The sequence below is a fragment of the Alteromonas sp. S167 genome, assembly GCF_036864375.1.
Lineage (GTDB): Bacteria > Pseudomonadota > Gammaproteobacteria > Enterobacterales > Alteromonadaceae > Alteromonas.
On the sequence record NZ_JAZETR010000005.1, the window covers coordinates 1 to 57,671 of the forward strand.

Here is a 57,671-nt window from a genome sequence, read left to right on the forward strand (position 1 = left end):
TATGCTAGCTGCCTCTCTCGAAGCGAGGTGCGCATTATACGCTGGAAGTTTTCAGTGTCAACACTTTTTGAAAATTTATTTTCGAAAGCGTTTCTTTCAAACTCCCGTCTTTACTGGCCTATGTAGGTAGTAGAGACTAACTTCTTCAGTGCAATTTGTTTTGCTTTCCTGTCGAAGCGGATGCGCATTTTAGGGATTTGAGCGCTCACGTCAACAAGTATTTTAAAAAAACCTTTATTTTTCGATCGTTTGCACAAAGTATAAACAGATCGCTGTAAAAACCGCCCAATTCATCATTGTTTGCAAGATCTATAACGGTTGTAAATTGGTGTCTTTCTTATAGTGCTATACATTTGTAGTTATAAAATTAACCATTAACGCTATCAATAGTTATAACGTGAACTATGAAGCGCTGTATTTAACACAGTACATTCGGTTTCAAGTAATAGTGAGGACGTCATGAATATTTCAGAGTTTAAAACCGCGGGGAAACTTATTACTGGTTTAGGCGCAGTGAAAGCCCTACCTTCTGAAATGTCCCGTTTGTCTATACACGCTTTCGCTATAGTTACCGATAAAGGTGTTTCCTCGTCTGGGTTACTAGAGCACATTAAGCAATTACTTCCTAACAACGCCGTTATCGTCATTGATGATATTCCACCTGAACCTGAGATAACGGTGATAGAGGAAAAACTACAGTTACTTCGTCAAAAGAAAGTAGATGGAGTAATAGCGCTGGGTGGAGGGAGTGCCATTGATAGCGCTAAGATCTTGGCAGCAGCCTACGATTACCCCGGTAATTTATCTTCTCTATTCGGAGAAAATACATTAGAAAAGCGCGCGCTCCCTCTTATCGCCATCCCAACAACAGCAGGTACAGGGTCTGAAGTAACCAATATCGCTATTCTTTGTGACCCCGAAACTCAGATGAAAAAGGGAATAGTAAGTCACTGTTTACTACCCGACGTTGCTATTGTGGCACCAGAAATGACAAAAACGTGCCCGAAGACCATTACAGCGGCTAGCGGTATAGACGCATTTGTACATGCCTTGGAAGCTTACGTTTCAGTTAACGCCACTCCCATAACTGATGCATTAGCTGAAAAAGCCCTTACGCTTATCTTCAAGGCATTGCCACACGCCTATAATAATGGAGAAAACCTTTCGGCTAGAGAAGACATGGCCACCGGCAGTTTAATGGCTGGCCTAGCATTTGGTAATGCTGGTGTTGGTGCAGTACATGCACTTGCGTATCCTTTAGGCGGACGCTTTCATTTATCTCATGGCATGAGTAACGCGGTTATGCTTCCTCATGTAATGAAAGTAAATGCGCCTTTTTGTTCAGAGAAGCTTTACTGTGTGGCTAAACTGCTTAACGTATGTGAAAGTCATCACACTAAGGATGAAGCAGTACAGTTGCTACTTACCGCTATAGAGCGACTTTGTAGAAACGTAGACATTCCACAGTCGCTTAAACATTTTGATATTCCCGAAGACTGTTTGAGTGAGCTAGCCATAGAGGCGAGCAAAGTTACTCGCCTACTACGTAACAATCCAAAGCAATTAAGCGTAGAAGAAATAGAAGATATTTATCGCCACGCTTTCTAAGCATTCGTTTTAATTAATAGGGTGTTATAGCTCCCTTACCCAAATGTTTCTAAAGCTTACATAGTTCCCGTGGTCCTGAAGCTGAAGAGGCGCACACCCGTGTGCTTTATATTGTGGTGCGCCAATCCATTCTGTTGTGCCTTGGATCTCTGTGTGGTTTTGTACCACTACACCATTGTGCAGCACTGTTACATAACCGGGCGACATCAATGCATCACCATCAAAACGGGGCGCTTTATAAATAATGTCGTAGGTTTGCCAACTATCTGGGGCCTTCATTGCATTCACCAGAGGAATAGTTTGCTTGTACACGCTTGCAGCCTGCCCATTAGGGTACGTTTTGTTCTCAAACGAATCTAACACCTGCACTTCGTATCTTTGCTGAAGGAATATGCCACTATTATTACGCTGCTGACCTTCCATGCCTTCTTCTGGCTGGGGTGCCATCCACTCGACGTGCAATTGAATATCGCAGAAAGACGCTTTTGTTTTTATGTCACCCGCGCCAGGCTTCACCGTTAGCACACCGTCTTTCATTGACCATACGACGTTACCACCTTCTAATGACTCCCACCCGCTTAAATCTTTACCCAATAATAACGTTGCATCAGAGGGAACGTTATTCGCACTGAACGATACTACGTTAGGAACGGGTTCCCACACTTCTGTTTTAGCAGCTTGCTGTTCGCGTGTAAGTCTACCGTTGTCTGACGAGTGAACGTTGGTTGCAACCAACATGATTGGCGAAAACAGCACGAATGCTTTTGCTACTGATATTTTGTTCATTTATAAAAGCCTAAATACGTTTATGTTGTTGTACGCTGTACTTGATTGTCTGTTAGATAATTGATTCGTTACTTAGTTGTACTGTTTCGATACACCTTGCTGCTAGGTAGCCCACGCTTTATCACCTTTTTTATAAGGTACGTTTCCGTCGTATTTGCCGGGAATGGATATATAACGCAATACCTTGGTAGCCCCAACTTGCGACGTAAAGAAGCAGTACAATGTTAGTTGTTTCAACAACGTGAAATAGTGCGGCGTTGGTTCATCAGTTCCGGGTTCCCATTGGCTGGGTTTTCCCGTTTCAACACCTTGCCAAACTCGGTTCGCTAAATTAGCGTCCTTTGCTTCAACATCAAGTTCGTTAAATAGCGCTTCTCGTTGTTGCATATCTAGCTGCAAAAATGCCTTATTGTACTTCGATTGGCACAAGGTATTTATGGTGGCTACGCCTTCTTTGAACGTCTTTTGAAGTAACGGCGTGTAGCAATCGGTGACTAGAACCGCCATAGTCTGGCCCACGTTTGCTGCTTTTGCTCCGGGAGTGTCAGTTTGGGGAATAATCACCTCGGCCATTTCATTGAAAAGCAATACATCTTCGCCTGTAAATAAAGTAGCGCTTAGTGGCACAGGGCGTAAGTTCTCATAGGCAAGCGCGTTGCCCGCAAACATGGCTGTACCCGTGGCTGTAGCAATAAGCTTTAATAGTGCTCTTCGTTCCATTACAAGTTACCCCGTTTTAACTCTTCCACTGCAAAGTCTGCCGCACGAGCAGTTAATGCCATGTATGTAAGAGATGGGTTTACACAGCTACCCGATGTCATTGCAGCACCATCTGTTACAAATACATTGGGTGCATCCCATACCTGATTATGCGCATTAAGTACCGAGGTTTTAGGATCGCGCCCCATACGCGCGGTTCCCATTTCATGAATACCCATTCCCGGCGCATAAGTGGCGTCCCAACCCTGCACATTCTTGAGGCCTGCCGCTTCGAACATATCAACAGCGTCTTGCTGCATGTCTTTGCGCATTTTCAGTTCGTTCTCTTTAATTTCAACATCCATGGCAAGAACAGGTAATCCCCACTTATCCGTAACCTTCTTATTAAGGTAAATACGGTTGTCGTGATGGGGTAACATTTCACCGAATGCAGTCATTCCAATCGTCCAAGGGCCAGGCTCACTAATGGCGTCTTTCAATCCAGCACCTATGCCCATTTCGGCGATATCTTTGCGCCAACCCGAGCGACTTGCGCTGCCTTGATAACCAAAACCACGTAAATAATCGCGTTTATCATCACCCCAATTTCTAAAGCGAGGGACATAAAAACCAGTAGGACGGCGACCATAAGTATATTTATCGTCAAAGCCCTCTACTTCTGCCGAAGCACCTACGCGGAAATGATGATCCATTACATTGTGGCCAAGCTCTCCGCTGCTGCTACCTAGACCGCCTTCCCAAACATCAGTAGCTGAGTTCATTAACACCCAAGCAGAATTAAGCGCCGATGCATTTACGAAAATGATCTTACTTTTGAATACGTAGGTTTGATTCGTTTCAGCATCGATGATTTCTACGCCTGTTGCGCGCTGCTTGTCTTTATCAAAAAGGATCTCTTTTACAATGGAAAACGGACGCAGCGTAAGGTTCCCGGTTTTAACCGCAGCCGGTAACGTTGAAGCCTGAGTACTGAAGTAACCACCAAAAGGACAGCCTAGCCAACATTTATTACGATACTGACAATGCACACGCCCTTCTTCAGGTTTGCCCTTTGTCATGTTCGACGTACGGCCATGCAAGATATGACGGGTGCCCTTAAAGGCTTCCTTAACACGGGCAGCCACCGTTTCTTCTACAATATTCATCGGCATTGGTGGCTGATAAATACCATCAGGTAACACATCTAACCCGTCGCGATTACCACTAATACCAGCGAACTTCTCAACGTAGTCGTACCACGGTGCTAAATCGTCGTAGCGAATGGGCCAATCAACAGCAATACCTTCTTTGGCATTAGCTTCAAAGTCTTCTTTGTTTAATCGATAGCTTTGGCGTCCCCACAACAATGAGCGACCACCTACGTGGTAACCTCGAAACCAATCAAAGCGTTTGTCTTCGGTATAAGGGTTTTCTTTTTCATTTGCCCACATACCCAAGGTTTTTTCATTTAGTGGATAGTCTCGTTTTAAAACGGGGTAATCCAGCTTCATTTTTTGTGTAGGCAAATCGCGATGCGGATAATCCCAATCTTCCTTATGCGCGTTTTGATAGTCTTTTATGTGCTCGATGTTTTTACCACGCTCAAGCATTAACACTTTAAGGCCTTTTTCGGTAAGCTCCTTGGCTGCCCACCCGCCGCTGATGCCAGATCCGATAACTATTGCATCGTATTCATTTGTTGCCATAACACATCCTTAATCGCTTAATTCGTCACAGTGCCTGTGGCACGTTACACATCACAGATTTGTATCGCGTCTTTAAGCGATTCAATTCTGCCGGCTTCGGTTTTAGGTGTTGGAATAAACTCTTGAGCCAAGTAGCCTGTAAACCCGGTATCAACTATGGCTTTGGCAATAGCTGGGTAATTCAGTTCTTGTGAAGCATCAATCTCGTGGCGACCAGGCACGCCCGCAGTGTGGTAGTGACCAAAGTACTGATAGTTTTCACGAATGGTGCGAATGATATCGCCTTCATTAATTTGCATATGGTAGATGTCGTAAAGCAAAGAGAAATGCTTGCTGTTAAGCCTTTTGCATAGCTCTATACCCCACGCCGAGTTATCTGCCATATAGTCGGGATGGTCTATCTTGCTATTAAATAGCTCCATAAAAATAACAACGCCACGCTGCTGTGCATAAGGCAGTATGCGCTTTAAACCATTAACAGCGTTTAGTAACCCTTGCTCTTGTGACATGCCTTTAGCATTACCGCTGAAGCAGATTAGGTTTGTGTAGCCTGCGTCTGCTACTAGGTCGATATGTTTGAGGTAGCGAGACTCAAGTTCGTCGTGAAGCTCGGTGTGAATAAATCCTTCTTCTAAACTAATTTCTGCACCATTGCACATTGAAGAATTGATGCCGTGCTGTTTAAGAACAGGCCAGTCTTCAGGGCCAACCAAATCGATAGCATTAAAGCCAAGCGACTTAACAGTTTTACACAGTTCTTGAATAGACAAATCGCCATAAGTCCAGCGGCTTACCGAATGATTCACATTGCCTTTTAATACTATTTTTGTGGCACTTCTTTGCTCTGCACCATTGTTAGCGGCATCGCCTTTTGAATTTTGAGCAACCGAGAAACCCGGCATTGCTGCCAACGCGCCAGCCCCTGTTATGGCCATGCTTTGTAAAAGTTTACGGCGCGTTAGGTTGTGATTTTCGTTATGCATCTGTTTGCACCTTTTCAGATTTAAACAGTAGAGCAAACAACACCAGTACAATTGCTGCGAAGCCTGCTGGGAACAGCCATACTTGCTGCCAACTATGTGCACCACTTTCCAGCGTGTAGGTGTCGGTAATAGCACCTGCAACAGCAAAGCCTACCAACATACCAACGCCGTAAGTCGCCAAGGTAATTAAGCCTTGTGCGGCACTTTTTACCGCCTCGCCAGCTTTTGCATTGGTATAAATTTGCCCAGATACAAAGAAGAAGTCGTAGCAAATACCGTGAAGCGCTATACCGATGATAAGCATGAACAAGGCGTCGTCGGCGTTACCAAAAGCAAACAAGGCGTAACGAATTACCCAGGCAGCCATACCAATAACTAGGGTTAATTTAATGCCGAAGCGGTTAAGGAAAACCGGTAGTGCCAGCATAAACAGCACTTCAGATACCTGACCTAACGTCATTTTACCCGTTGCGTTTTCAACACCTATTTCAGTAAGAAACGGGTTAGCATTTTGGTAATAGAACGCCAGTGGAATGCAAATAAGCACAGAAGATAAAAAGAACACCAAAAAGTTCTTATCTTTAAGCAGGGCTAACGCATCTAGCCCCAATACATCGCGCAAACCAACCGATTGATTACTACTTTGCGGCGGCGTGTTAGGCAACGTAAAGCTGAATATACCTAGCGCCAATGACGCTAAGCTGCAAAGTAAGAATGTGTTCTTAAGCATACCGTCGGCAATAGACTGTGCGGAATCCCATGAAAAAACATAGCTAATCATAAGCCCAGCCACAATCCAGCCGACCGTACCCCACACACGAACCTTTCCAAACTGTTTTGATGGGTCGTCCATTTGCCCGAACGACACCGAATTTACCAGCGCTAAAGTGGGCATGTAGGCAATCATGTATGCCAGAACATAAGGGTAGAAGCTGGCGAAATCACTTGCCTGATACATGAAATACATTAGCGCTGCGCCAACTAAGTGCAGCAAACCTAAAATGCGCTCTGCATTAAAGAAACGGTCTGCTATAAGCCCCACAATAAAAGGCGCAATAATAGCGCCCCAACTTTGGGTAGAAAACGCCATGCCTATTTGGCCGCCGTTCGCCTGAAGTGTGTTCGACAAATAGGTGCCAAGCGTGACAAACCAGCCGCCCCAAATGAAGAACTGTAGAAACATCATGATGCTGAGTCGTAGGGTAATCATAATTATTGTTTTCCTTATGCGCTTGGACTAACGCACTATCCCCAGAATACGCTTGTTCTTTTCATCGCTTACTTCGCCACCGGCGAAATCATCAAACGCATATTTACTTGGTTCTATAATGTGCGATGCAATAAACGGTGCGCCTTCAGCTGCTCCTTGTGCGCTGTCTTTTAAGCAACACTCCCATTCAAGCACTGCCCACCCTTGAAACCCATATTGGGTAAGCTTGCTAAAAATACCTTTGAAGTCTACTTGCCCGTCGCCTAGCGAACGGAAACGCCCTGCACGCTCTTGCCAGTCTTGATAACCACCGTAAACGCCGTTTCTACCGTTAGGATTAAACTCGGCATCTTTTACATGAAACATTTTTATACGGCTGTGATAACGATCGATAAAATCGAGATAATCGAGTTGCTGTAATACAAAATGACTGGGGTCGAATAAAATATTGGCGCGTGGATGGTTATCTACCGCTTTTAAAAACTGCTCGAAAGACGCACCGTCGTGCAAGTCTTCGCCAGGATGAATTTCATAACAAACATCAACACCGGCTTCGTCAAACACATCCAAAATTGGCTTCCAACGTTTTGCGAGCTCAGCAAAGCCTTGTTCTACTAAACCAGACGGACGCTGGGGCCATGGATAAACTAAATGCCACATAAGCGCACCTGAAAAGGTAGCGTGTGCCTTTAGCCCTAAACGCTTGCTGGCAATTGCGGCGCATTTAAGCTGATTAATAGCCCACTCGGTGCGCTGTTGCGGCTTTCCATGTAAATGCTTGGGAGCAAAATTATCGAAAAGCTCGTCGTAAGCGGGATGCACCGCCACCAGTTGTCCTTGTAGATGGGTAGATAGCTCGGTAATTTCTACGCCAGCTTTGCGACAAGTTTCAGCAACTTCGTCACAATAAGCTTGGCTTTCGGCCGCCTTTTCTAGGTCGAACAGCTTTGGGTCGGTAGGCACTTGAATACCTTTGTAACCTAACGATGCAGCCCACGTAGCCATATTCTCTAAGGTGTCGAATGGACTGCTGTCGCCCATAAACTGTGCTAGAAAAATAGCAGGGCCTTTAATTGCTTGTTGATTATTCGCCATGTTCCCGCCTTTCCTTCAGTTCATTTTGCTTATCAGATGGCTTACCAATATTGCAGTGCAAATGTGTGTAACGCATTAATTCGTACCTTCTTCACTTAATGGCGTCCACTTAACATCACTACCGCTGCTGGCCAGCATAGCGTCTATAAACACCATACCGCGCAGCCCTGAATTAATGCCCGGTACACCTTCGGCTTCGCCAGAATCACCATTTCGAATAGCCTTCGCAAAGTCGGTATACAAATTTGCCATGGCCTCAAGATACCCTTCTGGATGACCACTAGGCGTGCGGCAACGTGAAGACGCTTCATCACAAAGCCCTACATTACCTTGCCCAGCTCTAAATACTTGATAAGGCGCATCGGTAGGACGGTAGATAACTGAATTGGGCTGCATCTGCTGCCACTCTAAACCGCCTTTGTTGCCATAAACACGAATCTTCAGCGCATTCTCTTCACCTGCACAAACCTGCGAGGCAATTAGCACACCTGTAGCACCCTTCTTTGTTTTAATAAGTGCTGCGCCATCGTCGTCTAATCGACGGCCTTCAACGTGGGTATACAGTTCGCCGCTAAGCGCGGTTACCGAGTCGTTTAAAACAAATTCAACTAAGCCAAACGCATGGGTGCCAATATCGCCCATTGCTCCCGTTGCCCCTGAAATAGCGGGGTCGGTTCGCCACTGCGCTTGTTTGTTATGAGTTTCTTCTTCAGCCGATAGCCAACCTTGAGGGTATTCCACGTATACCTTGCGGATATTTCCTAGCATGCCACTAGTAACTAGATGACGCGCCTGCCATACCATGGGATACCCCAAATAGGTGTGCGCTAACCCATAAAGACTGGTATTGGCATGAATAACATCTTGTAGATCTTTCACTTCGCCAAAACTTACGCCAGCTGGCTTTTCACAAAACACATGAAAACCGGCTTTAATTGCGGCGATAGAAATGGGAACGTGAAGGTTGTTTGGAGTAACAATAACCACTACTTGCATGCGCTGTTCTTCAGGCAATGCAAGCTCCTGTTCTAACATGGTTTGCCAACTGGCGTAACAGCGAGAAGCATCAACGTTTAAGCTTTTGCCCGTTCGTGCATTGTTGTCTTCATTGCGACTAAACGCACCGCACACCAATTGATAATGACCATCTAGACCTGCTGCATGACGATGAACTGCACCAATAAATGCACCTTCGCCGCCGCCTATCATTCCCATTCGAATTGGTTGCATTGTTTATCCTCTTCACACTGTTGCATGTTGACTTACTTAATGCATTAAAATGTAACCCGTTACATTTTGTATTGTCAACACGAAACGCAGCAAACTGTTAAAGAATAATTTACATATAGGCCATTTCAACCTGCTCAAAACAGAAAACAGGGAAATAAAAGCGACCAAGAAAGGCCATAGGTTTTACAAATAAACTACATCTTGCATTTGATATTGATGCAAAAGTAGGTATTCTTTACTAAATATGAAAACGGTTACATTTTAAAATGCATGGCATATTGTTGTAGTGAAGAAACATTGAAGTATTCAGAAACTAAAAGCCTTAAGGGTACAATGTGCACATGCGTTAACCATACGATTGAAGTAAATGGCAAATATTAGAGATGTAGCAGACAACGCTGGCGTGTCTGTGGCTACGGTGTCGAGAACACTACAACAACCAGAGCGGGTGTCGCCGAAAACGCGCAATAAGGTTATGGCTGCCGTACAAGCGGTGGGTTATAAGCCAAACCTTATGGCGGTTAAGTTTAGGTCGGGTAAGACGCACAATTTAGTAGTGCTGGTACCTACCGTGGCGAATGTGTTTTTTGCACGGGTTATAAGCGGAATGCAAGAAGCTGCTGCCGAACTGGGCTATTCCATTTTGTTAGCTAACACACTTGGTAATAACGATATAGAAAACCACTACGCCAAAATGGTAAGTACATCGCAAGCCGACGGTCTTATTCAGCTGCGTGCACACAACCCTTTTGATGCCAGCATGATAAACGACAACGGTTTACTGCCAATGGTAAATGCGTGTGAAGTTATTGAAGACGGGCAATACCCTGTGGTGAGTTTGGATAATCGCGCTGCCGCAAAGGCCATGACAGAGCACTTAATATCGCTTGGCCATAAACGCATAGCCATGATTAAAGGGCCACACTCTAGCCCGTTAACACAAGAACGCCTTAATGGTTATAAAGATGCCCTGCGCGACGCCAATATTACCTTTGATGAAAGCCTATTGTTTGACGGCGACTTTACTTTACAGGCCGGGTATAACGCTGGGGTTACTATTAGCGAACTTGCGAACAAGCCAAGCGCTGTATTTTGTGAAAACGATGAAACCGCCATTGGCGCAATGAAAGCATTTAAACAGGCCGACTTGCAAGTACCAAGCGACATTTCAGTTGCAGGGTTCGACGACATAGCCTTTTCAGCGTTTGTTGACCCACCGCTAACTACCATTGCCCAGCCTGCGGAAGAGTTTGGCCGAACAGCGGTAACGCTATTGGTCGATTTACTAAACGGCAAAATTAAGAAAGCACCTAAAGTAATTATGCCGTTTGAATTAATTGTAAGAGAGAGTACCGGTGTAGCCGCACCACGCTAACTATAAAAGCACAAGGACATCGCCATGAACCTAAAACAACACCATACACCAATGAAAAGCCTAAACGCTGCACTAACAAGGCGACAGTTTATGACATATTCCTGTGGTGCGCTGGCATCGTTAAGTGCCCCAATGGTGTTGGCTAATAGTCATAAGGATAACGCCATTATGCATTCAAATTCTGCAAATGCCGTAGGGCTTCAGCTTTATACATTGCGCGATATTATGAAAGTGAGTGTGCCTGCTACGTTAAAATTAGTGGCAGACATTGGTTATACCGAAATGGAGTTTGCTGGGTATTTCGACCACAGCGCAAAACATATTAAGCAGCTACTTAACGACAACGGCTTAACGGCCCCTTCAGCGCACATTATGCTTGAAGAATTCGAAACAAATTTAAATAAAGTATTAGACGATGCCCAAACCGTTGGCCATAAGTATTTAGTTGTGCCTTGGTTAAGCAGCGCGCAACGTGGCGAAGGCATTGCCCCTTACCAAGCGCTGGCTGAAAAACTAAATAACATAGGCGAAGCCTGTAGCAAGGTAGGCATTACCCTTGCCTATCACAACCACGACTTTGAGTTTGAATACCGCGACGGCCAAATACCGCTAGATGTATTAATTACGCAAACCGACCCTAACCTAGTAGCCATGGAGCTAGACCTTTACTGGACAGTTAAAGCAGGTAAGAACCCGGTAGACTATTTTAAAGCGTACCCAGGCCGCTTTAAGCTATGGCATGTAAAAGACTTAGCAGAAGATGGCGGCTTTGCCGATGTAGGCAAAGGCACCATTAATTTTAAAGACATATTTGCCCATGGCGAATTGGCGGGTATTGAACACAAATTTGTAGAGCGCGACCACACCACCGACCGTATAGCCACGGTAGAGCAAGGTTATAAAGCAGTAAGGGCATTAAATGCTGGAGTAAACAAAGGGTAAACTCTTTTCTCCCAGTACCAAAAACCTACCTTCACCCTTTTAAAAAACCGCTTTTGTGAGAAAACAGAAGCGGTTACCATGCTTTTATCGTCTTTTTAAAAACCTTATAAACGCAGTACGTTATGAGTGAATTATTTAGCGCCCTTTCGCGCGCACTAAGCCCCTACTACACCGAAATGAGCATAATGCTTATGGCCACCATTTTAGTGGTATACGGCGATATTATTAACGGACATGTAAAGCGCATACTAGCGCCCTACCATTTTATTATTCGCGTAAGTTTATTCGTTGTGCTGTGTGCTTTTGGGTATGGTGCGTTAACCTTGTACGGCGCACCTTTTTTAAAGCACGTAATAGCCTACTTGCCTTGGCAGTACCAAGGCGCAGGCTATGTAGCCTCGTTTATGTTAATTGGCTTTTTAGCTGAGAGGCGTAGGTATATTTAGGACTGTTCGGCTATTGTTTTATTATATTGCTCGATGTACTTTTTAGGCGGCAGTTTCATTACTTTTTTGAATGACGTTGAGAAATACGTCGCCGTACCAAACCCCACGTCTAAACACGTATCAAGAGTTGTCTTTCCTTCTAATAACAAAGGTATGGATTTCTCTACACGATAGCGCGATAGGAATTCACTGAAATTATATTCGAACAGTTCGGCCATTCTACGATTCAAGCTTCTTCCGCTCATCAAAAGTTGTTCCGCCGCTTGGTCTCTACTAAACGTTTCTTCTTGGTAGTTCTTCTCTAATACAGCGATAAAATTAAGGTAAAACGCCATATCTTTTTCGTTAGTAAATTCAGGGATCTTCAAACAACCGTATTTGAACACCGGAACATCACTGCTAACTTCGCTGCCCTGCTGACTTTCGCGAATAGAGAGTAAGTGCTCAACACGAAGTTTTATCTCGTCATTCGATACGGGTTTCGTCAGGAAGTAATCAATTTTTTCTTCGATAGCAAGCTTCTCGGTTTCGCGATCGTTTTTCGCAGTAAGCATCAGTATAGGAGTATTGGCGTGTACATTATGATTTCGTACTTCTCTTGCAAGCGCTAGCCCATCCATCTCTGACATAATTTGATCGGTGATAATTAGGTCGACCATAAAACGATTTAAAACATCTAGCGCCTGTTTACCATTTTTTGCTACCAAACACCGATGCTTTGGTGAAAGCAAGTCAAATAAGAAGGTTCTGAATTCTCTGTCATCTTCAACAATTAGCAATGATTTTCTTCTTTTTTGAGAATCATCTGCCAGGTCTACTTGCGACTGACTATTGATAAACTCAATGTCATCTACTGGCAGAATGACTGTAAACTTACAGCCTTCGTCCTCACTGTCTAAAGTGATATTCCCTTGGTTTAAATCAACGAGGCTTTTAACAATAGAAAGGCCTATACCTTCTCCGTTTTCCTGTGTTTTTCCTCGTGTAAAACGGTTAAATATATTCGCTTGCTGATGCTTAGGGATACCTGGACCGTTATCTGAAACAACTATCTTTAAGTGTTTACTGTCAAGTGACACAACCACGCGAATGTTGCCATGCTCTGGCGTATATTTAATGGCATTTTGCACAATATTAGTCAGTATTTTCTCTAAGCTATCGCTAAGCAAAGCAATACTTAATTCCTTGTTTCCACGCGTTCTTATTTCAAGATTCTGACGCTTTTGGTTTGCCAATGGATCGAGTGAGTACACAATCATGCGCGCTACCTCTACGGTATAGGCACGGTAGTTTTCTCGTTTACTTTGCGCTATTGGAAGACCCTCGCTTAGTTGGTCGATAAGTAATTCAATTCGCTTCATGTTTTGTTCAATACTGGTTATAGCTTTGACCTTTTGAAAAGGTGAATCACCCACTTCGTCTAGAGTGCTTTTAATAATTTGAAGAGGTGTTCTTAATTCGTGAGTGATATCACTAATAACCAACTCTTTACTGCGCAGCATTTTTTCAAACTTAGACTGGCCGTCTGTTATCTCGTAGCGTGTAAGGGCTGTGTAGAGTTTGGTGGTTTGGAATTGTTTCCAGCGAGGTTGAATAAGATTAAAACTGTACATCGCGATAACAGCAATAAACAAAATAAAATAAAGGCTAATCGCCAAAGGTTGAAAATAAAATGGCTTCATTACTGTGAATGCAAATGTAGCAACCACATTTAATTCACCAGGTAGCCTGGCTTCAACCTTATAGTCACCATAATCAAGTTCAGATAATGAGAGATAAGCTTGTGACTTAGGATGCACTTTCCACGTATCGTCTAAACCTAAAATTCTAAACTCTAAATTTTGAACTTCAGGCGGCAAAAAGTTGTTAGATTGGAAAACTATTTCTAATTCATTGAAGTCATGCTCAAGCTCGATAGAATCCATTGCTGTCAAAGCATGTGATGAAAGTACTTTAACATCACCTTGTGAGTCGATTATTGTGACCTTTGAAATTATAACTTCACCAAGATCTCTGAGGGCTTTTGAAGAAGAACTTATCGCTTTATCTTCATCAAGTATATAAGAATACCTATCCCCTAAGACGACGACTTTATTACCAAGTTGTGCAATTCCGCCATATTCAAAGTCACTATCAAAAATCCCTTGTGCTTCAGAATATAATGCTAAATCACCGTCTGTTGAATAGGAATAGAGACCCATATTTGTGATAAACCAAAGATGACCGTCTTCGGATTTTATGCCTCCGCGAATAAATCGAACATCCTCGCCCTCTAAAATTTTTGACGACCCTACTTCCCCGGTATTCTTATTGATTGACCTAATGCCATAACCAGAAGTACAGACTAGATATTCATTTCCGTACTCAATTAAACAATGAATGTTTCCCCACCCTTCAGCATTGGGACTAAAGGTTCTCCAATTGAACCGAGTCATTTGCATGAAGACAGAATTGCTCGAGTCGAAGCCGACTATTTCTCCGGAAGAAGAAAGAAAAGCATTTACCACATTTGGCGGTGCAGGTAATCTATCGGTTACACCTCCTCTGTTCAAAATCGTGAAATAGCTTTCTTCACCATTTTCATGATAAAGAAAAGCAGAGTCACCATCTGAAAATTTAAATTTAAAACCCTCCCCACAATCGATTGAAGAACTTGGCAACGCTGTGACCGGGTACCTTAGAGATACAGTTTCAATCGTTTCGCAATCAATACTTGTATCAATGTAGTCAGATACTTCACCAGAACTTAGGTTAAGCTCTTTATCTCCTTTATTGGTGGTTACAAACGCTTTTCCATCTGTGGTCGTACCAAATCTTTTAATGTTTTCTCTTAAGACGACGTTTCCTTCATGAACTAAGTTAATTGATTTGTGGTTCTGAGTAAGAGCTATAAGACCAAGCTGCGAAGAAGCCAAAAGAACTTCTCCGCGAGAAGTTTCACTTATTTTGACAATACTTTTAATACTCTCACTATTAAGTAAAGGAGCCATGTAATTGGGTACGGATATGTATTCATCGTTTAACTCATAAAGCCCACCCGCGGCTACTAAAATCCTTCCGTCTTGAGTAAAGAATATATCGTCAATATCGTGAACCGACTCTCCCGTTGTCTCGATAGGAAAGAAAATTTTTGTCTCAGTGTCTAGCGATGAAGAGATTCTGTAAATTCCTTCTGCTCCCCCAATAAAGATGTGATCTTTAAAAATTGAGACAACAGAAATTGAAGACAGCTTAGGAAAGTATTCAGAAATAGCATACTTACTAATTTCCTCGTCTTTTAAATTAATTATGAAAAGGAAATTAGAAGATGAAAGCATCACACGATGCTCAGCAACCTTTGCTATAGAAAATACATTTTTGACTCCCTCTAAAACTTTACCCCAAGGTAAAACTTCGCCTGAATATTTGTCTACAACCAAAAAACCTTTGATCAAAGAGACAATGAGATAGTTTTCAGATTCAACAATCTTCCAAGCAAATTTAGGCCACAAAGCCTGTGTGAAATGTTCTTTTGTTTTACCAGTGATTAAATTCTTCGAAAAAACGCCAACACCATATTCCACCAACCACAGTGTATTTTGATTATCAAAATATAAGTCGGAAAGTGTTCCCCGCTGCTCTCGTTTATCTCCAAATGGAATAAGTTCGGAATGACTACCTAGTATACGAAAAACACCGTTCTCTGAAGCTATATAAGTAGCATCTCCAATTACCTCTATATCCCTTATAATTCCAGATGGTATACCTGAGAACTTTGTTTTCCCTTGAAGAGTTGCACCAAAAGCAAATGTGCTATTTGAGTGTAGTAATGAAAAAAATAGTAAAAATGAGCCAAAAACCTTGGCGAGACTGACGACAAATACTTCTGTCCTTTTCCGCATATCCATATGTCCAGCAAATAAACTACTTTATTAAGCGCTAAACAAAGCAATTAATTTCAAATAGTTTTAGAGAGTTTTAAATATGAATAACGAACAAGAAAAACATATGCAAGAGCTTACTGAGCAAGATTATACTAATGTATATGGTGGAGCATACAGTCAAACGGTCATCGTCATCCATAGCGAAACCATATTGCCAGAACTCCCCCTGCCGCCGGATGGAGATGCAATTAAAATCTAAACCAACAACCACTTCATCCCAGCATTTTCGGCGGCTTGCTGATCATAAATAAAGTCGCCTACATACAGGCAGTCTTCAGGCTGAAGCTGCCATGTATTGGCTACCATCAATAGCGCCGTTGGGTCGGGCTTGGCGGGGGCATCTTCACGGGTTAATACGTAATCTATCGGTATATTGTTGTTAGCTAGCTTAATGGCAGTGGCCTGGCGACAGTTGCGGGTTACTATGGCCATAGGCAATTTATGCGCCTGCGCCTTTTCAACCATTTCTTTGCCAATATCTAGCCATTTGGCGTTTTGCGCATCTTCTAGTTCGTGCTGTAAAATGGTGTCGTGGGCATTGGCTTTGGTGGTTTCGCATGAAATGCCATCTACAAAGGTAAGAATATCTTCGTGCTGTGGGCAACCAACATCGGCGCGCATTTTTGTAAAGTCTAAGCTCGACTCGACTAATGTGCCGTCCAAGTCAAAAATTACGCCTTTAATACCCGTTAAGTTCATCACTTTACCTCTGTACTGCTTTTTATTTTTTGAAATGTTTTGTGCGTGTATTTACGTTGTTTGGCTGCTATGGGTTTATGAAGCACACAAATATAAATTAAGTTTACCCCAGTAATTGCATGCATTAGCATAGCCGCTCTTTTTAATTGCATGTATTTTCAGGTGTTTAATGGGTGTTTTTGCTGCGCTAGGTACTGCGCTTTGTTGGGCCATTGCCGCACGTTTATTTCGCGGAACGGGTAACGCGTTTTCGCCGCTAACCATGAACTTCTGGAAAGGCCTAATATCTATTGCCATTTTGGCGGTAGTGCTGCTTTTTATTCAGCCTATGGGGTTAACTACCAATATAGTTTTATGGTTGTTATTAAGCGGTTTTATAGGCATTGGTATCGGCGACACTTGCTTTTTTAAGGCGCTACAAAGTATAGGCGACAGCCAGGCTGTATTAGTAGCTGAAACCTTAGCGCCGCTGTTTACTGCGCTGTTTGCCATGGCCTTTATTGGCGAATGGATTACGTGGCAGCAGTGGGTAGGCGTTGCTATTGTGCTGCTGTCGGTAGACATGGTAATAAAAGCGCGCAAGCGAAGTACAACACATGTGTTTGCAACAAGCGGTTATTTGTATGGCGTAGGCGCTGCACTTTGCCAAGCCGTTGGTGCTGTGGTTAGCCGCGACATTTTAAGTGCAGGCGAAATAGACGCCGCTAGTGCTGCCTTTTTACGCTTAATTGGCGGCATGTTCTTTGTGGTGCCCTTTATAGCGTTTACCAAAACCAAGTACATGCCTGTTATTGAAAAAGGTAAACGCATTTGGCCTGCCTTTGTTATGGCCACATTATTGGGCACCACCGCCGCAATTTATCTACAAATGTTCGCTTTTGCCTATGCAAAGGCGGCGGTAGTACAAACGCTAATTGCAACAAGTGCACTTATGTCGCTTGGCGTTGCGTGGGTGCTGGGCGAAAAAGCCACCAAAGCTACCGTGTTGTGGTCGGCCATAGCACTGGTTGGCGTAGGTATTCTTGTTAGCTTTGGTTCACCACCAACACATTAGTACGAACGCGGTTTTAACGCCTGCAGTGCTCTTGAGAATAATGGCTGTAAAACACCCAAGTTGTTACACTTAGACACAAAAAACAGTACATTTTTAGCGATGTTCGGTAGTAGTTCTTGCTGCAAGCCGATATTATGAAGCAAAAGTGATAACTCTGATTAATCATGCGCTTACTTATTTCTTTTATAATCTGGGCACTTACAAGCTTTCTTGCATTCAGCTTTTCCGCAAGTGCTAACGAAGATTTTGATGCTACGTTAGCAAAAATGCGTGCGCACACTTACGATTGCCCCAACGACGCCCTATTTCCTGAACTTGAAACCCTACTATCACAAGACACGCTAACTCAACGACAGCGATTTGCATTATCGGTAGCAAAGGGCCAATTTCTTATTTGCAGAGGCGACTACGCCAACGCACTTAGCCTGCTTCAGCAACAAGTAGCTCAAAACGATATTGATAAAACCTCTTACGCCTATGCGTCTGCGATTTACCAAATTGGTTTTGTTTACGATGCGCAAGAAAACCCTAAACGGTGCGAGTATTATAATGAAGCGCAAACGTTGTCGTCGCCACAACATCACAGTGATATTTTTACTAGTTCTTCGTTAAACCTCATTACTTACTGTTCGGCTTCGTCAGATGTTGGTGAAAGGCTTGGCAAAATGTTTAACGTTCTAGAACGTTACTCTGGCGTTGGCAGCCCCGGTGAACTTGCCCACATTCATAATTCTATTGGTTTGTTGTACGGCAGCCTTGGGCAGCATTCATTAGCAGCAGAGCAATATTTAAAAGCCCACGAAATGGGGCTTCAGGTATACGAAGGAAGCAATAAGTTAAGTATTTTAATAAGCGCTATTGTGTCGCTGTTAAGCAGTGGGCAAACCGATGAAGCATATCAGCGTATTTTGGAATATGGCCAATTAAACAGCACCATAGACACCCCTCTTACAAACTATCATTACCAATACGCGCTGTCGTTTTACTATCGTAAAACCCGTAACTACGAGCAGCTTGCTCTTACTTTAGCCGACTTCAAAGAGGCTGTATCGGCGGTATCTAGCTCGCTGGGTCAACTTTTCTATAACTGGCATGCTACTGAGGTGTGTTTGTACGACAACAACTTACCTTGCTTGCAAGACTATATTGAAAGCTTTGAACAAGAGGAAAACTATATTCCTCCGCGTTTGCGAACAAATTTAGACTATTTGTCTTTCAACTTATCGCTGTATTTGGCTTTGGGCGACATTGAAAAAGCTAAAGTTGCCGCCACAGCGCTAGACAAAGAAGTAGATAGAAAATTTGTAAAACAGCAAGACTCGGCAAGGGTGCTTAGTTCGGCTACGCTTTACAACAAAATTTACACGCTGGAATCAGAAATAGAAGCCGCTGAAAAGCGCCGCACTAATACGCTGTATCTACTTGGCGCAATAATGACATTGTTTAGCGGTATTATCGCTTTTGTTTTGCGTAGAAAGTTTTTAGCCAGCAAAGCTATCGACCCCGCCACACAGTTACTTAACGCCGAAACAGCTATTGCGCGCATAAACAAACTGCCTGCGCCTAAAGAAAGCCGTGCCATCGCTATTGCCATTTTTGATGTACGCAACTTAAGGGAAATTACCAGTCAATTGGGATCTACTCGTGCCGATAGCGTATTGCGGAAAATTTCACAGACTATGCAAAATGCCACTCGTGGTAACGACATTTTGGGGCGTTTTGGCACCGAACAGTTCATTCTGTGTTTGCACAATATTGAAGAGCGCAGCGCTCGCACGTTCTTTGAAAGGGTGCAAAGCGCGTTGAACACTACCTTTGAAACCGATGCTACGGCCGATCACTTAAATGTAGAATCGAGCATGAGCATTTTTATTTCCCATGAAAAAATAGACGGGCTTAACGCGGTTTTAGATGACATGGTGGTGTCGTTAGGCATGAACCAACGCCAGCACTAGCGTTTTAGTAGGGTTTTAAAACGCGTATACACACCGTTTGTCCAACCAAACCCAAGCTGTACGTCGTATTCACCGCCTCCTGCTTTTACCTCAGGCTGGCAAACGTTGTATTTTTCAAGCAATACGCCATTTACTTCGAAGCTGTTATCTATAGTTTTGTTGAAGCGCTTCATAATGTTGAATGCACATTCCTCAAAACCGTAATTTAAAAACCCTAGAACGGTAAAGTACTGTAGCGGCGCCCAACCGTTAGGTGCATCCCACTGCTGAGGCGTACTTTGCGTGGTAGTTACAATGCCACCCGCTTTTAACAAACTATCACACACGGTTACCTTTACGCGCGCGGCCTGTTCGTGGCTAGCTATTCCAACAAAAAGAGGCACTGTCATCGCTGCCGACACTACATTAGTTTGGCTATTTGAAGGGTAGTGATAGTCGAAGTAGCCGCCCTTTTCTTCATTATACAAATAAGTATTAATGGCCTTCGTACGGCCTTTTGCGGCCTTTTTATAGAATACTTGGTCACTACCGGTGCATACGTTAGCTAACGTATCTTCTAAGGTGTACAGCAAACAGTTTAAATCTACAGGCACTATTTCGGTGGTGCGTATACTGGCTAGTTCATTTGGCTGCTTTAGCCACCTTGAGCTGAAGTCCCAACCCGACTCACATGCGGCACGAATGTGTTGATAAAACTCAACTTTGTTCGCATCAATGTGTTCAGCGATTTCTATATCTTCACTATACGATTCAGGTCTTGGCGTAGTTTCGGTATCGAAGTAACGGTTTAGCAATGTGTTGCACGGCATTTTTACTACACGCAGCGATGCCGATGTTTGTTTGCTTGAACTTAATACGGCAAAGTCTTCGCTGCCCTTCATCCAAAATGCGTATTCTTTCTTCAAACCTTCTATAACATATTGGGTTTGCGCACTTGATAGATACGGCTTTAATAGATTAAAAAATAGTGCAAGCATTGGCGGCTGACTGCGCGAGTAATAGTACGCGCGGTTTCCATTAGGAATACAACCCACTTCATTTAAGATATCAACGAAGTTTTCTAGCATATTTACGGCAATATCGGTACGCCCTGCATCAAGCAAACCCAAGGCAGTGAAATAGCTATCCCAATAATAAATTTCTCTAAAGCGGCCGCCGGGCACAATATAAGGGCGAGAAAGCGCGATTAAACTATCTTTGTGCTGCGTATCAGGAGCACGAGTTAGTACATGCCACATATGGTCAATGTACTCGCTCGCATTTGAAAACATTTGGTTCGACGTGGCGTTTTGTGAACTGGGTAAAACAAAGTGTTGCTGAACAAAACCAGCTAAATCGATGGTTTCTTCGTTTTCTTTGCAACGCTTAAGTTCACTTTGATAGGCGCTTACTGCCTGCTGCAAACTGGTTTTCACAATTGCATCGGCAAAGGTTTTACTGTCTGGAAACAGCTTTGCCATTTGAACGTCGCGAAATAGATCGCTGGCATAAAAGGCTAAACACGCCTGCCAATTATGTGATGAAGAACTCATAGTGTTTGCGTACCTTTTACGGCAAGTGAAGACGAAGATTTTTTGAAGAAGAAGAGCGTTACCACCAAAATGGAGATAGGAACAAGCGACAAATAGAATGCTTGCTGACCGCCTACCGCGTCGAACACAAAACCAGTAACAATAGACCCAGTAGTACCGCCAAGCGCAGAAAACACCACTATCAGCCCCGTCATGGGCGCGTGCTTTTCTTGAGGAAGAGCACTGAGCATCACCGAGTTTATAACGGGGTAAATGGGCGCCATCATTAACCCAATTAATGGAATTAAAAAGGCGGCAAGTGGCGCGTCAAACCAATGCGAAATATTTTCATCAGCAACATTTTCTGCCAAAGGTAAACTTAGCAACATAACCACTGCCATACCTGCTAGGCATATATTTAAAAATGGGTACCAATGCATTCGAGTAAGCACAGCCCCTGCGGTTAAGCGACCAACGGCCAGCGCAATGGCGAAGATACTGGTAATTTGAATACTGACTTGCGTTGGAAGGCCTAGTACTTCTTTATTGAAAGTAGGCAACCACGAGCCAATGCCCTGCTCGATAAGCACGTATAAAAAGATAGAGAATATAAAAACAAGCACCAGTGGCTTATAGGCCAGTTTAAGCATGTCTACAAACTCGGTAACTGCACTAGTTGCCTGTGCATTTTCCACTGGCTTTATTGGCGCCAGCATAACTACCACAAAGGTAAGCGCCACTAGCGCTGCCAATAAGTAGTACACATTAAGCCAGCTAAGTGACGCGTCGTTAGTGGGGTCGATAAACCACGCAAACACCCAGTAACCCGACAACACTCCCAGCATAAATATGCCTTCTATGGTGTTCATTAGTGACGAATGGGCTTTGGTAGACGCGGAAAGCTGTCCAATAATGGCATAAACCGATACCTTAACCAGCGCAAACGCAGTTCCGATACAGGCAAACAGTAGTTTTATAAACCAGAAGCTAGCAACACTGGGGGTAAGTGCACAGGCTGCTGCCACTAGCGCTAAACCAAGCAACATGGCAAGCTTATAGCCTACCCGCGGAATGAAGCTGGCAACCAGAAAAGAAACCGCCGCAATGGAGAGATCTTTAAACCCTTCTAACGTGCTGGCCTGCGGCTTTGTAATGTCGAAGCTGTTGATAGATTGCAGAATAACAGTACCAACACTGTTAAGTAGTATGGCAAAGACGTAGTAACTAATAGCAATAGCTGCAATAACCAACAAACGCGACATGTGTAAACACTCTGTTAACTAATTCAGGCTGGAGTGTAGTATTTAGAACTACAAAATGCAAACGTTTGCATTTAACAACTATTACACACCAAAAGGCCATTTAGAGGGATAAAAGAAGCACAAATTACTTCTAAAAACCTAACATAACACGTTTGATTAAGTCCGAAAGAGCTTAGTCGAGCTTGGTTGAACGCCTAACAACAAGCGACGTTTCTACCACCTGACTGCTAGTAGGCTTGTTATCTAACTGATTAATAAGCTGTGCCACCATTAACTCAGCGGCTTGCTGTGTGTTTTGCTTTATAGTGGTTAACGATGGATGCATTAGTTCAGCAAGCGATATATCGTCGTAGCCCACAATACCAACATCACTGGGTATGCCAACGTACCGTTCTTTTAAGGCTTTTAATGCGCCGAAGGCCACCATGTCGCTTACGCAAACAATTCCGTCGAAGTCTAAACCGTTTGCTTTAATGCGGTCGTTAATAAATTGATAGGCTGATTTTGACGTAATATCAATAGCACAAACGGCATTATCGCTAGGCAGAATGCCGTGCTCCTCATGGGCTTTTAAAAACCCTCTGTAGCGTTCTTGCATTTCAGCGTGCTCAGGGTCGCCCAAGAAAATAACTTGTTTAGCGCCTTGAGTTAGTAAGTGCTTAGTAGCGCTATAACCGCCTGAAAAATTATCACCACCTATAACCGGATAGGTAGCTTCGGTTTTGGCATCGCCCCATACCACAATAGGCACACCTGATTGCGCTGCTAATTCAATTTTTTCGTCTGACTTTCCCTGACCTATTACCAAGATGCCATCTGCACGCTGACTACGAATAAAATAATTTGCCCAGTCGTCGCTTGCCATAAAAGAATTAGATAGTAGCAACTCATAGCCCTTGGCATTGAGCGCTTGGTTTAATTCACCTACAAGCTTAAGTAAAAATGGGTCGGTGGTACTTTGTTCGGTGTTATCGATTAAATTCAAGATAACGGCAATCACGTTTGTTTTTTGCGTGCGTAAGCGGCTAGCCGCGGCATTAACACTAAAATTATGAGCTTTTGCTAAGGCCTGAATTTTATTGCGTGTTTCTTGTTTTATAAGCGGGTTGTCGTTAAGCGCACGCGATGCTGTAGAGGTAGATACCCCTGCAAGTTCTGCTAGCTTAGCCAGTGTAAGTTTAGTTTCAGATGCCAATGTTGGTTGTCTCAGTGATCGGTGCTACGTTTTGAATACTACTGTTTCGCATATATAGTGTTCTGAATAATACTGTTCTGCATATTTGTTGGGGTGCTACATTACCTTTGCAGGCTTTGTATCGATTATTTTTCAGTTTAGCGACTGCCTCAAGTACAAAAACGTAACGCCAGCCAAGAAAGCCCCTTCAACGCCCTACACCAATATACCCTACATTGCATACACGTAAAACCTTGTTAACAACATACAACAATAAATTTGCAATCGATTGCATTTTGTTCTTGCAATCGATTGCAAACAGATCTATTTTGTTCGCAAATCGAGGTGCGTATAACAATTCATTAACCTGTTTAGCGCATTCAGTTAGCAACGAACATAAACTTTTCGGGAGCACACACCATGAAAACGTTGTTTACAAAGGGAATGCTAGCCAGCGCAGTAGCGGTAGCACTGGCGCAGCCTACCATGGCACAAGAAGAGTCGAAGCAACCTACTAGCGACAATACTGAAGTTATTATTGTAAGCGGTACGCCAGGTGGCGCGGGAATAAGAAAAATTGACGCAAGCTTTGCGGTAACAAACATTGATGCGGGTGACATTGGTCGCTTGGCGCCAAAGTCTACTGCCGACTTATTTAAAGCTATTCCGGGTGTTTGGGTAGAAAGCTCAGGTGGTGAGTCGGGCGCAAACGTTTTTGTACGTGGTTTCCCGGGTGGCGGCGATGCGCCTTTCTTAACCATTGCAATGGATGGCTCGCCAATTTATCCGGCACCTACCCTATCATTTTTAGAAAACTCACAGCTTTTCCGAATTGATGAAACCATTCAAATGGTAGAAGGTTTGCGCGGCGGCCCTAACCCTGTTGTAAGCAATGGTCAGCCTGGTTTAACCGCAAACTTCCGCCTTAAGCGCGGTAGCGACACCACAGAAGCATTAGCAAAATATACGGTTTCTGACTATGGCTTGAACCGCGTAGACGTTGTAGCAAGCGGCGCGTTAGACGATGACTTGTACTACATGGTTGGTGGTTACATTAAGAGCTCGCAAGGCATTCGCGATGCTGGCTTTAATTCAGAACAGGGCAATCAGTTCACCATTAACATCACCAAAGTTTTCGACAACGGCGAGCTAAACCTTTACACACGCCAAACTGACGATCGCGGCACATGGTATTTGCCAACGCCACTTAATGTTGAAGGCATTGATGCCAACTACACACAAATTGGGCCGTTGAACCGCCAAGCTACCATTACTTATGGTGCAGATAATGTTACTGAGTCGTTCGATTTTGGTGACGGTAGAGGCTGGGATGGTCACGTTAGTGGTGGTAGCTTAAAGCTTGATTTAGCAGATGGCTGGGCGCTAATAGATCGCTTTAATATTACAAAAGGCGCAGCCAATACCTTTGGTCTTGTGCCAAATGGTTCTGCGGTAACGGTTGGCGATGTAGCTGACAACGGCGAATCGGCAACGGGTGCAGTAACGGGCGTAGTGTATGATGCAGACACGCCAATTCAGCAAATTGGCCGATGGGTAGTACTTAAAGATATCGAGTCGTTCACTAACGATTTGGCAGTATCAAAAAGCTGGGATAGTGTTGACGCGTCTTTCGGTATCTACAGCGCTACAACCAAAGCGGAAGACTGGTGGAGTCTTGGCAACCATGCCTATCACGTTTTGGTACCAGGCGGTGAAGCCCTAAACGGTATTGAATGTAATAACAGCGCTGAAGGCTGTGGCTGGAACTACGACATAAATTCTGTAGGCGACGCTAGCACCATGGCGTTTTATGCTACTTCTACCTGGTACTACAACGCAGACCTAAGCATTGATGCAGGTATTCGTCGTGAAAATCACGAAGTGAATTACACGGTAGATGAGGGCCTTGATGGCGTAATTACAAAAGCGGTGCAGTACGACGAAACTAAGACATCGTGGACGTTAGGTGCAAACTACGCGTTAACCGACAACAGCGGTGTGTTTATGCGTATGAACCGCGGTTATAAAATGCCGTATTTCGACGACTTCCGTGACAACTTTGGTGCATTCTCAGCGGGTAATGACCTTATTCAAGAAGTTACTCAGGGTGAATTGGGCTATAAGTTCATGAATGAAGAAGTTCAATTCTTCGCCACTGCGTTTACTAACGAAGTTAAAGGCGACACCTTTGTTCGTCGCCCAGGTGCACCGGCTGAAATACTGACAAACGAAGCCTACGGTGTGGAATTAGATGGTCGTTATAGCCACGATTCAGGCTTCTCGTTAAGTGTAAATGCTACGATCCAAGAGACTGAAATTACAGCGAGTGCCACTAACGAAGGTAACGAAGCTCAGCGTCAACCGGGCTGGCAAGTACGTGTAACGCCAAGCTATGGCTTCGAAATTGGCGATATGTTTGCCACGGTGTACGGTACGCTATCAGCAGTAGACGATCGCTTTGGTAACAACGAGAACACTGTTGTACTAGATGGCTATGAAAAGGTAGACGTTGGCTTTACTGTAGAGCCTACAGAGTCGCTTCGCATTCAGTTCTCGGTTGACAACTTAACGGACGAACAAGGTATTACTGAGGGCGACCCGCGTAACCCAGACTCGCCAAACGGCCGCTACATTATGCCGCGTAGTATGCAGCTAAGCGCAACCTATATGTTCTTCTAAACGTATTTGAAGATAAACAAAAGCCTTACACTAGGTAAGGCTTAATTTTATTATTAATTTTTTAATGGGTAATTATACCTTAGCAACCTGCGCTACAGCTTTAGGTGCTTTTGACTCGAAGCCTTTGATGCTGCAAGAGCCACGCTTTGTGTTAAGGGCGTTAAGCTGACGCTTTAGCCAAGACTTTTGAATGTTCGACTTTGCTGTGTCCATTTCGGTGCTAACACGTGAAATTTCTTTGCCCACGTTTACACAGGCTTTTTTGTTTGGTTCGAAGCCACCGCTTGCTAGTGCTGATGAAGAAAAAGCTAGTGCTGCTAAAGCAATTAATGTGTGCTGTTTCATAAGAGTCCCCAACTACTCGTTATTATTTCTGATAGGTGTAATACCGTTAGAAGTGGCGTATTTGCCCTCACATCTGAAACAAATATAGCAGGCCTTTTCGGCTCTTTAGGTGTTGTAAAACATACGCTGTAATGAAAAACCGATTTATCAAAATCAATAAATCCGCAATGCATTGTTATATTTGAATTATTATTTTTTCAGCAATTTGCTATATGTTTTTGGTGTTCAGAATGTCTCTATTCTAACTAGCCCAACTACCCGTCTTTCCATAGTATCGGCCACAGCAACAGCCTTCTGTAGCAGCATCACTTGCAGTTAAGCGCGCATTATTAAAACATTGCGAACACTGGGTAACAAGTTAAATTCCCCATTGCTTTTACGACACGTATTCAATCCAAAATAGGTATGTTCGCACACACGTACTTACAAACGACTGCCAGCAGCCATTTTTTCCACGCTTTGCATTATTGCCTTACCCATAGCATCTAGCGGTAATACGTGTTTTGCTGCACCTTTTTCTATTGCCACTTTCGGCATGCCAAACACCACACAGCTGGCCTCGTCTTGACAAAACGTTTCGCAATTCTCATTAAAGAGTTCAAGTAAACCACGGGCGCCATCGCTACCCATTCCAGTAAGTAGTACACCTAGCGCATTGCTTCCAGCGCTTTTACAGATAGAGCCAAACAATACATCTACCGACGGTTTATGCCCTGAAACACGCTCGCCATCGGTTAAACGAATACGATAATCGGCGCCGCTTCGCTCCACTTCCATATGTTTATCACCGGGCGCTAGGTATGCATGCCCTGGCAGTAGACGCTCTCCCCCACTGGCCTCTCGCACTGTTATTTGGCACAGAGAGTCTAGTCGCCTAGCATACGTCGATGTAAAGCCGGGTGGCATATGCTGCGTAATAACAGTGGCGGGCGCATTAGCAGGAAACGACATTAGCACTTCTTTTATTGCTTCTGTGCCGCCTGTAGAAGCCCCAATAGCAATAAGCTTTTCTGTACCAGAGTAACTTACCTTGTTGACGGTAGGTGCAGTTGAGCCTACCGATTTTTTAACCTTTGAATTAGACGCAGTACGAATTTTTTCCACAATGAGCTGATGATAGGCAGCCATGCCCTCAGCCACGCCAATTTTAGGCTTGGCAACAAAGTCTATGGCCCCTAATTCTAAAGAGCGAAGTGTGGCCTGTGCGCCTTTCTCGGTAAGTGTTGAAATCATCACAACTGGTGTAGGCCGTGCGTTCATAAGTACTTCTAAAAATCGCAACCCATCAACTTTGGGCATCTCAATATCTAGCGTAATAACATCGGGCACTTTCTCCAAAACCATTTTTTTAGCAACAAATGCGTCTGGTGCTGCGCCCACTAGCTGCATGTCGGGTTCGCTTTTAATAATTTCGCTGAGAATTTGTCTAATTAGTGCTGAATCGTCCACTACCAATACTTTGATAGGCATAGTTAGTCCTCAAACATATCCACACTACCGCTAGGCGCTTGTTGTGTTAGCTCCCAACGGTGTTTGCTTTCGCGTTCTATAATAGTGGCGTTATTAAGCTCGTGAATACGCTTCATTAACACCTTACCCGTTGCAGGAAAGAAATATATTTTGCGCGCATATACATCGCACAAGTCACTTGCCAAGATCTCAATGCCTTCGGTATGAAGAAACTGCGTTACAAACTCTGCGTTAAACCTGCCCACGTCTTGCTGTACAAATGATGGCACAACTTTTCCGCCGCCAAACACCTTTGCTTTTATGCGCTGTTTATCTACCCCTGCTTTTACTAAATCGTTAATTAATATCTCCATAGCATGCACGCCATATTTGGTTATCATGCATTCGACTTGCTCAAGCTCTACCACTGTTTTGTTCACACTTGGCAGCATAAAATGGTTCATGCCACCGGCTCCTGTTTGCGGGTCGTACAAACAGGCTGCCACACAGGAACCCAGTACGGTCACCAACATTTTTTCTTGCGTGGTAACGAAGTATTGCCCCGGCAAAATCTTTACGGCGTCTATCTCGAATTTTCTATCGAAGTAGCTTATCGGCGCTTCAAAATTACAAGACTCCACGCCAACCTCTGCTGCTCGGTAATGTCATGAACTCATAGCCTCTATTGTGTCTAGGATGGCGCCAGACATATTACTAAGCGACACAACATGGGATGCCGCACCAAGTTCAATAGCTACCCTTGGCATGCCATAAATAAGCGAACTATTTTTGTCTTGACAAAAAGTAACGGCACCGGCTTGTTTCATTTCAGCCATACCTTTTGCACCGTCCTTGCCCATACCCGTAAGCAACACGCTAACAGCGTTTTTCTTGGCGTGCTTGGCTAAGCTGCTAAACATCACATCAACAGAGGGTTTGTGACCTGTTACTTTTGGGCCGTCATCTAGTTTAAGCCAATAGTTAGCGCCCTTTTTCTCTACCATTAAATGTCGATTTCCAGGTGCTAAATAAGCATTACCGGGAAGCAGTTGCTCACCACCCTTAGCCTCTTTAACTGCTATTTTGCAAAGCTGATTGAGCCTGTGCGCGTAAGAGGTTGTAAAACCGGGAGGCATATGTAGCGACATTACCGTTGCTGGCGCATTGCAAGGAAAATGCATTATGACGTCTTTTATAGCCTCTGCCCCGCCTGTTGACGCACCTATACCTATTACTTTTGCCGTACTTGTTTTACGCAGTTCCGCGTGCTGGCATTCTCGAGCATGAGTTGGACTTGAGGGTGTGGAACGAGCAGCAGCTTTTAACTTTTGAGTAAACACATAGCTATAATTTTTATCGCCTGAAGTAATGCCTATTTTCGGTTTTGCCATGTAATCAACAGCACCCAATTCTAGCGCACGTAAAATATCATTAGCTTTTTGTTTAGACAGCGCAGATATCATTACAACTGGCGTAGGCATAGCTTTCATCATCACTTCTAAAAAACGAACTCCGCTGACTTTGGGCATTTCAATATCAAGGGCAATAACATCTGGGCGAAACTCTTGCACCATCTGCTTAGCTACATGAGCGTCGGGTGCCGCACCAACCAGCAAAAAAGCGGTATCTGCACGAATGATATCGCACAGCACTTGGCGAACTAACGTAGAGTTTTCAACAACCAGTACTTTTATACGCATAAGGCGCTTCTGTAAGCGGCACTTCGCCGCTTTGAGCTTGCTCGGATAACAACTTGCAATGGAAAGACTCGCGGTTCTGAAGCGTTTCGTTATGGAAGTCGCGAATGCGTTTCATATACACATTGCCATTACTTGGGAAGAAATAAATTTTTCTGGCGTAGTTTGACTTTAAGTCGAAACTTTTAAGCGGAATATTGGCGTTACTTAAGTACTGAACCACAAACTCTGCGTTCACGTTACCAATATCTTGCTGCACCATGCCTTGCACAACCTTGCCGCCGCCAAACGCTTTTGCCACAAGCTTCTCTTTTCTTGCGCCTAAACGAATAAGCTGGCTAATTAACACATTCATTGCGTGCACGCCGTATTTAGTGGCTAGGCTGTTTGTAATGTCGCTACTTGCCGTTAAGTCGGGCAACATGAAGTGGTTCATGCCCCCAATTTGCTTTTCTTCATCGTAAATACACGCGGCAACGCACGAGCCCAAAATAGTAACCAGCGCTTTGTTTGATGCCGTTACATAGTATTGCCCGGGCAGCAGTTTTACAGCGTCTATTTTCAGGCGCCGATCGAAGTAACTTATTGGCGTTTCGTCTTGGCTCATGCTGCTACACCTTCAAAGGTTGCGGGCTTAGGTTACAGGCCTGTAAAGGGTTTTACCCATGGGCGTAACAAGCGAAGGATACATAGTGAAATTTTCGGAATGGCCCGCAACATACATACCTGTAGCTGGCATCATTTTTACCATTCGCTCGAGTATTTTCTTCTGTGTAGGCCTATCAAAATAAATCATCACATTTCGACAGAAAATTACGTCAACAGGGCCATTAACACACCACTGTGTAGAGGTTAAATTTAGCTGTTCGAACTGCACCATTTTTTGCAATTCAGCAACCACTTTCACCCTTCCCGCTTGTGCGCCCCTGCCGCGGTAGAAAAACTGTGATTTATACGCATTAGGTAACTGGGCAATACTGGTTTGTGTATAAACGCCGTCTCGCGCCTTTTGCAGTACAGTGCTGTCGATATCGGTGGCGACTATACTTATTCCTGTATTAAATGTGCCTAAGGTAGCGGCCACCGTCATCGCAATACTGTATGGCTCTTCTCCTGTGCTGCTTGCAGCACACCAAATACGATTTATGTTTGGATGGCGCCGAATGTATTGCTGTAACGCTTCAAAATGATGTGGTTCTCGGAAAAAAGCCGTTAAGTTGGTTGTTAGTGCATTAACGAAATGTTCCATCTCGCTTTTGTTTTTAGACACATGGGCCAAGTAGTCTTTAAAACTTCCCAGGTCTAAGGCACGTAGCCGTCTAGCTAGACGGCTATACACCATAGCATCTTTCGAGTCTGCTAAATTAATACCTGCATGTTTAAATAGCAGACTTTTAACGTGCTCGAAGTCTTTTCGGCTGTAGGCAAACTCGCGCTGAGCATCCGTGCTGGGTATGATTGACATACACTAAAACGCCTCCCAATCCTCGCCCTCCGGCGACGCTGGATTAAGTGCCTGCACGGGCTGTTTCGGTACTTCACGTTCTTTGGGTAAATGATGATTACCATTTAAAAACGTAGGGGCTACCGCAGATTCTCTGCTTGGCTTACTTTTCCCTCCTACTTTAAATACCGATACGCGCTGTGATAACTCGCCCGACTGTTGTCTCATGCTGTCTGCTGCAGCCGCGGCTTCTTCCACTAGAGCAGCATTTTGCTGCGTCATTTCATCCATTTGAACAACCGCATTACTTACTTCTTGAATGCCCGTGGCTTGCTCGGACGACGCCGCCGCAATTTCTGACATAATATCGTTCACGCGTTTTATCGCAGTCACAATATTTGACATGGTTTCACCCGACTTATTCACCAGCACGTTTCCATCGCCAATTTTATCAACCGACGCTGAAATAAGAGCTTTGATATCTTTTGCAGCCTCTGCCGAACGCTGTGCTAACGTCCGTACTTCCGAAGCTACAACCGCAAAGCCTCTTCCCTGCTCGCCCGCTCTTGCCGCTTCAACCGCAGCGTTAAGCGCCAAAATGTTGGTTTGGAACGCAATGCCGTCTATTACGCCAATGATGTCTGAAATACGCTGTGCTGAATCGTTAATTTCGCCCATGGTATGCACCACCTGCTCAATCACTCTTCCGCCCTCTGAAGCAACTTCAGACGCTTGGCTAGCCAGCCCTTTCGCTTGGTCGGCATTTTCAGCATTTAGCTTAACTGTGCTTGTTAGCTCTTCCATAGCAGAAGCCGTTTCTTCAAGGCTTGAAGCTTGCTGCTCGGTTCTGCTAGATAAGTCTGCATTACCTGTGGCAATCTCATTAGACGCAGTGTCAATGGTTTCCACTGCATGGTGAATTTTTACAATGGTATCTTTAAGCTCTTCAATAAAGTGATTAATCGACTCGCCTAATACCTTAAAGTCACCTTCTAACGGCTCTTCGATGGTCTTTAATAAATCGCCATCACTTAGGCTTGCCATTACATTTTTAATACTTTCAACAGCCAGTGTCCGGCCTGTTACATCTGTAGCGTATTTTACTACACGGAACGGCTTACCTTCCTGATCAAGAATGGGGTTGTAAGAGGCCTGAATGAATACGGGCTGCCCTACTTTATTGAACCGTTTGTATTCGCCACTAGCGTATACACCTTGACGAAGCTGTTCCCAAAACGCAGCGTACTCAGGGCTATTTTTATAGGTGGGATCTACAAATATGCTGTGATGCTTACCTTTAACCTCATCGAGGGTATATCCCATGGCTGCCAAGAAATTACTATTGGCGTTTTGAATAACACCATCCATATTAAATTCGATGACGGCCTGCGATTTGCTGATTGCCGTAAGCTGACCTTCGAAATAGGCGTTTTTGAGCTTTTCTTCAGTAATGTTAGTCGCGTATTTCACCACTTTGAATGGCGTGCCGTTCATGTCTTCAATTGGGTTATAAGATGCTTGGATCCATACTGCTTTGCCATCTTTATCAATACGCTTAAACTCTCCCGCAAAGAACTTTCCGGTTTTAAGCTCACCCCAAAAACGTTGGTACTCTTCCGATTGACGAGTTTCTGCATCAACAAACATTTGGTGGTGCTTACCTTTGATTTCATCAAGGCGATAGCCCATGGTATTTAAGAAATTTTCGTTAGCCGTAATAATATTGCCATCGACGTCGAATTCGATAACCGCCTGAGATTTACCAATAGCGTCAATCTGCCCTTCAAAATACGCATTACGCAATTTTTCTTGCGTTACATCGGTGGCAAATTTAACCACTTTAAAGGGCTTGCCACTGCTATCTAAAATGGGGTTATAAGACGCTCGAATCCATATTTCATTTCCACCTTTAGCAACGCGTTTATACTCACCTTCACTGTGCTCGCCAGAACGTAGACTCTGCCAAAATGCGGTATATTCGTTACTGAGTTTGTAGGCGGGGTCGACAAACATACTGTGGTGCTGCCCTTTTATCTCCCCAAGGCTATACCCCATCGCCGTCAAAAAATTTTCATTGGCGTTAAGAATGGTTCCTTCCAAGTCGAACTCGATAACTGCTTGCGACTTATTAATTGCCGTTATTTGCCCTTCGTAATCTGCATTTTTGTGTTTTTGTGCAGTAATATCCGAGGCAAATTTAATGACATACTCAACGTTGCCATTGGCATCGAAGACCGGGTTATAGGTTGCTTGAATCCATACCTCCTCGCCTTGTTTGTTGATGCGACGGAATTCTCCGCTATGCACATCTCCACTGGCTAATTTGTTCCAAAATTCAGCATATTCAGGACTTTTGGCGTAGTCGCTATCAACAAAAATACGGTGGTGCTTACCTACAACTTCGTCTTCGTGATACCTCATGGCATTTAAAAAATTAGGGTTTGCTGACAGTATTTCACCTTTTGTGGTAAACGAAATTACGGCTTGGCTGCGGGTAATAGCCTCAACCATCCCCTTATTGCGCTTGGCTTCGGTGTTGTCTTGCCATTCCGTTACATAAAGCTGAATACCTTCTTGTTCATCAGATAGCGGCGTGCATGAAACACAGAAAGTATGCGCGGCCAATGATACAAACCGTTTTCTATTGCCGCTTTGTGACAGCGTTCGGGTAACACTTGTATCGGCGGGAGCAATTTCATCAATTGGCTTGCCAATTAACGAGCCGCCAATATCCTCGGCAGTAAAGTCGCTGGTATAGCTCTTCACCAACGCTAAAAAACCCGCAGTGTGGTAGGCAATTACACCTGCACTATCAATGACACAGAGGTTTGATGCACTTGCCTCTAAAATCTTCGACTTAAGCAATGCTTCGTGCTTCGCTGTTTTTAACTCTTCGCCATTCAGAAAATTAAATACGCCCATAACTCATGTTCCCAATTTCATGTTTATGTTTAGGTAGCAGCTTGTAACTACGCGCTCTCTGTTACGCTTTCAGGTGCAACCAAACCTAGCTCGTCACTAGTAATTAAACTCTCTATATTCACAAGAATGACCATGCTTTCGTCTACATCAGCTAAGCCATATAAGTAGCGACTATCGAACGCTACACCGAACTCTGGTGGCGGCAAAACCTGCTCTTCCGACAATCTAATAACGTCCGACACGCCGTCTACCACAATGCCTACAATGCGCTGTTGAATATTCAGCATAATGACAATAGTGAAGTCGTTATAAGTGGCTTCGCCCACATTGAATTTAATACGCAAATCGACAATAGGAACGATATCGCCACGAAGATTTATCACGCCTTTAATAAACGCTGGAGCATTCGCTATTTTGGTCACTTGCTCGTAACCACGAATTTCTTTTACCGTGGTGATGTCCAATCCGTAATGCTCTTCACCTAAAACAAAACTTAAATACTCTTTATCTTGACTGCTCATAGCGCTTTGGTGTGCAACTGCTTCGCTCATGAAAGCAACTCCTCTATCTGATTTGAGGTATACGTGGTTGCGATAGAGTCGGCGTCGATGATTAACGCTACTTTACCGTCGCCCATAATGGTGGCCCCTGCTATACCTGCGACTTTTCGGTAATGTTCTTCTAAGCTTTTGATAACAACCTGTTGTTGACCCACCAGCGCATCCACTAATATGCCAAAGCGTTTTTTGCTGCTCTCTATCAATACTACAATGCCTTGTGTAGGGCACTTTGCCGCTCCCTCTACTTCCATAAAGTCGTAAAGGGGTACCAGTGGCCAATATTGATCTCGAATATGGAGAACTGTGTCATTGCCTAACGTTTTAAGCTGCGGCTTAGTGGGCTGGAAAGACTCAATGATGTTGAGTAAAGGAATAACGAATATCTGCTCGCCAACAGACACGCACATACCGTCTACAATGGCCAGCGTTAAAGGGAGGTGGATGAAGAATGCAGAGCCTTCACCAGCATTCGATTCAATGTCGATGCGACCACCAATAGACTCTATATTACGGCGCACTACATCCATACCTACGCCGCGGCCCGATACATCAGTAATGGCTTCAGCTGTTGAGAAACCAGGCTGAAAAATTAACTGCCACACTTCCGAGTCGGGCATATCGTCCGACACAGGAAGCCCGTTGGTTCGTGCCTTTTCCAATATTTTATCGCGATGTAAACCACCACCATCATCGACAATACTGATAATTATGCTGCCACCCTTTTGTTCGGCGCTAAGAATAACCGTGCCTTTTTCTGGCTTACCAGCAGCGGTGCGCTTCTCCGGTGACTCAATTCCGTGATCCACACTGTTTCGCACAAGATGAGTAAGTGGGTCGACTATTTTTTCAATTAGGCTTTTATCAATTTCTGTACTGCCACCTTGCAATACCAACTCCACCTGTTTGTTAAGCTTTCCAGCAAGGTCGCGAACTAAACGAGGGAATCGATTAAATGTAGCGGTTAAAGGCAGCATGCGCATAGACATAACCGACTCTTGAATTTCTCGGGTATTACGCTGAAGTTCATCGATAGCAAGTTGAAGCCTTTCACCTAGCTGACCGTCTACCTCTTGACCCACCATAGACAACATAGACTGTGTAATTACCAGTTCACCCACCAAGTTCACCATGGCGTCAATTTTGTGTGTATCGACACGAATAGATGCTGACTCTCGGCTTGGTGCTTTCTTCGCTGCTACCGGTTTGCTTGCTGCTTTTGGACTAGCCGCTTTTGTTATAACCTCTTTCGAAGGCTGAACTTGAGGTGTGTGAGCTTTAGGTTCACCTTCATTTAAAGGCTTGGAGTTAGCCTCAGTGTTTTCGCTTGAAGAGCCTGGTAATGCATCGTCATCGAAAAAACCAAAACCTTGTGCTTTCTCTTCTTCGTCTTTTACTCCAACAGGTTCGTCGTCAAAAAAGCCGAAACCGTCGTCATCAGCCTTGGTAGTGATAGAAGGTTCAATGTTAGGCTCGTCGTCAAAAAAACCAAAGCCATCGTCATTACTATCGGCAGTAGAACTTGAAACAGCTTGTGATGTGCTGGGTTCATCATCGAAAAAGCCAAAACTATTGTCTTCGCTAGCGACTTCTTCAGAAGGCTGTGATGCGATTGAGTCTGTAGCGTCTTGCTGATGCCCTTCAATGGCATTGTTTAACACTACAATACGTTGAGCTATTTCATCTTCAGGAACATCAGAAGCATTTCTGTATGCGTCTAGTGTTGCTTTTAATACGTCTAATGTTTCAAGCAGCACGTTTACAATGTCGGCGGTTACCTGCAGTTCGTTATTGCGCGCCTTATCTAGTAGGTTTTCCATTACATGCGTTAGGTTCATTAACGCATCAAAACCAAAAATACCGCTTCCTCCCTTAATTGAGTGGGCGGCTCTAAAAATGCTGTTGAGCTCCTCCGGATCAGGTGCTTCAACATCAAGGCTCATCAATAGCTGTTCCATATCGTCAAGGTGTTCGTCGCTTTCGTCGAAGAACACGCTATGGAACTGTTCAATATCGATGCTCATTCTGAATCCTTCCAGAGAATTGAATGGACGCGTTAACTACCCCAACACGCGTTTCGTTACGTCTAATAATTTATTTGGGTCGAACGGCTTCACCATCCAGCCAGTTGCACCCGCCGCTTTACCCTTTGCTTTCATATCATCACCCGCTTCTGTGGTTAACATAACAACGGGTGTTCGAGCATAGTTACCTAAGCCACGTAAGCTTTTCACCAGTGTTAGGCCGTCCATACGAGGCATATTCTGATCGGTCAAAACGAAGTCAAATTGGTGCCCTTTACACTTGTCTAAAGCGTCTTGGCCGTCCTGTGCAGTAGTTACTGCATAGCCAGCGCCTTTCAACGTCATTTCAACCATTTGCCTAATTGATACCGAGTCATCTACTACTAGTATTTGTTTTCCCATAACATTACCTTTTTCATTCAACCTTCACTGGTTCCTTGAACTACCTATTTTGACGCTAGAACAGCTCTACTTCTCCCGCATCCATCGAGGTTGCAGAAACAGGGTTGTGGTCGTTCTTACCTTTATCAGCTAAGCCTTTTTTGTATTCATTAAGCGCAGTAACGAATTCGTCAACGTTATCGGCAGTGAGCTTTTCTAATCGCTCTACCATAAACTTCACAATATCTTGGGTGTATTGAATATGCTGGCCATTAATATCGCCAAACTGCATACCTCGGATAGTATTGCTTAACGCTTCATCAAGCTGTTGGCCAATGTCTTCTATTTGTTTGGTGGTGTGTAAGTCAGCCTCGGCTTTTTGGATAATTTCAGCTAATTGCGCACTAATATGCGACTTTGCTTTAACCACATGGGAGATGTCTTGCGAGGCTACGACTTTTGCGGTTTCGGTAAGTCTATCAACAAGGCTACGAATGTTTTCCACCTGCGTTTTTATAACGTCACTAAACTGCGTAGAGCGAGTTGATAGCGCGCGTACTTCATCAGCTACAACAGCAAAACCTCTTCCGGCCTCTCCGGCACGTGCCGCTTCAATGGCTGCGTTAAGAGCAAGTAAGTTGGTTTGCGCGGCAATATCATCAATACCACTAAGTGCTTCAATAACCGTAGGCATCGCCTGCTGAATAGTTTCAACTTGCGACATCAGCTGTTCTGTAGACGACGACATTTGCTCGGTAGAATTAATGAATTGCGTTAGTGTGCCGTCAGTTTCTTTCGCAAACGTGCGCATTCTGTCTGAATAAGACAAGGTGTGTTCCTTATCAACACTTAATAAATCTTCAATGCACTCTATTTGCTGTGACACCAGCGACTTCAAACTGCCAAACGCCGTTGCCAACGTTTCTACTGCATCGTCTTGCGTTGACTTAATAGCCGTCAAATTGTCATCGCAAGTAGATAACGATGCTGCCAAAGTTCCACTGGCCTTTAAAATATCGTTGTTATCTGACAGCTTGGGCGGTACCGCTTCAAATCGCACTTCAGGTATAGCTGCGTTATTTTCAGGTATTGCCGTTTTATACAGAAGTAACAAACCCAGTACCGCTGCACTTGCAGCAACAAGACCAATAAAGGGAGAAATAAAAACAAACAATAACCACGCTATGGCAATACTGGTTATACCCACTATTACTGCCTTTCGCAGCATAACGTTTAATTCGTTTTCTTGAGAACGGTTATCAGACGACAAATACATGCTCCTTGCTTACGTGCCCACTGATTACTAATTCTGCGCTGTGTTGCAACAACGCCCTTTATCTAATGTGTGCTAGCAAGCCAATTAACAGATAATAAATACAGCCCACTAGAAATAAGCAATGCGGGACTAAAGTCTAAATATCTTTTCATGTTGTAAGCGTAGTACCCATTTTTAAAAGTAGGCAAGAATATGCAAAAAAATTTAATTGAAATGTTACACACCATCATTTTGAGGCAGGAATGCGTTGTGGAGTAGGAATTTAGACGTAGAAAGAATTTAGTAACACCGGGATTGTAACGCGCGGTGCAGCCGCAGGGATACGCCAGCGTGTGCCTGACTTTTCAACCACCGGGATCAAAAAAGCCCTCGCATTTCTGCAAGGGCTTTGATGATGGTGCCTCGACCCGGGATCGAACCAGGGACACGCGGATTTTCAATCCGCTGCTCTACCAACTGAGCTATCGAGGCGAAAACTGGTTAGCGCTTCAGGCGTTTACTGCCTGTCCTGCTGTGGGTGCGTATTAAACGGTTTTCGCCCTAACAAGTCAACCGTTTTTATCTCTTTTTTTTCGGTTTTATGACTGTTTGCACATTGTTTATTCAAAAACCGTATTTTTGCCTATTTTTCCGGCGGAACATAGCCTTCAATTGTAGGCTCTACACCATCAAAAAGGTACGCAGACATTTTTTCTTCTAAAAACGAACGCGCGTTAGGGTCCATCATATTAAGCTTATGCTCGTTAATTAGCATGGTTTGCTTTTTTTGCCATTCCGCCCATGCTTCTTTAGAAATGTTATCAAAAATGCGCTTACCCAATTCACCTGGGTAAAGTTGGAAGTCTAAGCCATCGGCGTCTTTTTGAAGCTTGTGACAAAATACTGTTCTTGCCATGGGTAATCCTCTTTTACGTTGCTGCCAACCTTTAAGATAGGCAGTAACCAATTAGTTAAAGTGCTAACTGTTTAATAATTTTTGTAGTTGGTGCGGCTAACCCTACTTCAATGGGTTCGTTTAGCGTAAACCACTTCGACGGCATTTCGGCCACCTGCTTTCGTGGGGCAGAGTTTACCACGGCAACCACCGGCGTTATATCTAAATGAAAGTGACTAAACGTATGCCTAAACGTTTCTAGCGTAATCGTACTGTCTACAGTAATGCCATTTTTTAATAGCTGCGCTAGTCCGTCCTCTACACTCGGTGTTTCTAAGAAACCGTACAATCCCCCCCATAAACCAGAGGGCGGACGCTGCTGCAGGTAAACCTGTTGATTAAACTGCGGCACCAGCATAAACGTGGTCTTTACTGGTAGTGTCTTCTTTGGTTTTTTACCTGGATATTCACTTTGCGTGCCCTGCGCATAGGCCAGACAGGTTGCCTGCAATGGACATTCATCACATTTGGGTTTGCTGCGTGTGCACACCATTGCCCCCAAATCCATCATGACTTGAGTGTAGTTAGCACAACGTGTTTGCGGTGTATTTTGCTCTGCCACTTCCCATAATGCACTTTCAACTGCTTTCTGCCCTGGCCAGCCACCTATGGCGTAATAGCGAGCAAGAACACGCTTTACGTTGCCATCTAAAATGGGAAAGCGCCTATTTCTGGACAACGACAAAATAGCCCCTGCCGTTGAACGGCCAATGCCCGGCAACGCAATAACGTCTTCAATATTATTTGGAAACTCGCCGTCGTAGTTGTCCACCAGCATTTTTGATGCCTTGTGAAGATTGCGCGCCCGCGCGTAATAACCAAGGCCAGTCCAATGATGCAATACATCATCTTGCGAGGCATTTGCCAAATCAAATACCGTTGGAAACGACTGCATAAAACGCTCGAAATACGGAATTACCGTAGTAACCTGCGTTTGTTGAAGCATGATTTCAGATATCCACACTTTATAAGGCGTAACATCTTGCTGCCACGGCAGGTGTTTTCTGCCATGTTTATCAAACCATGCAATTACGCGGTCTGAAAAACTTGGCGGCTTGCCTCTCTCTTGATAATTCGCTTCTTCGATGTTTGTTTTTTGGATATCGGCTTTTTGGTTTGCTACTTTTGAACTCATATGTCTCTTTATATGGCGATGCCAACGGCTATTTTAATGGTCGCTTTGTTTTCTTGTCGTTCATTCATAAACAGTCTTGCTATGGTAGCATGTACACTGAATAGTTTTAGTTAAGGAATTTGTGTGGCCGCACAGCACCCTGTATTGTTTTTTCCCGGAACACTTTGCGACGAACGTATATTTCTTCCACTTTGGAAGTCGCTATCTATTGCACAACGTCGTTATGTGCCACTTCAGTGGGCGGCAACGAAAGACGACATGCTAGCGCTAAGTAAAGACAGAGTACTTCCCAATGAAAAGGTACATCTGGTTGGCTACTCAATGGGTGGCTATATTGCCGCGTTATTTGCCAGCATGGTGCCACAACAAATTGCCTCTATTACGCTTATTGGTTATAGCCCTTTAGGGTTGTCAGCTGACGAAATAGCTAAGCGAAAGCAAATTGTTACTATGCTTAGAAAAGGTCAATTCAAAACCGATAACCATGCTTATCTGTCTCGCTTTGTGCACCCTTCACGTATGAACGATGAAAGTGTTATTGGTGTAGTGAAAGCAATGGCGAACGACCTTGGTAAAAATACCTTACTCAATCATACGCAGGCCACCACACCCCGAGAAGATACGACAGCTATGCTGGCAAAGATTAATGCTCCCGTTACTTTTATTGCTGCGCAGCAAGATAACATTGCACCGTTAAATGACATTCAACGTAGTGCTAAGCAAATACCTCACGCAACACTTCATGAGCTTGAAAACACGGGCCATATGATACCGCTAGAGCAAACTGCGCAGTTAGCCACTATTATTGATAAGCAAGTTAGCGATTAAAAATACAGCATTTTTCTTATTATGGCGTTGCATAAGACGCAGGTAAGTGGATAATGCGCCACCAGAAATTTGGGTAAGTAAGGCATTGCAAATGAGGCAATTCAAAAGTCAGGCGGAAGCAGAAGCCGCTGGTGTATACGTTAGCAAGGTAAAAAGCTACGTTAAACGCGAAGGAAGACTCACTAAAGGTCAAGAAAAAGCATTGGCAGACTACTGGCCAACGATGGGTATCGACTACGTTGATGCACCGCTTGAATTTAGTGACGTATTTGGCCGCACCGCGCCTGTAATTGTTGAAATCGGTTTTGGCATGGGTAAGTCTCTCGTTGAAATGGCCGGCGCTGCACCCGACAAAAACTTTGTGGGCATTGAAGTACACCGCCCTGGTGTAGGTGCATGTTTATCTGATGCAGGTGAGCAGGGCATTGAAAACCTACGGGTAATGGAACACGACGCGGTAGAAGTGCTTAAAAATATGATCCCCGATGGTAGCTTAGCGCGCTTGCAGCTTTTCTTCCCTGATCCTTGGCACAAAAAGCGTCATCACAAACGCCGTATCGTTCAAGCTGAATTTGCCGAACTGGTAAGAACTAAGCTTGCTATTGGCGGTTGTTTCCACATGGCAACAGACTGGGAACAGTACGCTGAGCACATGGCAGAAGTGATGAACGCGGCAGAAGGCTACACCAATACATCCAAAGAAGGTGATTACGTGCCTCGCCCTGATTATCGCCCTATTACTAAATTTGAAACCCGTGGCCAGAAACTTGGTCACGGCGTGTGGGACCTGATTTACGAGCGCACCAAATAATGATCCTTACACCTCAAAGCCAGTTGCTAGAGCGCAACATTTCGTTATTCAACACTGGAAGTTGGGCTTTTATTAATCCGTCTGACGCGTACTTTTTTGACGGTATTAAGTCGAAACACATTACCGTGCTACATCAGTACTTTGATGTATTTGCCGAATGTGCACGCGTTATTCCTACGGTGTCGTTCGACAGCAGGGATATTACCAATACAGGCTTTGAGGTAACCCAAAAGGTCAGTAATCACACTCACATTTTTGCACCGTTTGTAACGCTTTCGAAATCTCATACTGATGTAATGGTATTTTTGCCTAAAGCGAAAACGCATTTCCAAATGCTGCTGCGAATGGCTGCGGGCATGGTAGGAGAAGGTGGTCGAATTCACGTAGTGGGCGAGAATAAAGGCGGTATTAAAAGTGCGGCCAAGCTTATGCAGCAATATGGCCCTACGCAAAAGGTAGACTCCGCACGTCACTGTAGTCTTGTCACCGTTTTAGTTGAAAGCGATCACTTAGCTTTCGACCCTGCAGATTGGGTAGATTTTAATAGCTATAGTGTTGATGGTTGCACGTGGGATGTAGCGTCGATGCCGGGCGTATTTAGTTATAAAGAACTTGATACAGGCACAGAGCTTTTACTAGAAAAACTGTCGACAACATTGAGTGGCGATGTGCTTGATTTTGCCTGCGGTGCAGGTGTAATTGCCAGTTACGTTATGTTGAAGTACCCGCATTTAAAACTACACCTTACCGATGTAAGTGCGTTAGCGGTTTACTGCAGTGCGCTAACGTTAGCTAAAAACAATTTAACCGCTACTCTTTATGCGGCAGATGGCCTTCATGGATTCACCAAGAAAGTTCAGCACATACTTACTAATCCACCGTTTCATACGGGTATAAAAACCGACTACACCATTACTAAGCGCTTTATTTCAGATGCAAGAAGGCTATTAACCAGCCAAGGCTCAATGCAAATGGTAGCAAACCGATTTTTACCCTACCCAGGGCTGCTGGCAGAGCATTTTCAAACGGTTTACACCACTGCACAAACGTCACAGTTCTCGGTATATCAAGCTACGAGTTAAATATTAAACATTCTGCTAATTAAAAAGTGGTTGAGCTTGTGCTAACGTAAAAGCTCAACCGTGCACTGCTGCGAGCTATTCAGGAAAGCTATAGATCGAAACTAGCCATGCCGCTTGCCCACCCAACGTTTTTATTTTTTTATAACGAATGTAAACGTGCCTGTTCTTTGTATGCAAAGGAGATGTCCTGTGAATATTGTATTTGCGATTTCAGAAGTAGAAGAACTGGTTAAAACCGGTGGACTTGCCGATGTGGGTAAAGCTCTGCCATATGCACTTCACGCGCTTGGTGAAAGCGTAACTATCGTTATGCCCTACTACAAAGTGCTAGCAGAGCAATACAACCTGCCATCCATTACAGAGCAGCAAACGCTGTTTACTGAAGGGCAGGTATATCAATTCGACATTCGCTACATGCAGTGGAACAATTTAGCGGTTTACTTCGTTGACTCACCTGACCATTTTATGCGCGACGGCTTGTACTCGAATGCCTACGACGTGTACGAAGATAATGGCGAACGCTTCAGTTTCTTCAGTGGCGCGGTACTGCAAACGTTAAAAGCCATAGACAAAAAGCCTGATGTAATTCACTGCCACGACTGGCACACTGCAATGCTACCTTTCTTGCTTACTCACGATAGAAGCGGCTTTTTCGATTACTGCAAAACCGTTTTCACTATTCACAATGCGGCTTTTCAAGGCGTGCACAAACTTGAAGATATTCCTTTCCTTCGCCACCACCCTAGTATTTTGGCGCAGGTACATGGCGGCTACATCAATATGCTTCAAAGCGGCATTGAGTATGCCACGAAGGTAACAACGGTAAGCCCTAATTATGCTAGAGAACTCCTTACCGACCTAGGAAGCCATGGCCTTCATGAGCGATTAGTAAGTAGAAGCAGCGATTTAAGCGGCATATTGAACGGGTGCGATTACACGCAATGGAATCCAGAGACCGACCCTTATTTACCGCGCAACTACAGCGCGTCGAATTTACATGCAAAGCAATCGTGCAAAGAAGCCTTGCAAACTAAATCAGGGTTGCCAGTCAAACTTTCCGTACCGCTAATTGGCATGGTATGCAGACTGACCGAGCAAAAAGGCTTTGGCTACATCCTGCCAATTTTAGATGAACTGGTGAAACACAATTTGCAGATGGTTATTGTGGGTACTGGCGACCCAAAAGTTTGTATGGATTTAGGCGAGTTTGCTCAACAACACCCTAACCAATTTGCCTTTATCAATGGCTTTAGTTCCGAGCACGCCCATTTAGTAGAAGCCGGCGCAGACTTCTTCCTTATGCCTTCACAGTTTGAACCTTGCGGCCTAAATCAAATGTATAGTTTGGCTTATGGCACAGTACCTATTGTTCGCTCGGTGGGCGGCCTAAAGGATACCGTAATTGATCATTCACACTGTGACAAAGGTACCGGATTTGTGTTCGACGAGCCCACGGCAGAGGCGCTATTGGCTTGTATACGACGTGCGCTACTGTCTTATTATGAAAACACCGCTAAATTCAGAGAAATGCAGATTCGCGGCATGAACAAGCGCTTCACATGGGAAGCATCGGCCAAGCAATACCAACAGCTTTACGACAAAATAGTGCACTAATCACAAAGCGTTAGCGTTACATTTTCACTAAAGTTAATGTTTGTTAACGCACGTCTTTCTTTTTGCGCAAATATGCGCCAATATTGAATTATTGGAACGCGCGATGGACCAAGAATAAAAACATAAATGACGGATAAAGCAGTTAAGTTTTCAATTCGCAGTCTCTTTTTATGGGTAGTAATGTCTATTACTGCTTTCTCGCTTGCTGTTCTATCAGGCCTGTCTATTTATACGCAGATAAAAACCTACCGCCACGAATTAGAATCTAACGCTATTGTTCTTATTAAATTAGTTGCCAATAGCGCAGCAAATTATCTTTATGATGACACCCCTGAAGGCATTGAAAAAGCACTGGCTAACTTAGGCGCAGCTGATCACGTGTTAAATGCCCATGTTTATAAATCGCAAAGCAACGCAGACGAACCTGAAATTTTCGCATCGTTTAATAGTGAAGGTCAGCTGCTGTTAGGTGGAAAAGAAAACCAGCTAAAAGCGTTATACCTTTCACCTAGATTAGCCGACACTGGTAATTACTTAGAGCTAAGCACAAAAATATTTGATGAAGAAACCAATATACAGCTAGGTTGGGTGTATATTCGAGTATCGTCTGAGAACTTTAACGACTTAGTGGGTCAGTCGATACTCATTAATATTATTGTAGCCTTCGCGTTGCTTGGTATTAGTTTTTACACGGCAGTAAAAATGCAGCGTGTGGTAACTGGTCCGGTTGAAGAAATTGCAGGTTTTCTGCAGCGCACATCAAGACAACGAGATTACTCTGCACGTGCAGAAGGCTCAGCCATTCACGAATTGGATATATTGGCCGACTCGGTAAATATCATGCTGTTTCGTATGCAGGAATATATGCAAAAGCAGCGACAAGCAGAAGAGCAGCACAGAAAGTTAAACGCCAGCTTGGAAGATATGGTAAATCACCGCACCACCGCGCTAAAAGATGCAAACCAAGAGCTTATCCAAACCTTGGAAAAGCTGCATCAGTTTCAAAGACAAATTGTGCAGAATGAGAAAATGGCCTCGCTTGGCGACATGGTTGCTGGTGTTGCCCATGAGGTAAATACGCCAATAGGGCTTGGTGTTACGGCATCAACTATGATGCTTGACCGTTTAGCTATCATTCAAAAAGACTTCGAAAACAAAACGCTGAAAGCCAGTGCAATGAAGCGATTTTTGGATGAAAGTAACGAAAACCTGAATATTATTTATCGTAACTTGAACCGCGCGGCCGAGCTTATTTCAAGCTTTAAGCAGGTTGCCGTAGATCAAACATCAGAATCTAGCCGAAGTTTTTGCGTTGAACAGCTAGTTAATGAGATACTATTGTCATTGCAGCCTCGACTTAAAAAACTAAAACACAACATCAACGTAGTATGCGACCCTACCTTAAGCGTTGAAACGAAGGCTGGCCCGATAAATCAAATTCTGATTAACCTTATTATGAATTCGGTTATTCACGGTTTTGAAAACATCGAAGAAGGCACTATAGGAATTAGTGCTGAGTTGGTGAGTAGTAATAAACTGAAGCTCGTTTATACCGACAACGGAAAAGGCATTTCCCCAGAGATCCGCAAACGTATCTTTGACCCATTTGTGACGACAAAGCGCGGCCAAGGCGGTTCAGGTTTGGGAATGCATCTAGTGTATAACTTAGTGACACAAGCACTCAATGGTTCTATCTCGATTACCAGTGAGGAAGGTAAAGGCGTAGAATTTAGTATTCTTTTCCCTGTAGCCAATGCTAAAACGTCTAATTAGTTGTATATAGTATGAACTTTTCTTGAATTTTGTTGGCTAACCCCAATACCTTAACAGTAAGAATATTCACAAGTTACTTGCAATCAAGTACATGAATATTAGAATTTAACCAGTTAGTTGCTTAAATCGTATTTTAGAAAGAGTGTAGAACACCATGCAGACGCCAAATGTGTTAATTGTTGAAGATGAAGTGGTAACACGTACCACGCTTAAAAGTTTATTTGAGGCGGAAGGGTACAATGTATTTGAAGCCGAAAACGGTGATCAAATGCATGACTTCTTCGAGAATCACGCAATTAACTTGGTGATCATGGATATTAACCTACCTGGTAAGAACGGACTTATATTAGCGCGCGAAGTTCGCGATCGCAAAAACGTAGGTCTAATCTTCCTAACAGGCCGTGACAACGACGTAGACCGTATTCTAGGTCTTGAAATTGGTGCCGACGACTATTTAACGAAGCCGTTTAACCCACGTGAACTTACGATCCGCGCTCGCAACTTACTCTCTCGTACTACTAACTCTTCAGAAGATGATGATTTACCAAGCCGTGTAAGCTTTAACGGTTGGACGCTAGACGGCGACAGTCGCTCTTTAATTTCACCTAACGGTAAAGAGTTCCGTCTACCGCGCAGTGAGTTCCGTGCATTACACCTATTCCTTAGCAACCCAGGTAAAATTCTTACCCGCGAGCAGCTTATTATGGAAATGACAGGCCGTGAACTTCGTCCTAATGACCGTACTGTTGACGTTACTATTCGTCGTATTCGTAAGCACTTCGAATCAGATCCGACAGATGAAGAATTGATTGTAACTATCCACGGCGAAGGCTACCGCTTCTGTGGTCAGGTTGACGGCTAACACTAGAGTTAGCTCTAACGGTTGAATCAACTTCTAGGTTGAAGCAACAAACTTAATAAAAGAAAGCCGCTGTTACTATGAAGTAACGGCGGCTTTTTTATGCGTTCTTTTTCACGCGTTCTTCTTTACACTTTAGGGTGCGTTAAACACAACATTGTAGCTGTATTCCTTCTGTTCAAGTAAAAACGCTTTGTGCGTACTTGGGCTCCAAGAGTCATCACCGCCCACTCCCATATGAGCATGGTCGATATACACAAATACGCAGTCTTGCGCAGTTAAATCGCTAGTATGCTTTGCACTATCTAATTGGGCTTGCCCATATTCACTTACGCTGAAGTGAAACGTGCCAGAAACTGTTAAATTCCCCACATTCAGCCACTGATTATTACAGCGCAACCCGTTATCGGTTGGGAAAATATAGCGCGTTTGCATATCGCGTAACGGTAATGCGTAGTGACCGAAGCGAGTGGCAGCAAGTCTGTCAGGATAATTCTCATGTGGCCCTAGCCCTTTCCAACTTACACTCATTTCACCAAGTGCGTCTTCTCTCGCTGAAGGCACCGCGGTTTGCAATCCAATTCGTGGCATTGGCGGCAGGCTATCATCAAGCAACACCGATACGCTTAGGCTCAATTGCCCCAGTGTATTAACTACATAGCACCACTTAGTTGCAGCAACACGCTTATTGGCATGTTCATAATCAAATAACGCTGTTATACGCACATCGTGCGTGCCTTGCTGAACATCAATACTTGTGCAAGTTCGCTGCCATTGCCCTACCCCTGCACGGCGCCATCTTGATTCCCATGCGTTCGGATCAGGGTTATCTACTTCGCTTACCCCTATGTCGTTGTCTAGCGGTGCTCTAAAGAAACTGTCTTCTAGAGGCGCAGTCAACACATCGCTATCAGCATGTACCCAAGACGTTAGTAATCCCGTTTCGCTATTGAAGCTAAAGGTATTGTCTGCTGCTCTGATGTGCAGCATTACAGCGTCGGTGGTCAATTCAATGCTATCATTACGGGCTTGTGCAACAGCAATGCTAGTAAACCCTCCAATGCCTGCTGTGTTTATTAATGGCAGTTGTGCAGTATCCGAAACATGTCCTGCCTTTGCCCACGATGTGTCTTTTACAAGTTCTACATCAATATTTAAGTGATAGATACAGCCAGGCTTACAGATAAATGATGGGGCTATAGATAGCTGCTGACTTCCTTGCGGCGGTACATCTAATACTGCTTCTCCACTCTCTACAGCATCGCCATCTTCCAACACCTGCCATTTCAAACGTTCGTTGTCGGTAGGTCTGAACAAATAGTCGCTGGTTACTGTTAAAAGCAACACGTTGTTTTTTGCCTGCAATGCGAAGCTTAAGTGCTGCTGGCAGTATTTTGCTTCAAATAAATGTGGATGTGGTGTTCTGTCGGGAAACAACAGGCCATTTATACAAAACTGTCTGTCGTTTTCGGTATCGCCAAAGTCACCACCATATGCCCAATAGGCCTCACCGCTGTCGGTATGCTTAGTTAACCCTTGGTCTACCCAATCCCAAATAAACCCACCTTGAAGACGAGGATAGGCTTTAAATGCTTCCCAGTATTTATAAAAGCTGCCAAGACTGTTACCCATAGCATGAGCGTATTCGCACAAAATAACAGGGCGATTTTCGCCAGGCATAGACAGCCACTTTTTAATGGCCCACTTTGGCACTGCGTCATCTTCAATATCGGTGTCTACACGAGCATACATGGGTGCAATAATGTCAGTTGCGGTGGTGTCTGCGCCGCCTCCTTCGTACTGTACAGGCCGTGAGGGGTCAAACGCCTTGGCCCAACCGTACATGGCATTATGTGTTGGCCCGTGACCACACTCGTTGCCCAAAGACCAAATAATAATACAAGGATGATTTTTGTCTCGCTCTACCATTTGCGTAAAGCGCGCCATGTAAGCTCCCGCCCACAAAGGGTCTCGCGAAAGACGCCCCATTGGAAACATGCCGTGGGTCTCGATGTTCGCCTCATCGACTACGTACAAACCGTATTCATCACACAGCTCATACCATTTTGGATGATTCGGATAATGTGCTGTTCTTACTGCATTAAAGTTGTTTTGCTTTAACAACTTTATGTCTTCCAGCATATCATCTTCATTTATGGCGTGGCCTTTGGTTTGATGGTGCTCGTGACGATTTACACCACGAATAAGTACTGCCTTACCATTTACCAATAACTGCCCGTCTTTCATTTCAACGGTTCTAAAGCCCACGTTGTAGGCTTCAACGTCAACCACGTTTTTGTTTTCATCTAGTAGCGATACCACAATGCGATACAAGTAAGGTGTTTCTGCGGTCCAGTGTTTGGGCTCTTTCACTGCCAGCTTTTGAAATATCACGTCATCCCAACCGCCTTTTTCGTCTATGCGCTTATTGTTGGTACTCGCGATGTCCTGCTCTGTTACTGCGTTGTCGCCATCGAATAGTTGCACGGCAACGTTATAGCTAGAAGGGGCTTGAATAGCCGTTCGCACACTTATTTCACCATCTCTGTAGCAGGCATCAAGAGAAGGTGTTACAAACACGTCTTGAATGTGGTGTACAGGTTTTGAAACCAAATTAACATCACGAAAAATACCGCTTAGCCACCACATATCCTGATCTTCAAGATAACTTCCATCAGACCAGCGTATAACCATCACTGCTAGTCTATTTTCCCCTTCATGTAATAAAGGCGACAAATCGAATTCGGCTGGTAGCCGGCTGTCTTGCGAATAACCTACATATTCGCCGTTGCACCACAGGTGAAAGGCGCTGTTCACGCCTTCAAACACAATATGATTTTGCTTCGCAAGCTGTGTTTTACTAACGGTAAATGTTTTTCTGTAGCAGCCGGTGGGGTTTTGTGCTGGCACTATGGGCGGGTTTACTGCAAATGGGTACTTTACGTTGCAGTAAATGGGTTTATCGAAACCGTTTAACTGCCAGTTCGACGGCACAGGAATGCTAGTCCAGTGTGTTGCCTCTTCACTCTCGAGTGTTTCAGCAGTAAAGTTTTCAGGCACTTGCTCTGGTGCATCGTATAACCTGAAATCCCATAAGCCATTTAAACAGGTCTTTTGTGCCTTCGTATTGTGAATTGCATCGTGAAGCGAAGTAAACCCGTGAAGCGGGCTATGCGCATTAACTCTATTACGCTGATACACCACTGGGTTTTGCCAATCATTTTGAGCAACAACGCTTGCCACGGTTTTCATAGTTTATCCTTCGCTTTTCACATCAACAGATGCCTACAACACAGCAATGTGAGTTGCGCCTGTTTGTTTTAATTTGCTTAGGTGAAATATAGCCAAAATAGTCCTATTACTTTATGCTCTAAACTTTCAAAACTTTATCCAAAAATCTCTTTTTATAATGAAGCCCAATTTTCAAGACATTGTAAACATAGGCCCGCAGTGCTTTGAACGCTTTATTGATAGCACAAATGCGCCAGAAATTAACATTTACGACATTGAGCTTGCCGGTTGCTCAAATTTATCAGGCGACTATGTTGTAGGGCGCGTAACGCCGCCAAACCATACGCTGTTTTATTCCTTAAAAGGCACCGGACATTTTCGAACGCCCTCAGCAGAATTCAGCCTTACTCAAGGGCAACTTATATTATTGCCTGCACAGCAGAGTTTTGAAGTAAGCATTGCCTGCGAACAGTGGGATATTATTTGGTTAAACTTGGCTAATACTGAAAGGTGGCAGGCACTACCAAAAGCAAAAGCACTAGTGATAGAGCACTTAACGCTTGAGGGTTTACACCACGCTATGGAGCTTTTGTATTTAGAAAGCCGAGCTGAAAACCGACAACACGCCATGCACATTGTAATGCACTATCTTGAACAGGTGGTAAAAACGCAAATTACCAATGACGCCAACACACCCCATGCCAAAACGCGGCATGAGTCACGGCTACACGCCTTATTTTCTAATGTAGACAAACAGCTTCAATTTAACTGGAATATGCAAAATTTAAGTGAGCGCGCACACTATTCAGCTGCGCATTTACATAGGCTTTGTTTAAGTACTTTTGGCAGAAGCCCAATGCAGCACGTTATTCACTTGCGTATGCAGCGTGCTAAAAACCTGTTGTCTAGCACCCAGTGGCCTATTTCGTATATTGCGAATTATGTAGGTTATACAAGCGTTTTTACGTTTTCGAAACGCTTTAAAAAGTCGATAGGTGTATCGCCTAGCGAGTACCGAATAAACAGCGCTCGCTAGGCCAGTTTAGCAATAGCCTAAAAGTACGAAAGAAAATAGACAGTTATTAACTGCCTGCAATTTTCATTTGATTGATAAGTACAGAACCCGTCTGAACGCTGCCACGCACGTCTTTTTCGGCGCCGATAGCCACAATAGAACTGAACATATCGCGTAGGTTTCCAGCAATTGTCACTTCATGAACCGGGTACTGAATAATGCCATTTTCAACCCAGAAACCAGCGGCGCCGCGAGAGTAGTCTCCGGTAACGCCGTTAACGCCCTGCCCCATTAGCTCGGTAACTAATAAGCCTGTACCCATTTCTTTCATTAGTTCAGCGTCGCTGTGGCCTGTGTCGCCTACCAGCCAATTGTGAATACCACCTGCATGGCCATTAGATTTCGTGTTTAGCTTACGTGATGAGTAGGTTGTATATAGATAGGTAGCTAAGCGTCCATCTTCCACGATGGTCATATCTGAGCAGGCTACACCTTCATTGTCGAAACTTGAGCTTGCTAAACCACTTTTAATAAACGGGCGCTCTTCAATGTTTAACCATTCAGGAAAAATTTGCTTCCCTAAGCTATCGAGTAAAAAGCTGGAGCGACGATACAAGCTGCCACCACTAATCGCACCAACGTAATGCCCGAACAAACTAGACGCTACATCACGATGCAGGATAACAGGAACGTTTGCGGTATTAATTTTTCTAGCACCTAAACGCTCAACGGTTGCTTTTGCTGCTTCTTCACCTACTGCAGCAGCAGACTTTAATAGCGGCGCTTGGCGGTTTACTGTGTAAGCGTAGTCGCGCTGCATGTCCTCGCCTTCTGCACCTATTACCATGCAGCTAAGCGAGTAGCGGCTGCTTGGATAGCCAGCGTTAATACCATGCGTATTGCCGTAAACGCGCATACCTAAGTTTGCATTGTACGACGCACCGTCTGAGTTAGTGATGCGTTTGTCGTAATTCATTGCAGCGGTTTCTGCTTCAATGGCCGTTTTAATGGCTTTCTCGGTATCCAGCTCTTGTGGGTGATAAAGGTCTAAATCGGGAAATTCGGTGGCAATAAGCTCTGCATCTGCCAAACCTGTGCAAGGATCTTCACTGGTATAGCGCGCAATATCTACGGCTTTTTCAACGGCCAGCGTAAGCGCCTCTTTGCTTAAATCGGCAGTAGACGCACTGCCCTTGCGCTTGCCTACGTAAACGCTAATTCCTAGGCCACCGTCGTTGGTAAACTCAACGTTTTCAACTTCTTGCATACGTGAAGAAACGGCAATGCCCTGCACTTTTGACATGCTAGCTTCGGCTTGTGTTGCACCTTTTGACAGGGCTAATTTCAGTACATCATCTACGACATTTTGAATGTCGGCTAACTGCTGCTCAATTTGCATAGTAAGTTTCGCTGTCTTAATTCGACTGTGATAGTTACAATTTAGCTAAAGTGTAACACTAATGAGTTTGAAATGAGTGATCAGAAACATAATTCTCCTGAAGATCCTTACTTCGAAGATGCGCAAGCAGATGAGTTCGAAGAGGAAGAGTTAGTCAGTAAGACTGAGCTTAAACGCCAAGCTAAAGAGCTTCATAAATTAGGTGAAACCTTGGTTAACCTGACAGACGCTCACATTGCTAGCATTCCTATGGATGAAGAGCTAGCCGATGCTGTAGCAATAGCGCGAAAGGTTAATAAGAAAAAGGACGGCTATCGTCGTCAATTACAGTTTATTGGTAAGGTTCTACGCCAGCGCGATGTAGCGCCTATCGAAGAAGCGCTTGCTAAAATTACGCACCAACATCAAGCAGCTAATGCTGCGTTTCATGCGTTAGAGAAAGCCCGTGAAGCGGTTATAGAGCAAGGCGACCCTGCTATACAAAAACTTATTGAAGAGCACCCTGAGCTTGACCGCCAGAAGCTACGCCAATTTCATCGCCAAATTAAAAAAGAGCGCGAAAAAAATGCGCCACCTAAAGCTTTTAGAGAGCTTTTCCAATATTTGAAAGACGTTATTCACGAAGAATAAAAATAATCTATAACGTGATCTGAGCGCCTAGGAAAGGGTCGAAGGCTCACCCAATAAAAGAGGGGTAGTATGAAAATTTTTTCTAACCCTAATGCAACGTTGAAAAGTAAGTATGGCCAGTACCAAATTGCTGTTTTAGGCAATGTAGTTGGTGTATCGGCTGAAGGTATAGCCGATGGTGCAGCCATTGAGCGTTACGCGCGAGATATGATGGAAGTGGTTAATAGCTTTGCGGGTAACCACTGGGCGTTCTTAGGCTTTCTTCATGGCTCGGCCCTTCTAACTAAAGCGGGTGAAAAAGAACTTCAACACTCTATCGAGTGGCGCGCTAAACACGGGATGGCACTTGGTGCTCTGGTCATTGGAGAAACCACAGTGCAGCCATTAGTGAAGTCTCAGTTTCAGAGAATATACGACAAAGCAGGTTTAGAACTTGGTGTATTTACTGACGAACAAGACGCTATGCAGTGGCTTGAGGGTAAAGGCTTTAAGGGCTAGCCATTTAGCAGATTTATAACAAAAAAAGGTTGGGCATTTGCACCAACCGTTTTTATTTATCAGCAGTCTAAGCCGAACTATACCGAGTTTTGCTGGGCTAGGCCGTACCGCCCACTGTTAACTCGTCAATTTTAAGGGTTGGCTGTCCAACACCTACCGGTACGCTTTGACCATCTTTTCCACACACGCCAACGCCTTTATCTAAAGCGGTGTCGTTGCCAATCATAGAGATTTTCTGCATCACTTCAGGGCCATTACCAATAAGGGTTGCTCCTTTTACAGGCGCGGTAATTTTACCGTTCTCGATTAGGTACGCTTCGGCGCTAGAGAATACGAATTTACCTGACGTAATATCTACCTGACCGCCCGCGAAATTAGGGGCGTAAATACCTTTGTCGATAGACGCGATAATTTCTTGTGGGTCGTGCTGCCCTTCCAGCATGTAGGTATTTGTCATTCGCGGCATTGGCAAATGCGCATAAGACTCGCGACGACCGTTACCCGTTGGCGCAACACCCATCAGTTTGGCGTTGTGTTTATCTTGCATGTAGCCTTTTAGAATACCGTCTTCAATAAGCACATTGTGAGCCGTTGGCGTACCTTCGTCGTCAACTGACAACGAGCCGCGACGGTCGCTTAGCGTGCCATCATCTACCACGGTTACGCCTTTTGCCGCCACACGCTGACCAATGCGACCACTAAACGTTGAAGCACCTTTTCGGTTAAAATCGCCTTCAAGGCCGTGGCCTACCGCTTCGTGCAGTAATACGCCTGGCCAGCCGTTACCTAACACTACAGGCATAGCACCTGCTGGAGAAGCAACCGCCTGCATGTTAACGCGTGCCATGTGCAGCGCATCATCTGCTAGGGCCTCGTAGTAGGGTTTACCGTCTTCATCATTTTGGAAGAATGAATAAGCATAACGACCACCAGCACCTGCTGAACCACGCTCACGTCTATCGCCCTGCTCTAGTAATACAGAGCAATTCAAACGTACTAATGGGCGAATGTCGGTTGCTAGCGTGCCATCGCTGCCAGCCACTAGAATTTCTTCATACACACCACTGAGGCTTACCACAACCTGATTGGCCGAAGGCTCTTGCTGACGAATATAAGCATCTACAGCTTTAAGCAGTGAAATTTTTTCAGCGTCTTGCATAGCAAGAATAGGATTATTTTCGCTGTAACGCGCCTCAGCAGGCTTTTGCCCTAGTGCCGACACTTGCTGTGTGCCACCACTTGGCGCAATACCTCTGGCTGCTTTACACGCTTTAGTCAGTGCGTCTTCACTAATTTCGTCTGAGTAAGCAAACCCTGTTTTTTCACCGCTTATTGCACGAACACCTACGCCGCGTTCAATATTGTAGCTGCCTTCTTTGATGATACCGTCTTCAAGTACCCAGCTTTCATGCTGGCTTGATTGAAAATACAAATCGGCATAGTCCGTGTCGTGGCGGTGGATAGTGGCAAGCGCCTTCTCTAGCTTGCTAATATCTAGTCCTGAGTCGGATAATAAATGACGCTCAACAGATTTAGACAAAATGACTCCTGAATCGGTTATGTTCGGCAACCGGCATATTCTGTTTAATGGTTTCTCTTTCTGCAATGGTAACACACGTTTGCACTGCCCCTAATTCATGTGCTTGTTGGGCAAGCGTTTCGCCCCAAGGCGACAATACCAAACTATGTCCGTAAGTTTCACGACCGTTCTCGTGAACACCTACCTGATTTGCTGCTACCACAAAGCACTGCTTTTCGATTGCTCGTGCCTGTAACAATGCATGCCAATGCGCTTCACCAGTACGCTGTGTAAACGCTGCTGGTAACACCAAAATGTCGATGTCGCCCATTGCAGTAAATAGCCCTGGAAAGCGTACATCATAGCATACGGCTAACCCAATGTTGCCAATTGGCGTTTCTACGGCAACAACTTCATTACCGGCCAACGTTGTTGCCGACTCTTTATAGCTACCCGTATTGTCGTTTACAGACACGTCGAACATATGAATTTTACGATAGTCAGCCAGTACATCGCTATTGGGGCCAAATAGCATACATGCCGCAGAAAACTTATCTGGGTTACTGGTAGCAACGGGGAATGTGCCCGACACGATGTAACACTGATATTGTTTGGCTAAGCGTGCTAAATGCGACTGAATAAGGCCACTGCCTTTCGTTTCCGCTATCGCCAGCTGCCCTTTATCTTTACCACCAAAGCAAGCGAAACACTCTGGTAGTACAACTAAGCTGTTCTTTTGAATGTTATTACTGGCCATCAGTGCAGACACAGTACCGAGATTCTCTTGAACACGTGGCGTAGATGTCATTTGCAGGGCAATAAGATTAACCATCTATTATCTCCATCTTCATCATTTGCACATCGTCTTCAGTTAACGGTCTGTCTTGTGAGTTTGACGGTACAGGCGCGTTTTGCGCTGGCAAGCTTATATCTTTGGCATTGCGCTCTACCTCATCAAACTTTGGCTCTCGTATTGTGCCGGTAACGCGGTAGTTAACGTTAGATATTACTTTTGCCGATGTCAGTACTTGGTCAATAGCTAACGCGGCAAGTGCTGTTGGCGGTGTTGCGAGGAAGTACACTAATACCGGCAGGTTTCCCGTTACATTGGGTGCAAACGACACATTGTAATTCAACTCGCCCGTTCCTAAGTCTGTGTACCCTACAATTTCAATTTCACCGGCGCCGCCATCAATTTCGGTATCATCGGTGTAGGCCTTACCATTTACTACTTTTAGCGTTCCGCCCATATCATCGTAGAAGAACCCTTTTGCGAAAACGTCTCTAAAATCTAGGCTTAGCTTTCTTACTAATGAGTTTAAGCTAAACAAGGTAAAAATACGTGAACCTTGGTCACTAAGTTCAGTTAAGTAACCGTCTGATAGTGACCACGTTACGTCACCATTTAGCTTTGCTAAGCCGAAGTTAAACGGAGAATCTTGCCAATTAATGTCAAAATTTACATCGGCACTAGAGTCTTTAATGCCCGACTCAACGCCGAACTCTTTCAACATTTGCCCCACATCAGGCGACGTTAAGTTACCTTCGATGGCGCTCTCGCTGTTTCCGTTTACCAATGACCAGTAGCCGTTAGCGGTAATACTCGTCTCAGGCGAGCGCACGAGTAATTGCCTTATCTTCAGTCCAGATTTTACCTTGTCAACATCCAGCGTTACCTCACCAAAATCGATACCGTGCACACTGCATGTTTGACAATAGAAGTTAATTGGCGGCAATGTTCTAGGGTCTATCTGATAGGGCGATGTATCTGTGTTTGTTAACCCAGCGACATCTTGCACACTAATAGCATTGTCATCTGGTTTATCTAACGACAAGTAATCGGCATTAATCTCTATGCCCTGCGCGTCTAAATCACTGTTCACCCGAATAGTGGCTCGGGCTTGCGCCGAT

General features: G+C 44.3%; 47 protein-coding genes and 1 tRNA gene (1 of these 48 running past the window's edge). 17 read left to right on the top strand and 31 right to left on the bottom strand.

Annotated features, from left to right (window positions below; genetic code table 11):
• Positions 1-459 precede the first annotated feature (459 nt).
• A complete protein-coding gene (locus tag V7R35_RS09090; RefSeq protein ID WP_334014431.1) occupies positions 460-1,608 on the top strand; it encodes an iron-containing alcohol dehydrogenase in 1,149 nt (382 codons plus the stop codon).
• 24 nt (positions 1,609-1,632) lie between these two features.
• Here V7R35_RS09090 and V7R35_RS09095 read toward each other — a convergent pair whose 3' ends face one another.
• From V7R35_RS09095 to V7R35_RS09125, 7 genes are all read right to left on the bottom strand, one after another.
• Positions 1,633-2,394 carry a 3-keto-disaccharide hydrolase gene (locus V7R35_RS09095; protein WP_438823460.1) on the bottom strand — a complete coding sequence of 254 codons (762 nt, stop codon included), beginning with the start codon at positions 2,392-2,394 and terminating at the stop codon, positions 1,633-1,635.
• Positions 2,395-2,496: 102 nt separating this feature from the next.
• The gene (locus tag V7R35_RS09100; RefSeq protein ID WP_334014432.1) at positions 2,497-3,114 is read right to left on the bottom strand and encodes a gluconate 2-dehydrogenase subunit 3 family protein; all 618 of its coding nucleotides are present in this window, start codon (positions 3,112-3,114) and stop codon (positions 2,497-2,499) included.
• Positions 3,114-4,799, bottom strand: a complete 1,686-nt coding sequence (locus V7R35_RS09105) for a GMC family oxidoreductase (protein WP_334014433.1) — start codon at positions 4,797-4,799, stop codon at positions 3,114-3,116. Before V7R35_RS09105 ends, V7R35_RS09100 begins: the two co-directional genes overlap by 1 nt.
• Positions 4,800-4,843: 44 nt before the next feature.
• Entirely contained in the window at positions 4,844-5,782 is a 939-nt protein-coding gene (locus tag V7R35_RS09110; RefSeq protein ID WP_334014434.1) for a hydroxypyruvate isomerase family protein, read from the bottom strand.
• Positions 5,775-6,992, bottom strand: coding sequence for a nucleoside permease (locus tag V7R35_RS09115; protein WP_334014435.1), 1,218 nt, complete (start codon positions 6,990-6,992; stop codon positions 5,775-5,777). The genes V7R35_RS09110 and V7R35_RS09115 overlap by 8 nt, the downstream gene beginning before the upstream one ends.
• Positions 6,993-7,019: 27 nt before the next feature.
• Complete coding sequence (locus tag V7R35_RS09120) at positions 7,020-8,087, bottom strand: sugar phosphate isomerase/epimerase family protein (RefSeq protein ID WP_334014436.1); 1,068 nt, start codon at positions 8,085-8,087, stop codon at positions 7,020-7,022.
• A 75-nt stretch (positions 8,088-8,162) separates the two neighbouring features.
• Positions 8,163-9,317, bottom strand: a complete 1,155-nt coding sequence (locus V7R35_RS09125) for a Gfo/Idh/MocA family protein (protein ID WP_334014437.1) — start codon at positions 9,315-9,317, stop codon at positions 8,163-8,165.
• A gap of 367 nt (positions 9,318-9,684) precedes the next feature.
• Between V7R35_RS09125 and V7R35_RS09130 the strand changes: the two genes are divergently transcribed.
• The 3 genes from V7R35_RS09130 (at position 9,685) to V7R35_RS09140 (ending at position 12,080) form a co-directional block, all read left to right on the top strand.
• On the top strand, positions 9,685-10,692 hold the full coding sequence (locus tag V7R35_RS09130; RefSeq protein ID WP_334014438.1) for a LacI family DNA-binding transcriptional regulator: 1,008 nt from the start codon (positions 9,685-9,687) through the stop codon (positions 10,690-10,692).
• Between the two features lie 24 nt (positions 10,693-10,716).
• Positions 10,717-11,634 carry a sugar phosphate isomerase/epimerase family protein gene (locus V7R35_RS09135; RefSeq protein ID WP_334014440.1) on the top strand — a complete coding sequence of 306 codons (918 nt, stop codon included), beginning with the start codon at positions 10,717-10,719 and terminating at the stop codon, positions 11,632-11,634.
• A 122-nt stretch (positions 11,635-11,756) separates the two neighbouring features.
• Positions 11,757-12,080 (top strand): DUF3392 family protein, encoded by a 324-nt coding sequence (locus V7R35_RS09140; protein WP_334014441.1) that lies wholly within the window; start codon positions 11,757-11,759, stop codon positions 12,078-12,080.
• Here V7R35_RS09140 and V7R35_RS09145 read toward each other — a convergent pair.
• Positions 12,077-15,967, bottom strand: a complete 3,891-nt coding sequence (locus V7R35_RS09145) for an ATP-binding protein (RefSeq protein WP_334014442.1) — start codon at positions 15,965-15,967, stop codon at positions 12,077-12,079. The genes V7R35_RS09140 and V7R35_RS09145 overlap by 4 nt on opposite strands.
• A 76-nt stretch (positions 15,968-16,043) precedes the next feature.
• Here V7R35_RS09145 and V7R35_RS09150 point away from each other — a divergent pair, with 76 nt between their 5' ends.
• Complete coding sequence (locus V7R35_RS09150) at positions 16,044-16,202, top strand: hypothetical protein (RefSeq protein WP_334014443.1); 159 nt, start codon at positions 16,044-16,046, stop codon at positions 16,200-16,202.
• Here the strand turns inward: V7R35_RS09150 and V7R35_RS09155 are convergent.
• Positions 16,199-16,702, bottom strand: a complete 504-nt coding sequence (locus V7R35_RS09155) for an HAD family hydrolase (protein ID WP_334014742.1) — start codon at positions 16,700-16,702, stop codon at positions 16,199-16,201. The two genes, V7R35_RS09150 and V7R35_RS09155, sit on opposite strands and share 4 nt — an antisense overlap.
• 169 nt (positions 16,703-16,871) lie before the next feature.
• Here V7R35_RS09155 and V7R35_RS09160 point away from each other — a divergent pair, with 169 nt between their 5' ends.
• The gene (locus tag V7R35_RS09160; RefSeq protein WP_334014444.1) at positions 16,872-17,756 is read left to right on the top strand and encodes a DMT family transporter; all 885 of its coding nucleotides are present in this window, start codon (positions 16,872-16,874) and stop codon (positions 17,754-17,756) included.
• Positions 17,757-17,920: 164 nt separating this feature from the next.
• The gene (locus V7R35_RS09165) at positions 17,921-19,711 is read left to right on the top strand and encodes a diguanylate cyclase domain-containing protein (RefSeq protein ID WP_334014445.1); all 1,791 of its coding nucleotides are present in this window, start codon (positions 17,921-17,923) and stop codon (positions 19,709-19,711) included.
• Here V7R35_RS09165 and V7R35_RS09170 read toward each other — a convergent pair.
• The 3 genes from V7R35_RS09170 to V7R35_RS09180 form a co-directional block, all read right to left on the bottom strand.
• Positions 19,708-21,243, bottom strand: a complete 1,536-nt coding sequence (locus tag V7R35_RS09170; RefSeq protein WP_334014446.1) for a trehalase family glycosidase — start codon at positions 21,241-21,243, stop codon at positions 19,708-19,710. The two genes, V7R35_RS09165 and V7R35_RS09170, sit on opposite strands and share 4 nt — an antisense overlap.
• Positions 21,240-22,484 (bottom strand): MFS transporter, encoded by a 1,245-nt coding sequence (locus V7R35_RS09175; protein ID WP_334014447.1) that lies wholly within the window; start codon positions 22,482-22,484, stop codon positions 21,240-21,242. The genes V7R35_RS09170 and V7R35_RS09175 overlap by 4 nt, the downstream gene beginning before the upstream one ends.
• 172 nt (positions 22,485-22,656) lie before the next feature.
• The gene (locus V7R35_RS09180) at positions 22,657-23,679 is read right to left on the bottom strand and encodes a LacI family DNA-binding transcriptional regulator (RefSeq protein WP_334014448.1); all 1,023 of its coding nucleotides are present in this window, start codon (positions 23,677-23,679) and stop codon (positions 22,657-22,659) included.
• Between the two features lie 399 nt (positions 23,680-24,078).
• On the opposite strand from V7R35_RS09180, the gene V7R35_RS09185 reads away from it, so the two are divergent.
• Complete coding sequence (locus tag V7R35_RS09185; protein WP_334014449.1) at positions 24,079-26,337, top strand: TonB-dependent receptor; 2,259 nt, start codon at positions 24,079-24,081, stop codon at positions 26,335-26,337.
• A gap of 72 nt (positions 26,338-26,409) precedes the next feature.
• On the opposite strand, the gene V7R35_RS09190 is transcribed toward V7R35_RS09185, so the two are convergent.
• From V7R35_RS09190 to mutY, 14 genes are all read right to left on the bottom strand, one after another.
• Positions 26,410-26,682: a hypothetical protein gene (locus tag V7R35_RS09190; RefSeq protein WP_334014450.1), complete on the bottom strand. Its 273-nt coding sequence runs from the start codon at positions 26,680-26,682 to the stop codon at positions 26,410-26,412.
• A 423-nt stretch (positions 26,683-27,105) separates the two neighbouring features.
• The gene (locus V7R35_RS09195) at positions 27,106-28,152 is read right to left on the bottom strand and encodes a protein-glutamate methylesterase/protein-glutamine glutaminase (protein WP_334014451.1); all 1,047 of its coding nucleotides are present in this window, start codon (positions 28,150-28,152) and stop codon (positions 27,106-27,108) included.
• Between the two features lie 2 nt (positions 28,153-28,154).
• Positions 28,155-28,772 (bottom strand): chemoreceptor glutamine deamidase CheD, encoded by a 618-nt coding sequence (gene cheD, locus V7R35_RS09200; RefSeq protein ID WP_334014452.1) that lies wholly within the window; start codon positions 28,770-28,772, stop codon positions 28,155-28,157.
• 24 nt (positions 28,773-28,796) lie between these two features.
• Positions 28,797-29,831, bottom strand: coding sequence for a protein-glutamate methylesterase/protein-glutamine glutaminase (locus V7R35_RS09205; RefSeq protein WP_334014453.1), 1,035 nt, complete (start codon positions 29,829-29,831; stop codon positions 28,797-28,799).
• Complete coding sequence (cheD, locus tag V7R35_RS09210; protein WP_334014454.1) at positions 29,806-30,435, bottom strand: chemoreceptor glutamine deamidase CheD; 630 nt, start codon at positions 30,433-30,435, stop codon at positions 29,806-29,808. Before cheD (V7R35_RS09210) ends, V7R35_RS09205 begins: the two co-directional genes overlap by 26 nt.
• Positions 30,436-30,462: 27 nt before the next feature.
• Positions 30,463-31,293, bottom strand: a complete 831-nt coding sequence (locus V7R35_RS09215; RefSeq protein ID WP_334014455.1) for a CheR family methyltransferase — start codon at positions 31,291-31,293, stop codon at positions 30,463-30,465.
• Between the two features lie 3 nt (positions 31,294-31,296).
• Positions 31,297-34,194, bottom strand: coding sequence for a methyl-accepting chemotaxis protein (locus V7R35_RS09220; RefSeq protein ID WP_334014456.1), 2,898 nt, complete (start codon positions 34,192-34,194; stop codon positions 31,297-31,299).
• A 47-nt stretch (positions 34,195-34,241) separates the two neighbouring features.
• Complete coding sequence (locus V7R35_RS09225) at positions 34,242-34,745, bottom strand: chemotaxis protein CheW (protein ID WP_334014457.1); 504 nt, start codon at positions 34,743-34,745, stop codon at positions 34,242-34,244.
• On the bottom strand, positions 34,742-36,775 hold the full coding sequence (locus tag V7R35_RS09230; RefSeq protein ID WP_334014458.1) for a chemotaxis protein CheA: 2,034 nt from the start codon (positions 36,773-36,775) through the stop codon (positions 34,742-34,744). The genes V7R35_RS09225 and V7R35_RS09230 overlap by 4 nt, the downstream gene beginning before the upstream one ends.
• A gap of 36 nt (positions 36,776-36,811) precedes the next feature.
• Positions 36,812-37,177, bottom strand: coding sequence for a response regulator (locus V7R35_RS09235; RefSeq protein ID WP_334014459.1), 366 nt, complete (start codon positions 37,175-37,177; stop codon positions 36,812-36,814).
• Between the two features lie 55 nt (positions 37,178-37,232).
• The gene (locus V7R35_RS09240) at positions 37,233-38,432 is read right to left on the bottom strand and encodes a methyl-accepting chemotaxis protein (RefSeq protein ID WP_334014460.1); all 1,200 of its coding nucleotides are present in this window, start codon (positions 38,430-38,432) and stop codon (positions 37,233-37,235) included.
• A gap of 395 nt (positions 38,433-38,827) precedes the next feature.
• Positions 38,828-38,903: transfer RNA gene (locus tag V7R35_RS09245), tRNA-Phe, on the bottom strand.
• A gap of 151 nt (positions 38,904-39,054) precedes the next feature.
• Positions 39,055-39,327, bottom strand: a complete 273-nt coding sequence (locus V7R35_RS09250) for an oxidative damage protection protein (RefSeq protein ID WP_334014461.1) — start codon at positions 39,325-39,327, stop codon at positions 39,055-39,057.
• A 55-nt stretch (positions 39,328-39,382) separates the two neighbouring features.
• The gene (gene mutY / locus V7R35_RS09255) at positions 39,383-40,501 is read right to left on the bottom strand and encodes an A/G-specific adenine glycosylase (protein WP_334014462.1); all 1,119 of its coding nucleotides are present in this window, start codon (positions 40,499-40,501) and stop codon (positions 39,383-39,385) included.
• A 123-nt stretch (positions 40,502-40,624) separates the two neighbouring features.
• On the opposite strand from mutY, the gene V7R35_RS09260 reads away from it, so the two are divergent.
• From V7R35_RS09260 to arcA, 6 genes are all read left to right on the top strand, one after another.
• Positions 40,625-41,329, top strand: a complete 705-nt coding sequence (locus V7R35_RS09260; protein ID WP_334014463.1) for an alpha/beta fold hydrolase — start codon at positions 40,625-40,627, stop codon at positions 41,327-41,329.
• A gap of 91 nt (positions 41,330-41,420) precedes the next feature.
• The gene (gene trmB / locus V7R35_RS09265; protein WP_334014464.1) at positions 41,421-42,140 is read left to right on the top strand and encodes a tRNA (guanosine(46)-N7)-methyltransferase TrmB; all 720 of its coding nucleotides are present in this window, start codon (positions 41,421-41,423) and stop codon (positions 42,138-42,140) included.
• Positions 42,140-43,222, top strand: coding sequence for a methyltransferase (locus tag V7R35_RS09270; protein ID WP_334014465.1), 1,083 nt, complete (start codon positions 42,140-42,142; stop codon positions 43,220-43,222). Before trmB ends, V7R35_RS09270 begins: the two co-directional genes overlap by 1 nt.
• Before the next feature lie 189 nt (positions 43,223-43,411).
• Entirely contained in the window at positions 43,412-44,836 is a 1,425-nt protein-coding gene (gene glgA / locus V7R35_RS09275) for a glycogen synthase GlgA (RefSeq protein WP_334014466.1), read from the top strand.
• A 126-nt stretch (positions 44,837-44,962) separates the two neighbouring features.
• On the top strand, positions 44,963-46,609 hold the full coding sequence (locus tag V7R35_RS09280; protein WP_334014467.1) for a sensor histidine kinase: 1,647 nt from the start codon (positions 44,963-44,965) through the stop codon (positions 46,607-46,609).
• A 154-nt stretch (positions 46,610-46,763) separates the two neighbouring features.
• Positions 46,764-47,471, top strand: a complete 708-nt coding sequence (arcA, locus tag V7R35_RS09285; protein WP_014996957.1) for a two-component system response regulator ArcA — start codon at positions 46,764-46,766, stop codon at positions 47,469-47,471.
• A 132-nt stretch (positions 47,472-47,603) separates the two neighbouring features.
• Here arcA and V7R35_RS09290 read toward each other — a convergent pair whose 3' ends face one another.
• The gene (locus V7R35_RS09290) at positions 47,604-50,720 is read right to left on the bottom strand and encodes a beta-galactosidase (RefSeq protein WP_334014468.1); all 3,117 of its coding nucleotides are present in this window, start codon (positions 50,718-50,720) and stop codon (positions 47,604-47,606) included.
• Positions 50,721-50,877: 157 nt separating this feature from the next.
• On the opposite strand from V7R35_RS09290, the gene V7R35_RS09295 reads away from it, so the two are divergent.
• A complete protein-coding gene (locus V7R35_RS09295) occupies positions 50,878-51,735 on the top strand; it encodes a helix-turn-helix transcriptional regulator (protein WP_334014469.1) in 858 nt (285 codons plus the stop codon).
• A gap of 46 nt (positions 51,736-51,781) precedes the next feature.
• Here V7R35_RS09295 and pmbA read toward each other — a convergent pair whose 3' ends face one another.
• Positions 51,782-53,113, bottom strand: a complete 1,332-nt coding sequence (pmbA, locus tag V7R35_RS09300; RefSeq protein ID WP_334014470.1) for a metalloprotease PmbA — start codon at positions 53,111-53,113, stop codon at positions 51,782-51,784.
• A 72-nt stretch (positions 53,114-53,185) separates the two neighbouring features.
• Between pmbA and yjgA the strand changes: the two genes are divergently transcribed.
• Together yjgA and V7R35_RS09310 are read left to right on the top strand one after the other, a co-directional pair.
• Entirely contained in the window at positions 53,186-53,743 is a 558-nt protein-coding gene (gene yjgA, locus V7R35_RS09305; RefSeq protein ID WP_334014471.1) for a ribosome biogenesis factor YjgA, read from the top strand.
• Between the two features lie 69 nt (positions 53,744-53,812).
• On the top strand, positions 53,813-54,241 hold the full coding sequence (locus V7R35_RS09310; RefSeq protein WP_334014472.1) for a hypothetical protein: 429 nt from the start codon (positions 53,813-53,815) through the stop codon (positions 54,239-54,241).
• A gap of 97 nt (positions 54,242-54,338) precedes the next feature.
• Here V7R35_RS09310 and tldD read toward each other — a convergent pair whose 3' ends face one another.
• The 3 genes in view from tldD to V7R35_RS09325 are tightly spaced (each overlapping or abutting the next) and all read right to left on the bottom strand, a layout consistent with a single transcriptional unit that may run on beyond the window.
• Positions 54,339-55,781, bottom strand: a complete 1,443-nt coding sequence (tldD, locus tag V7R35_RS09315; protein ID WP_334014473.1) for a metalloprotease TldD — start codon at positions 55,779-55,781, stop codon at positions 54,339-54,341.
• Positions 55,774-56,592, bottom strand: coding sequence for a carbon-nitrogen hydrolase family protein (locus V7R35_RS09320; RefSeq protein WP_334014474.1), 819 nt, complete (start codon positions 56,590-56,592; stop codon positions 55,774-55,776). Before V7R35_RS09320 ends, tldD begins: the two co-directional genes overlap by 8 nt.
• Positions 56,585-57,671, bottom strand: the 3' portion of a protein-coding gene (locus V7R35_RS09325) for a YhdP family protein (RefSeq protein WP_334014475.1). It continues 2,882 nt past the right edge of the window; only the last 1,087 of its 3,969 coding nucleotides appear in the window; the start codon falls outside the window, past its right edge — the gene reads right to left on this strand; the stop codon is at positions 56,585-56,587. Before V7R35_RS09325 ends, V7R35_RS09320 begins: the two co-directional genes overlap by 8 nt.

Excerpts from the sequence above, each read along its gene's own strand:
- V7R35_RS09145 (WP_334014442.1), bottom strand. The coding sequence starts at position 15,967 with ATGGATATGCGGAAAAGGACAGAAGTATTTGTCGTCAGTCTCGCCAAG.
- V7R35_RS09250 (WP_334014461.1), bottom strand. The coding sequence starts at position 39,327 with ATGGCAAGAACAGTATTTTGTCACAAGCTTCAAAAAGACGCCGATGGC.
- V7R35_RS09205 (WP_334014453.1), bottom strand. The coding sequence starts at position 29,831 with ATGCGTATAAAAGTACTGGTTGTTGAAAACTCTACGTTAGTTCGCCAA.
- V7R35_RS09225 (WP_334014457.1), bottom strand. The coding sequence starts at position 34,745 with ATGAGCGAAGCAGTTGCACACCAAAGCGCTATGAGCAGTCAAGATAAA.
- V7R35_RS09100 (WP_334014432.1), bottom strand. The coding sequence starts at position 3,114 with ATGGAACGAAGAGCACTATTAAAGCTTATTGCTACAGCCACGGGTACA.
- V7R35_RS09235 (WP_334014459.1), bottom strand. The coding sequence starts at position 37,177 with ATGGGAAAACAAATACTAGTAGTAGATGACTCGGTATCAATTAGGCAA.
- yjgA (WP_334014471.1), top strand. The coding sequence starts at position 53,186 with ATGAGTGATCAGAAACATAATTCTCCTGAAGATCCTTACTTCGAAGAT.
- V7R35_RS09165 (WP_334014445.1), top strand. The coding sequence starts at position 17,921 with ATGCGCTTACTTATTTCTTTTATAATCTGGGCACTTACAAGCTTTCTT.
- V7R35_RS09125 (WP_334014437.1), bottom strand. The coding sequence starts at position 9,317 with ATGCAACCAATTCGAATGGGAATGATAGGCGGCGGCGAAGGTGCATTT.
- V7R35_RS09160 (WP_334014444.1), top strand. The coding sequence starts at position 16,872 with ATGGGTGTTTTTGCTGCGCTAGGTACTGCGCTTTGTTGGGCCATTGCC.
- V7R35_RS09130 (WP_334014438.1), top strand. The coding sequence starts at position 9,685 with ATGGCAAATATTAGAGATGTAGCAGACAACGCTGGCGTGTCTGTGGCT.
- V7R35_RS09310 (WP_334014472.1), top strand. The coding sequence starts at position 53,813 with ATGAAAATTTTTTCTAACCCTAATGCAACGTTGAAAAGTAAGTATGGC.
- V7R35_RS09190 (WP_334014450.1), bottom strand. The coding sequence starts at position 26,682 with ATGAAACAGCACACATTAATTGCTTTAGCAGCACTAGCTTTTTCTTCA.
- V7R35_RS09185 (WP_334014449.1), top strand. The coding sequence starts at position 24,079 with ATGAAAACGTTGTTTACAAAGGGAATGCTAGCCAGCGCAGTAGCGGTA.
- arcA (WP_014996957.1), top strand. The coding sequence starts at position 46,764 with ATGCAGACGCCAAATGTGTTAATTGTTGAAGATGAAGTGGTAACACGT.
- V7R35_RS09320 (WP_334014474.1), bottom strand. The coding sequence starts at position 56,592 with ATGGTTAATCTTATTGCCCTGCAAATGACATCTACGCCACGTGTTCAA.
- V7R35_RS09105 (WP_334014433.1), bottom strand. The coding sequence starts at position 4,799 with ATGGCAACAAATGAATACGATGCAATAGTTATCGGATCTGGCATCAGC.
- V7R35_RS09115 (WP_334014435.1), bottom strand. The coding sequence starts at position 6,992 with ATGATTACCCTACGACTCAGCATCATGATGTTTCTACAGTTCTTCATT.
- trmB (WP_334014464.1), top strand. The coding sequence starts at position 41,421 with ATGAGGCAATTCAAAAGTCAGGCGGAAGCAGAAGCCGCTGGTGTATAC.
- V7R35_RS09240 (WP_334014460.1), bottom strand. The coding sequence starts at position 38,432 with ATGTATTTGTCGTCTGATAACCGTTCTCAAGAAAACGAATTAAACGTT.
- V7R35_RS09135 (WP_334014440.1), top strand. The coding sequence starts at position 10,717 with ATGAACCTAAAACAACACCATACACCAATGAAAAGCCTAAACGCTGCA.
- V7R35_RS09230 (WP_334014458.1), bottom strand. The coding sequence starts at position 36,775 with ATGAGCATCGATATTGAACAGTTCCATAGCGTGTTCTTCGACGAAAGC.
- V7R35_RS09170 (WP_334014446.1), bottom strand. The coding sequence starts at position 21,243 with ATGAGTTCTTCATCACATAATTGGCAGGCGTGTTTAGCCTTTTATGCC.
- V7R35_RS09295 (WP_334014469.1), top strand. The coding sequence starts at position 50,878 with ATGAAGCCCAATTTTCAAGACATTGTAAACATAGGCCCGCAGTGCTTT.
- V7R35_RS09120 (WP_334014436.1), bottom strand. The coding sequence starts at position 8,087 with ATGGCGAATAATCAACAAGCAATTAAAGGCCCTGCTATTTTTCTAGCA.
- V7R35_RS09215 (WP_334014455.1), bottom strand. The coding sequence starts at position 31,293 with ATGTCAATCATACCCAGCACGGATGCTCAGCGCGAGTTTGCCTACAGC.
- V7R35_RS09090 (WP_334014431.1), top strand. The coding sequence starts at position 460 with ATGAATATTTCAGAGTTTAAAACCGCGGGGAAACTTATTACTGGTTTA.
- V7R35_RS09095 (WP_438823460.1), bottom strand. The coding sequence starts at position 2,394 with ATGAACAAAATATCAGTAGCAAAAGCATTCGTGCTGTTTTCGCCAATC.
- V7R35_RS09290 (WP_334014468.1), bottom strand. The coding sequence starts at position 50,720 with ATGAAAACCGTGGCAAGCGTTGTTGCTCAAAATGATTGGCAAAACCCA.
- V7R35_RS09220 (WP_334014456.1), bottom strand. The coding sequence starts at position 34,194 with ATGGGCGTATTTAATTTTCTGAATGGCGAAGAGTTAAAAACAGCGAAG.
- mutY (WP_334014462.1), bottom strand. The coding sequence starts at position 40,501 with ATGAGTTCAAAAGTAGCAAACCAAAAAGCCGATATCCAAAAAACAAAC.
- V7R35_RS09195 (WP_334014451.1), bottom strand. The coding sequence starts at position 28,152 with ATGCCTATCAAAGTATTGGTAGTGGACGATTCAGCACTAATTAGACAA.
- V7R35_RS09110 (WP_334014434.1), bottom strand. The coding sequence starts at position 5,782 with ATGCATAACGAAAATCACAACCTAACGCGCCGTAAACTTTTACAAAGC.
- V7R35_RS09155 (WP_334014742.1), bottom strand. The coding sequence starts at position 16,702 with ATGAACTTAACGGGTATTAAAGGCGTAATTTTTGACTTGGACGGCACA.
- V7R35_RS09150 (WP_334014443.1), top strand. The coding sequence starts at position 16,044 with ATGAATAACGAACAAGAAAAACATATGCAAGAGCTTACTGAGCAAGAT.
- V7R35_RS09270 (WP_334014465.1), top strand. The coding sequence starts at position 42,140 with ATGATCCTTACACCTCAAAGCCAGTTGCTAGAGCGCAACATTTCGTTA.
- V7R35_RS09280 (WP_334014467.1), top strand. The coding sequence starts at position 44,963 with ATGACGGATAAAGCAGTTAAGTTTTCAATTCGCAGTCTCTTTTTATGG.
- pmbA (WP_334014470.1), bottom strand. The coding sequence starts at position 53,113 with ATGCAAATTGAGCAGCAGTTAGCCGACATTCAAAATGTCGTAGATGAT.
- V7R35_RS09140 (WP_334014441.1), top strand. The coding sequence starts at position 11,757 with ATGAGTGAATTATTTAGCGCCCTTTCGCGCGCACTAAGCCCCTACTAC.
- V7R35_RS09175 (WP_334014447.1), bottom strand. The coding sequence starts at position 22,484 with ATGTCGCGTTTGTTGGTTATTGCAGCTATTGCTATTAGTTACTACGTC.
- cheD (WP_334014454.1), bottom strand. The coding sequence starts at position 30,435 with ATGAGCCAAGACGAAACGCCAATAAGTTACTTCGATCGGCGCCTGAAA.